At 43.0% G+C, this 57,213-nt stretch carries 66 protein-coding genes and 3 pseudogenes (2 of these 69 running past the window's edge); 59 read left to right on the plus strand and 10 right to left on the minus strand.

From position 1 onward, the window contains the following. The 10 genes from B9N86_RS08470 to B9N86_RS08515 form a co-directional block, all read left to right on the plus strand. Window positions 1-667, plus strand: partial view of a GNAT family N-acetyltransferase gene (locus tag B9N86_RS08470; RefSeq protein WP_208918623.1) — the 3' portion only. Its footprint begins 281 nt before the window's first position; only the last 667 of its 948 coding nucleotides appear in the window; its start codon lies off the left edge, out of view; the stop codon is at window positions 665-667. A 28-nt stretch (window positions 668-695) separates the two neighbouring features. Further along, window positions 696-1,280: a DJ-1/PfpI family protein gene (locus B9N86_RS08475; RefSeq protein WP_208918624.1), complete on the plus strand. Its 585-nt coding sequence runs from the start codon at window positions 696-698 to the stop codon at window positions 1,278-1,280. 245 nt (window positions 1,281-1,525) lie between these two features. Continuing rightward, window positions 1,526-2,506: an aldo/keto reductase gene (locus B9N86_RS08480; RefSeq protein WP_208918625.1), complete on the plus strand. Its 981-nt coding sequence runs from the start codon at window positions 1,526-1,528 to the stop codon at window positions 2,504-2,506. A gap of 70 nt (window positions 2,507-2,576) precedes the next feature. Beyond that, entirely contained in the window at window positions 2,577-3,923 is a 1,347-nt protein-coding gene (locus tag B9N86_RS08485; RefSeq protein ID WP_208918626.1) for an LLM class flavin-dependent oxidoreductase, read from the plus strand. A 4-nt stretch (window positions 3,924-3,927) separates the two neighbouring features. Continuing rightward, a complete protein-coding gene (locus B9N86_RS08490; RefSeq protein ID WP_208918627.1) occupies window positions 3,928-4,704 on the plus strand; it encodes an ABC transporter permease in 777 nt (258 codons plus the stop codon). Between the two features lie 41 nt (window positions 4,705-4,745). After that, entirely contained in the window at window positions 4,746-5,750 is a 1,005-nt protein-coding gene (locus B9N86_RS08495; protein ID WP_208918628.1) for an ABC transporter substrate-binding protein, read from the plus strand. A 21-nt stretch (window positions 5,751-5,771) separates the two neighbouring features. After that, window positions 5,772-6,545: an ABC transporter ATP-binding protein gene (locus tag B9N86_RS08500; protein WP_208918629.1), complete on the plus strand. Its 774-nt coding sequence runs from the start codon at window positions 5,772-5,774 to the stop codon at window positions 6,543-6,545. Window positions 6,546-6,570: 25 nt separating this feature from the next. Continuing rightward, window positions 6,571-7,416, plus strand: coding sequence for a sulfurtransferase (locus tag B9N86_RS08505; RefSeq protein ID WP_208918630.1), 846 nt, complete (start codon window positions 6,571-6,573; stop codon window positions 7,414-7,416). Between the two features lie 223 nt (window positions 7,417-7,639). Beyond that, on the plus strand, window positions 7,640-8,233 hold the full coding sequence (locus tag B9N86_RS08510) for a TetR/AcrR family transcriptional regulator (protein WP_208918631.1): 594 nt from the start codon (window positions 7,640-7,642) through the stop codon (window positions 8,231-8,233). Continuing rightward, window positions 8,230-9,327, plus strand: a complete 1,098-nt coding sequence (locus B9N86_RS08515) for an alpha/beta fold hydrolase (protein ID WP_208918632.1) — start codon at window positions 8,230-8,232, stop codon at window positions 9,325-9,327. The genes B9N86_RS08510 and B9N86_RS08515 overlap by 4 nt, the downstream gene beginning before the upstream one ends. A 165-nt stretch (window positions 9,328-9,492) precedes the next feature. On the opposite strand, the gene B9N86_RS08520 is transcribed toward B9N86_RS08515, so the two are convergent. Beyond that, a complete protein-coding gene (locus B9N86_RS08520) occupies window positions 9,493-10,008 on the minus strand; it encodes a zinc-binding dehydrogenase (protein ID WP_208918633.1) in 516 nt (171 codons plus the stop codon). A gap of 74 nt (window positions 10,009-10,082) precedes the next feature. Beyond that, window positions 10,083-11,510: a MocR-like pyridoxine biosynthesis transcription factor PdxR gene (pdxR, locus tag B9N86_RS08525; protein WP_208918634.1), complete on the minus strand. Its 1,428-nt coding sequence runs from the start codon at window positions 11,508-11,510 to the stop codon at window positions 10,083-10,085. 212 nt (window positions 11,511-11,722) lie between these two features. On the opposite strand from pdxR (B9N86_RS08525), the gene B9N86_RS08530 reads away from it, so the two are divergent. The 5 genes from B9N86_RS08530 to B9N86_RS08550 all read left to right on the plus strand — a co-directional run bounded on the left by B9N86_RS08530 (window position 11,723) and on the right by B9N86_RS08550 (window position 16,081). Continuing rightward, window positions 11,723-11,917 carry a hypothetical protein gene (locus tag B9N86_RS08530; protein ID WP_208921017.1) on the plus strand — a complete coding sequence of 65 codons (195 nt, stop codon included), beginning with the start codon at window positions 11,723-11,725 and terminating at the stop codon, window positions 11,915-11,917. Further along, complete coding sequence (locus B9N86_RS08535) at window positions 11,905-12,648, plus strand: YggS family pyridoxal phosphate-dependent enzyme (protein ID WP_208918635.1); 744 nt, start codon at window positions 11,905-11,907, stop codon at window positions 12,646-12,648. The genes B9N86_RS08530 and B9N86_RS08535 overlap by 13 nt, the downstream gene beginning before the upstream one ends. Window positions 12,649-12,669: 21 nt before the next feature. Further along, window positions 12,670-13,896: a benzoate/H(+) symporter BenE family transporter gene (locus B9N86_RS08540; protein WP_208918636.1), complete on the plus strand. Its 1,227-nt coding sequence runs from the start codon at window positions 12,670-12,672 to the stop codon at window positions 13,894-13,896. Between the two features lie 14 nt (window positions 13,897-13,910). Next, window positions 13,911-14,792: a pyridoxal 5'-phosphate synthase lyase subunit PdxS gene (gene pdxS / locus B9N86_RS08545; protein WP_208918637.1), complete on the plus strand. Its 882-nt coding sequence runs from the start codon at window positions 13,911-13,913 to the stop codon at window positions 14,790-14,792. A 74-nt stretch (window positions 14,793-14,866) separates the two neighbouring features. Next, window positions 14,867-16,081, plus strand: a complete 1,215-nt coding sequence (locus B9N86_RS08550) for an acetylornithine transaminase (RefSeq protein WP_208920171.1) — start codon at window positions 14,867-14,869, stop codon at window positions 16,079-16,081. Between the two features lie 48 nt (window positions 16,082-16,129). On the opposite strand, the gene pdxR (B9N86_RS08555) is transcribed toward B9N86_RS08550, so the two are convergent. Further along, the gene (gene pdxR, locus B9N86_RS08555) at window positions 16,130-17,560 is read right to left on the minus strand and encodes a MocR-like pyridoxine biosynthesis transcription factor PdxR (RefSeq protein ID WP_208920172.1); all 1,431 of its coding nucleotides are present in this window, start codon (window positions 17,558-17,560) and stop codon (window positions 16,130-16,132) included. A gap of 209 nt (window positions 17,561-17,769) precedes the next feature. Here pdxR (B9N86_RS08555) and B9N86_RS08560 point away from each other — a divergent pair, with 209 nt between their 5' ends. Then, window positions 17,770-19,011 (plus strand): serine hydroxymethyltransferase, encoded by a 1,242-nt coding sequence (locus B9N86_RS08560; protein ID WP_208918638.1) that lies wholly within the window; start codon window positions 17,770-17,772, stop codon window positions 19,009-19,011. Window positions 19,012-19,034: 23 nt separating this feature from the next. Here the strand turns inward: B9N86_RS08560 and B9N86_RS08565 are convergent, their stop codons facing one another. Beyond that, window positions 19,035-19,325: a DUF4850 domain-containing protein gene (locus B9N86_RS08565; RefSeq protein ID WP_208918639.1), complete on the minus strand. Its 291-nt coding sequence runs from the start codon at window positions 19,323-19,325 to the stop codon at window positions 19,035-19,037. Between the two features lie 430 nt (window positions 19,326-19,755). On the opposite strand from B9N86_RS08565, the gene B9N86_RS08570 reads away from it, so the two are divergent. The 9 genes and pseudogenes from B9N86_RS08570 (at window position 19,756) to B9N86_RS08605 (ending at window position 25,681) form a co-directional block, all read left to right on the plus strand. Further along, complete coding sequence (locus B9N86_RS08570; RefSeq protein WP_208918640.1) at window positions 19,756-20,337, plus strand: hypothetical protein; 582 nt, start codon at window positions 19,756-19,758, stop codon at window positions 20,335-20,337. A gap of 224 nt (window positions 20,338-20,561) precedes the next feature. Further along, the gene (locus B9N86_RS08575) at window positions 20,562-21,053 is read left to right on the plus strand and encodes an RNA polymerase sigma factor SigV (protein WP_208918641.1); all 492 of its coding nucleotides are present in this window, start codon (window positions 20,562-20,564) and stop codon (window positions 21,051-21,053) included. Between the two features lie 13 nt (window positions 21,054-21,066). Continuing rightward, complete coding sequence (gene rsiV, locus B9N86_RS08580) at window positions 21,067-21,927, plus strand: anti-sigma-V factor RsiV (RefSeq protein ID WP_208918642.1); 861 nt, start codon at window positions 21,067-21,069, stop codon at window positions 21,925-21,927. A 93-nt stretch (window positions 21,928-22,020) separates the two neighbouring features. Next, window positions 22,021-22,339 (plus strand): annotated as a pseudogene (locus B9N86_RS30195) (acyltransferase family protein); the annotation flags it as partial. Next, a complete protein-coding gene (locus B9N86_RS30200; protein ID WP_244563012.1) occupies window positions 22,330-22,578 on the plus strand; it encodes an SGNH/GDSL hydrolase family protein in 249 nt (82 codons plus the stop codon). The pseudogene B9N86_RS30195 and the gene B9N86_RS30200, both read left to right, overlap by 10 nt. Window positions 22,579-22,866: 288 nt before the next feature. Next, window positions 22,867-24,294, plus strand: a complete 1,428-nt coding sequence (locus tag B9N86_RS08590; RefSeq protein WP_208918644.1) for a polysaccharide deacetylase family protein — start codon at window positions 22,867-22,869, stop codon at window positions 24,292-24,294. Window positions 24,295-24,770: 476 nt separating this feature from the next. Then, the gene (locus B9N86_RS08595) at window positions 24,771-25,187 is read left to right on the plus strand and encodes a DUF2178 domain-containing protein (protein WP_208918645.1); all 417 of its coding nucleotides are present in this window, start codon (window positions 24,771-24,773) and stop codon (window positions 25,185-25,187) included. A 19-nt stretch (window positions 25,188-25,206) separates the two neighbouring features. Beyond that, entirely contained in the window at window positions 25,207-25,407 is a 201-nt protein-coding gene (locus B9N86_RS08600) for a helix-turn-helix transcriptional regulator (RefSeq protein WP_208918646.1), read from the plus strand. Between the two features lie 61 nt (window positions 25,408-25,468). Then, window positions 25,469-25,681 (plus strand): hypothetical protein, encoded by a 213-nt coding sequence (locus B9N86_RS08605; RefSeq protein ID WP_208918647.1) that lies wholly within the window; start codon window positions 25,469-25,471, stop codon window positions 25,679-25,681. 197 nt (window positions 25,682-25,878) lie between these two features. On the opposite strand, the gene B9N86_RS08610 is transcribed toward B9N86_RS08605, so the two are convergent. Both B9N86_RS08610 and B9N86_RS08615 read right to left on the minus strand, forming a co-directional pair. After that, window positions 25,879-26,148, minus strand: coding sequence for a beta-galactosidase small subunit-related protein (locus tag B9N86_RS08610; protein ID WP_208918648.1), 270 nt, complete (start codon window positions 26,146-26,148; stop codon window positions 25,879-25,881). A gap of 46 nt (window positions 26,149-26,194) precedes the next feature. Next, a pseudogene (locus tag B9N86_RS08615) lies at window positions 26,195-26,377 on the minus strand (glycoside hydrolase family 2 TIM barrel-domain containing protein); the annotation flags it as partial. A gap of 161 nt (window positions 26,378-26,538) precedes the next feature. On the opposite strand from B9N86_RS08615, the gene B9N86_RS08620 reads away from it, so the two are divergent. From B9N86_RS08620 to B9N86_RS08645, 6 genes are all read left to right on the plus strand, one after another. After that, a complete protein-coding gene (locus tag B9N86_RS08620; protein WP_208918649.1) occupies window positions 26,539-28,842 on the plus strand; it encodes a helix-turn-helix domain-containing protein in 2,304 nt (767 codons plus the stop codon). A gap of 386 nt (window positions 28,843-29,228) precedes the next feature. Next, complete coding sequence (locus tag B9N86_RS08625; RefSeq protein WP_208918650.1) at window positions 29,229-30,149, plus strand: ABC transporter permease; 921 nt, start codon at window positions 29,229-29,231, stop codon at window positions 30,147-30,149. 13 nt (window positions 30,150-30,162) lie between these two features. Continuing rightward, window positions 30,163-31,023, plus strand: coding sequence for a carbohydrate ABC transporter permease (locus tag B9N86_RS08630; RefSeq protein ID WP_208918651.1), 861 nt, complete (start codon window positions 30,163-30,165; stop codon window positions 31,021-31,023). A gap of 150 nt (window positions 31,024-31,173) precedes the next feature. Then, window positions 31,174-32,721: an extracellular solute-binding protein gene (locus B9N86_RS08635; RefSeq protein ID WP_208918652.1), complete on the plus strand. Its 1,548-nt coding sequence runs from the start codon at window positions 31,174-31,176 to the stop codon at window positions 32,719-32,721. Between the two features lie 29 nt (window positions 32,722-32,750). Next, the gene (locus B9N86_RS08640; protein ID WP_208918653.1) at window positions 32,751-33,806 is read left to right on the plus strand and encodes an amidohydrolase family protein; all 1,056 of its coding nucleotides are present in this window, start codon (window positions 32,751-32,753) and stop codon (window positions 33,804-33,806) included. Between the two features lie 31 nt (window positions 33,807-33,837). Further along, window positions 33,838-34,194: a Rieske (2Fe-2S) protein gene (locus B9N86_RS08645; RefSeq protein WP_208918654.1), complete on the plus strand. Its 357-nt coding sequence runs from the start codon at window positions 33,838-33,840 to the stop codon at window positions 34,192-34,194. Between the two features lie 383 nt (window positions 34,195-34,577). Here the strand turns inward: B9N86_RS08645 and B9N86_RS08650 are convergent, their stop codons facing one another. Both B9N86_RS08650 and B9N86_RS08655 read right to left on the minus strand, forming a co-directional pair. Next, window positions 34,578-35,498 carry an IS3 family transposase gene (locus tag B9N86_RS08650; RefSeq protein WP_208920173.1) on the minus strand — a complete coding sequence of 307 codons (921 nt, stop codon included), beginning with the start codon at window positions 35,496-35,498 and terminating at the stop codon, window positions 34,578-34,580. After that, on the minus strand, window positions 35,495-35,818 hold the full coding sequence (locus B9N86_RS08655) for a transposase (RefSeq protein ID WP_208917236.1): 324 nt from the start codon (window positions 35,816-35,818) through the stop codon (window positions 35,495-35,497). Before B9N86_RS08655 ends, B9N86_RS08650 begins: the two co-directional genes overlap by 4 nt. Window positions 35,819-36,191: 373 nt before the next feature. Between B9N86_RS08655 and B9N86_RS08660 the strand changes: the two genes are divergently transcribed. From B9N86_RS08660 to B9N86_RS08670, 3 genes are read left to right on the plus strand one after another with little or no spacing between them, the layout of a single operon-like run. Further along, window positions 36,192-37,961, plus strand: a complete 1,770-nt coding sequence (locus B9N86_RS08660) for an ABC transporter ATP-binding protein (RefSeq protein ID WP_208918655.1) — start codon at window positions 36,192-36,194, stop codon at window positions 37,959-37,961. 31 nt (window positions 37,962-37,992) lie between these two features. Further along, complete coding sequence (locus B9N86_RS08665; RefSeq protein ID WP_208918656.1) at window positions 37,993-38,667, plus strand: response regulator transcription factor; 675 nt, start codon at window positions 37,993-37,995, stop codon at window positions 38,665-38,667. A gap of 5 nt (window positions 38,668-38,672) precedes the next feature. Further along, window positions 38,673-39,770: a HAMP domain-containing sensor histidine kinase gene (locus B9N86_RS08670; RefSeq protein WP_244563014.1), complete on the plus strand. Its 1,098-nt coding sequence runs from the start codon at window positions 38,673-38,675 to the stop codon at window positions 39,768-39,770. 38 nt (window positions 39,771-39,808) lie between these two features. Here the strand turns inward: B9N86_RS08670 and B9N86_RS08675 are convergent. Continuing rightward, window positions 39,809-39,970: pseudogene (locus B9N86_RS08675) on the minus strand (DUF1572 family protein); the annotation flags it as partial. A gap of 457 nt (window positions 39,971-40,427) precedes the next feature. Between B9N86_RS08675 and B9N86_RS08680 the strand changes: the two are divergent. The 17 genes from B9N86_RS08680 to B9N86_RS08760 all read left to right on the plus strand — a co-directional run bounded on the left by B9N86_RS08680 (window position 40,428) and on the right by B9N86_RS08760 (window position 51,878). After that, window positions 40,428-41,345, plus strand: coding sequence for a hypothetical protein (locus tag B9N86_RS08680; RefSeq protein WP_208918658.1), 918 nt, complete (start codon window positions 40,428-40,430; stop codon window positions 41,343-41,345). 443 nt (window positions 41,346-41,788) lie between these two features. After that, a complete protein-coding gene (gene yqeK / locus B9N86_RS08685; RefSeq protein ID WP_208918659.1) occupies window positions 41,789-42,418 on the plus strand; it encodes a bis(5'-nucleosyl)-tetraphosphatase (symmetrical) YqeK in 630 nt (209 codons plus the stop codon). Between the two features lie 48 nt (window positions 42,419-42,466). Continuing rightward, window positions 42,467-42,937 carry a hypothetical protein gene (locus B9N86_RS08690; protein WP_208918660.1) on the plus strand — a complete coding sequence of 157 codons (471 nt, stop codon included), beginning with the start codon at window positions 42,467-42,469 and terminating at the stop codon, window positions 42,935-42,937. A 196-nt stretch (window positions 42,938-43,133) separates the two neighbouring features. Beyond that, window positions 43,134-43,604 carry a GNAT family N-acetyltransferase gene (locus B9N86_RS08695; RefSeq protein ID WP_244563128.1) on the plus strand — a complete coding sequence of 157 codons (471 nt, stop codon included), beginning with the start codon at window positions 43,134-43,136 and terminating at the stop codon, window positions 43,602-43,604. A 27-nt stretch (window positions 43,605-43,631) separates the two neighbouring features. Further along, on the plus strand, window positions 43,632-44,120 hold the full coding sequence (locus B9N86_RS08700) for an NUDIX hydrolase (protein ID WP_208918661.1): 489 nt from the start codon (window positions 43,632-43,634) through the stop codon (window positions 44,118-44,120). Window positions 44,121-44,199: 79 nt separating this feature from the next. Further along, window positions 44,200-44,745 (plus strand): nucleotidyltransferase family protein, encoded by a 546-nt coding sequence (locus B9N86_RS08705; RefSeq protein ID WP_208918662.1) that lies wholly within the window; start codon window positions 44,200-44,202, stop codon window positions 44,743-44,745. Window positions 44,746-44,805: 60 nt separating this feature from the next. Next, complete coding sequence (locus B9N86_RS08710) at window positions 44,806-45,051, plus strand: hypothetical protein (RefSeq protein ID WP_208918663.1); 246 nt, start codon at window positions 44,806-44,808, stop codon at window positions 45,049-45,051. 3 nt (window positions 45,052-45,054) lie between these two features. After that, on the plus strand, window positions 45,055-45,462 hold the full coding sequence (locus B9N86_RS08715) for a hypothetical protein (RefSeq protein ID WP_208918664.1): 408 nt from the start codon (window positions 45,055-45,057) through the stop codon (window positions 45,460-45,462). Next, window positions 45,455-45,997: a GrpB family protein gene (locus B9N86_RS08720; protein ID WP_208918665.1), complete on the plus strand. Its 543-nt coding sequence runs from the start codon at window positions 45,455-45,457 to the stop codon at window positions 45,995-45,997. The genes B9N86_RS08715 and B9N86_RS08720 overlap by 8 nt, the downstream gene beginning before the upstream one ends. Before the next feature lie 166 nt (window positions 45,998-46,163). Then, window positions 46,164-46,736 (plus strand): TetR/AcrR family transcriptional regulator, encoded by a 573-nt coding sequence (locus B9N86_RS08725; protein WP_208918666.1) that lies wholly within the window; start codon window positions 46,164-46,166, stop codon window positions 46,734-46,736. Between the two features lie 155 nt (window positions 46,737-46,891). Continuing rightward, window positions 46,892-47,410, plus strand: a complete 519-nt coding sequence (locus tag B9N86_RS08730; protein ID WP_208918667.1) for a DinB family protein — start codon at window positions 46,892-46,894, stop codon at window positions 47,408-47,410. Window positions 47,411-47,692: 282 nt separating this feature from the next. Next, window positions 47,693-48,178, plus strand: a complete 486-nt coding sequence (locus B9N86_RS08735; RefSeq protein WP_208918668.1) for a GyrI-like domain-containing protein — start codon at window positions 47,693-47,695, stop codon at window positions 48,176-48,178. Window positions 48,179-48,198: 20 nt separating this feature from the next. Further along, entirely contained in the window at window positions 48,199-48,654 is a 456-nt protein-coding gene (locus B9N86_RS08740; RefSeq protein WP_208918669.1) for a VOC family protein, read from the plus strand. A gap of 101 nt (window positions 48,655-48,755) precedes the next feature. After that, complete coding sequence (locus tag B9N86_RS08745; RefSeq protein WP_208918670.1) at window positions 48,756-49,658, plus strand: phosphotransferase; 903 nt, start codon at window positions 48,756-48,758, stop codon at window positions 49,656-49,658. Continuing rightward, window positions 49,633-50,445 (plus strand): class I SAM-dependent methyltransferase, encoded by an 813-nt coding sequence (locus B9N86_RS08750; RefSeq protein WP_208918671.1) that lies wholly within the window; start codon window positions 49,633-49,635, stop codon window positions 50,443-50,445. The genes B9N86_RS08745 and B9N86_RS08750 overlap by 26 nt, the downstream gene beginning before the upstream one ends. A gap of 242 nt (window positions 50,446-50,687) precedes the next feature. After that, window positions 50,688-51,377, plus strand: coding sequence for a hypothetical protein (locus B9N86_RS08755; protein WP_208918672.1), 690 nt, complete (start codon window positions 50,688-50,690; stop codon window positions 51,375-51,377). A gap of 39 nt (window positions 51,378-51,416) precedes the next feature. After that, entirely contained in the window at window positions 51,417-51,878 is a 462-nt protein-coding gene (locus B9N86_RS08760) for a double zinc ribbon domain-containing protein (RefSeq protein WP_208918673.1), read from the plus strand. A 37-nt stretch (window positions 51,879-51,915) separates the two neighbouring features. Here the strand turns inward: B9N86_RS08760 and clpP are convergent, their stop codons facing one another. Continuing rightward, the gene (gene clpP, locus B9N86_RS08765; RefSeq protein WP_208918674.1) at window positions 51,916-52,500 is read right to left on the minus strand and encodes an ATP-dependent Clp endopeptidase proteolytic subunit ClpP; all 585 of its coding nucleotides are present in this window, start codon (window positions 52,498-52,500) and stop codon (window positions 51,916-51,918) included. 172 nt (window positions 52,501-52,672) lie between these two features. On the opposite strand from clpP, the gene B9N86_RS08770 reads away from it, so the two are divergent. From B9N86_RS08770 to B9N86_RS08805, 8 genes are all read left to right on the plus strand, one after another. Further along, window positions 52,673-53,404, plus strand: a complete 732-nt coding sequence (locus B9N86_RS08770) for an RNA polymerase sigma factor (protein WP_208918675.1) — start codon at window positions 52,673-52,675, stop codon at window positions 53,402-53,404. Window positions 53,405-53,684: 280 nt separating this feature from the next. After that, entirely contained in the window at window positions 53,685-54,572 is an 888-nt protein-coding gene (locus B9N86_RS08775) for a TIGR01777 family oxidoreductase (protein WP_208918676.1), read from the plus strand. A gap of 75 nt (window positions 54,573-54,647) precedes the next feature. Beyond that, window positions 54,648-55,061, plus strand: coding sequence for an NUDIX hydrolase (locus tag B9N86_RS08780; RefSeq protein ID WP_208918677.1), 414 nt, complete (start codon window positions 54,648-54,650; stop codon window positions 55,059-55,061). 24 nt (window positions 55,062-55,085) lie between these two features. Beyond that, window positions 55,086-55,679 carry a CDP-diacylglycerol--glycerol-3-phosphate 3-phosphatidyltransferase gene (pgsA, locus tag B9N86_RS08785; protein ID WP_208918678.1) on the plus strand — a complete coding sequence of 198 codons (594 nt, stop codon included), beginning with the start codon at window positions 55,086-55,088 and terminating at the stop codon, window positions 55,677-55,679. 38 nt (window positions 55,680-55,717) lie between these two features. Next, window positions 55,718-56,248, plus strand: a complete 531-nt coding sequence (locus B9N86_RS08790; RefSeq protein ID WP_208918679.1) for an STM3941 family protein — start codon at window positions 55,718-55,720, stop codon at window positions 56,246-56,248. 33 nt (window positions 56,249-56,281) lie between these two features. Continuing rightward, window positions 56,282-56,437 (plus strand): hypothetical protein, encoded by a 156-nt coding sequence (locus tag B9N86_RS08795; RefSeq protein WP_208918680.1) that lies wholly within the window; start codon window positions 56,282-56,284, stop codon window positions 56,435-56,437. A gap of 69 nt (window positions 56,438-56,506) precedes the next feature. After that, on the plus strand, window positions 56,507-56,989 hold the full coding sequence (locus B9N86_RS08800) for a hypothetical protein (protein WP_208918681.1): 483 nt from the start codon (window positions 56,507-56,509) through the stop codon (window positions 56,987-56,989). 29 nt (window positions 56,990-57,018) lie between these two features. Further along, window positions 57,019-57,213, plus strand: the 5' portion of a protein-coding gene (locus B9N86_RS08805; protein WP_208918682.1) for a hypothetical protein. Its footprint extends 39 nt past the window's final position; only the first 195 of its 234 coding nucleotides appear in the window; it begins with the start codon at window positions 57,019-57,021; its stop codon lies off the right edge, out of view.

Genomic DNA, 57,213 nt, shown 5'->3' on the forward strand with positions numbered 1-57,213 from the left:
TGTTACTTTACTGAAAAAAGCATTGCTTAGATGGTCAGATCCTTCGAAACCTATTATAGTTTATGAAATTTTGCAGGATCATGTGGATTTCTTTGCACGGGCAGGGTTTTGGCCTGATGAATACAGGTGTAAGTGGATGCAGCGCCCAACAGAAATGTATGCTTTGAATTGGGATGAAGATCTGATTGCTCTAGAGCCACAGCTTGTAGCTGAGAATGGTGATGCAAAAAAACTAGTAAACACTCAGGACATAGAACATTTTTTCTACCAATGTAATATGGGCAGCATTGATGCTATTAGACGAAAGCAGGAGTCAGCGGATTGTTATAAGGACATGATTAGCTCCTACGCTTATCAAACCAATGAATTAACTTTAGCAGCTTCTACGTTAGTTTATGATCGGCAAAGTAATCGTCTTGTAGGAGCCTGCTTAGTTTCGTGGGAAGGTTATTTTCCAGCTATATATAATATAGGTGTTCTTCAAGAATATCGAGGTAGGGGATTAGCTACGAATATGTTGAAAAAAGCGCTAACCATGTTAAAACCCCATTATCCAATACTGAGATTATATGTGATGCAAGGGAACTCTGCCGAGTCTGTGTATTATAATTTAGGCTTTAAACCAGGGCTATTAGAAGTTCAAAGGTTTCACCTGACAACCAAATAAAAAGCAGCCTTTTAAAGGAGGAATTACGGTGAAGATCGGGTTTATTCTTTTTAACGATATTACGTTTTTAGACTTTATTGGTTTTTATGATGTCATTTACCGGTTAAATCTTTTTGAACAAACCAAGGGAACGACGTGGGATATTTGTGGGCTAACGGAAGAAGTTACGGATGAATTAGGGCTGACCATAAAAGTGAATAAAATTAAGCCGGATTTGTCTCAGTATGATATGGTGTTCATTCCTGGGGGAATCGGGACGAGAAAGTTACGGTATGATCCGGAGTTTATCGATTGGTTGAGATCAGCCGAGCCGTGCAAATATAAGGTGTCCGTATGTACAGGTTCGCTGTTATGGGGTGCCGCCGGATTTTTGAAAGACAAAGCTGCAACAACACATCCAAGGGCCTATGATCTGCTTGAACCATATTGCAAGGAAGTTATTCAATCCAGAATTGTCAAAGACGGCAATATCATTACAGCAGGCGGAGTAGCTACCTCCATCGACTTGGGGTTATACCTGATCAAGTTATTTGTAGGGGAAGATGGAGTGGTACAGGTCAAGAAGCAGATCGATTATCCTTATGAAGCAGAGGGCATTGTGGAGGTTAATTGAAAGCTTAAACTCTCATTTTTATATCAGGTGGGGGCAAGCCTCAGCTTTCCTTCTTTAAAAAATGGTTGACGACAAAAAGTGTCAATGCTATACTCCACTTAACTTATCGGAATTATAAGTTAAAGAAACAATTTTAGTTTTATTATGTTTACTCTAAATAAACTCATTCTACCGGACAGCCGGAGATGCATCTTCTCGATTGAGATGTATTTCTGGCTGTCTTTTTTTAAGGAGGCTTCAACAAGATGCAATACAGAACACTTGGAAGAACAGGAGTTAAGGTCTCCGAAGTAAGTCTTGGGACGATGGCATTTGGCCGTTGGATTGATGAACAGGCTTCGGCCAGGGTGCTTGATCAGGCACTGGGCATGGGTATCAATCTGGTGGATACGGCAGATGTTTATGGCAAGGGCATGGATAATGGCAGCCTATCTCAGCTCGGGGAGTCGGAGACGATACTAGGCAACGTATTAAAAAACAGACGTCATGACATTTTGCTGGCAACCAAACTGCATAATGTGATGGGTCCGGGAGTGAACGATCAGGGACAGAGCCGGTATCATATTTACCGTGCGCTGGAAAGCAGTCTTGAGCGTCTTCAGACGGATTATATCGATCTGTATCAGGTACACCGTTTCGACCCCCATACGCCACTTGAAGAAACACTTCAGGCGCTGGATGATCTCGTCAAAGAGGGGAAGATCCGTTATATCGGTTGTTCTAACTATGCCGCGTGGCAGCTTGCCAAGGCGCATGGAATAAGCGCACTCTATCATTTGCGCCGCTTTGAGAGTGTGCAGCCAGAGTACAGTCTGATTACCAGGGGAATAGAACAGGAACTGATTCCTTTTGCACAATCTGAGCAGGTGGGGGTTATTGTGTACAGTCCGCTTGGAAGAGGGATTTTGTCAGGAAAATATCGATTCGGTGAAGCCCCGCCTTCGGAATCGCGTTTGGCTGCAGGAGAGCAGCGATTACAAGCACTGTTAAATCAAAAACATGCGTTAAAGATTGTTGATATCATTCGTCCCTTGGCGGAGAAGCGTGGTTGGAGCCTTCCTCAGTATGCTGTGAATTGGGTGTTGAGTCGTCCTGGTATTACATCTGCCATCGTGGGTGCTTCGAAACCTGAGCAACTACAGGAGACGCTTCGATACTCAGATGAGCGGCTGGACTCGGAAGAATTAGCCGAGATTGACCGCCTTTCCATTGAGAGGCTTGAATAGCACGGCAGAGTAACTTCTGTTCATCCTAACATTTTTTCATACAACTATTACATACAGGAAGGTGACTAGAATGAGTTCACAACAGCAACAACGTCAATTGCATCTGGGGTTATTTTTGTTCGGAACGGGCTATCATCCCGCCGGGTGGAGACTTCCAGAAGGGCGCACGGACGGTGCATACGATCCACATTTCTTAAAGGAAATTGCGCAAAAACTGGAGCAGGCCAAATTTGACTTCTTCTTCCTTGGAGACCGTCTGGCAACGAGTGCAGACATGCAGTATTTATTCCCGTCCCAAATGAACCGTCTGGAGCCGTTTACGTTGCTGTCCTATTTGGCGGCTGTGACAGAGAAAATCGGCTTGATCGGCACGGTGAACACGACTTATGCCGAGCCCTATAATATCGCCCGCATGACGGCTTCTTTAGATCATTTGAGTGGAGGAAGAGCTTCATGGAACGTAGTGACAGGATCGGATCCTAGAGCGGCCCAAAACTTTAGTCGCGAGAAGCACTGGGACAATGCCAAAAGGTATGACTATGCCGAGGAGTTCATTGAAGTGATAAGCGGGTTGTGGGATACGTGGGAGGATGATGCCTTACCACGGGACAAAGAATCAGGTGTTTTTGCGGATGGCAGCAAGGTGCACGAGTTGAATCACAGTGGCGAGCATTTCTCTGTAGCAGGTCCGCTCAATGTAGCTCGTCCGATTCAAGGACAGCTCCCGTTAATTACAGCAGGTACATCTCGACGCAGCCAATTATTGGCGGCCAAATACTCTGATATGGTGTTCACCGGTACGAATGATAAGGAGGTAGCACAGGCTTTTTATAAAGAAGTGAAGAGCAAACTGCGTGAGTTTGGCAGAACGGATTCGGATCTGAAAGTGCTGCCTGGTCTCGTGCCGATTGTTGGCAGAACGGATGAAGAAGCCAGAGCCAAATACAATGAATTGAACAGTCTGGTCGTCACGGACTATGATCTTAAGCCTTTATCCGATAAATTGGGGATCGATCTGACGGGCATTGATCTGAACGCTCCCCTGCCGGATTTATCTTCATCAGAAGCAGCACTCCATTGGGCTGAGCTGGCAAGAAGGGCAAATGGGCGGGAGGATATTACGTTACGGGATTTATTCTACTTCTTTACCGTGACCGTGAGAGGACATCTGCTTGTCGTAGGAAGTGCGGAGCGGATAGCCGACCTGATCGAAGAATGGTTCGTTGATGAGGCGGCAGATGGTTTCAATGTATGCCCTCCGTACATGCCTGGCGGATTGGATCTGTTTCTGGAACTCGTCGTGCCAGAGCTTCAACGTAGAGGTATATTCCGGACAGAATATGAAGGGAGCACATTCCGGGATCATCTTGGTTTGGGGCGACCGGAAAATCGCTTTGAGCTTCAACTCAAGGGGTGAACATATGGGTACACAGACATCAGGGAAGTACCGAGGAATTCTTGCTGGTCAGCTTGTACTCTTATTAATCCTTATTGCCCTCTGTGAATTGCTGGTTCGAACGGAAGTGGTTAGCAGCCTCTATCTGCCGGCACCAACTCAGGTAATTAAAGAAATGTTAGAGCTGTTTCTTGATAGTGAAATCTATAAACATATCTACGTTACACTGGGTGAATTTGTGGTCGGTTACGGTGTCTCCGTCATTACGGGAATAGCTGTTGGCATGTTTTTGGTGCTTGTGCCTTGGGCTGAAAAATTCTTTCGTCCGTATTTATCCGCGCTGATGGCGATTCCTAAGGTAACGATTGTTCCTCTGCTGGCGCTCTGGCTTGGCATTGGTGTGATCCATAAAATCTCGATTGTCTTTTTATTCTGTTTCTTTACGATTGCGATAAATACGATCACGGGGATTAAACAAACAGCAGATCAGCATATGAAAGTTGCCCGGGTATTTGAAGCCAGCCGCTATCAGACTATTATGAAGGTGATTTTGCCTTCGGCCGCGCCGACGATATTCGCTGGCCTTCGAATTTCGGCTGCAACCGGTCTTGTCGGGGCGCTGTTCGGTGAAATGCTGGCTTCGAAAGACGGTCTTGGTAATATTTTGGTGAAGGCTACGTCTCTATATAATACGGCACAGGCCTTTGGCATTGTTGTATTGGTAACACTCGTATCTGTGCTGCTCATCGCACTGATAGATCTGCTTGAACGTAAAGTTTTTATGAAATGGAAGTCCTCTTAAATAGAAGAACGGAGAATCAAATTTGGCAGGGGGAATGTCGCATGAATAGAAAGAGAAATCGTCTTTTCATTACAATTACTATATCAGTCATGCTTCTCTCACTGCTCGCAGGATGCGCAGGCAATGCCGATTCGAATACGGCTAATCCGTCTTCCAATGGGTCAGTGGAGCAGAAGCTAGAGAAGATCCGTTATGCGCCGCTTAGCGGTGTAAGTGGGCTGGCTGTGTCGTTCGGTGCAGAAAAAGGGTTTTTTAAAGAAGAAGGGCTGGACGTTGAATTCATTAGCACCAAAGATCCGATTGCAGGCTTGACGAGTAAAGATATCGATGTGGTGGATGTAGCCACGACCACAGCAATCGTAGCCGCAGGAAAGGGGGCACCGATCAAGATTGTGTCTTCTATGTTCCGTACAAAAGGCCCGTTCTATCTAATTACATCGCCTGGAATTGATCGGGTTGAGGACCTGAAAGGGAAGAAAGTCGGGGTTGCCGTCTTTGGAAGCGGTCTTGAAGTGTATACAAGAGTAATTCTGGAGAAGCACGGAATAAATGCCGATGATGTTACGCTGGTTGCTAACAGTACACACCAAGCGGCTTATGCAAGTTTGGAAACAGGACAGGTAGATGCCACCATTATCCACGAACCGTTCGCTTCGTTGGTAGAGAAGGAAGGCAAGGGCAAAATTATTGCCACGGGTTGGGATTACTTGCCGACGTTTCATACAGGTGTTCTTGCCGCCCGGCAAGGGATTTTACAAGACCAACCGGAATTGGTGGAGAAACTGATTCGTGCTTACTTCAAATCGCAGGAATATGCGAAGAGCCATCCGGAGGAATTTAAGGAATATTATCTGAAAAATATAGATATCGATCCGGATGTACTTGATCAGTCTTTAAAGCGTGAAGACGTTCTGTGGGAGAATAATCCCGATGTAAATGTTGATGCGTTGAAAGATACACAAAAGATCCAGAAGGAATTAGGATTCCAGGATGAAATATATGACGTGGAGAGTATTTTGGACTTGCGATTTATACCACAAAAATAATACCGCTTGGGAGGGATCCACATGGCTGGTTTCACCGTGCATAACGTGTCCAAAGTCTATGACGGAGCCGTACCAACAGTAACGCTGAAGGACATCAATCTGACCGTGGAAGATGGTGAGTTCCTCTGCATTCTGGGTCCGAGCGGCTGCGGGAAAAGTACACTGCTAGAGCTGCTTGCGGGACTTCAAAGACCATCTGAGGGAAGTATATTGCTAGACGAAGAGTGGTTGAAGGGACCTGACCGTAAATTAGGCGTCGTCTTTCAAGACCCTTCTCTCTACCCGTGGCGTACAGTTGATCAAAATGTAGGTCTTGGGCTTGAGTTTGCGGGTGTTGGTAAAGCTGAGCGTAAGGAACGTGTTGATAAATATTTAGAGATGGTTGGCTTGCTAGGCTTTGGTGCCAAGTATCCTCACCAACTGTCCGGTGGAATGAAACAGCGTGCAGGCATTGCCAGAGCCCTTGTCGGTAACCCTGAAGTGCTGTTAATGGATGAACCGTTTGGTGCTGTAGATCATCTTACGAGGCTGCAGCTTCAGAGTGATCTGCTGAGGATCTGGGAGGAGGAACAGAAGACGGTGGTGTTCGTCACGCATGATGTCTCAGAAGCGGTCTTTCTTGCAGATCGGATTGTGCTGCTGTCACCGCGACCTGGACGTATTCACCGCATTTTCAATATTACTCTTGCCCGTCCGCGCAAGCTTGATGATGCTGGTCTCCTAAAGATCCAGAATGACATATACTCTGCTATTTATGATGTGAAAACCGAGGAAGATTTGGAGTTTACCATTTAGGAAAAGGTGACAGGAGGTGAGGCCGATGTCCAATCTGGTCAGTCAGGAGTGGGTGCTTGAACGGATTCAGTCAGGAAATGGTCAGCTCGTTATAGCGGACGTCAGGTTTCAACCGGGAGATGCGGAGTACGGTATAAGTTCATATACAATGCAGCATCTGCCGGGAGCTGTGTTTGTCGATTTGAAAAAGGATCTGACAGACCATCCAGGTAAGCATGGCGGCCGAAGTCCGCTTCCTGATCCGCAGCGGCTTGCAACAACATTCGGAAGTCTCGGCATCGACCGGAGCACTCCCGTAGTCATTTATGATGATGACTTAAGGCCAGAGGCTGCCCGATTGTGGTGGATATTAAGGTATCTTGGACATGAGCAGGCTTACATTTTGGATGGAGGATTCAAGGGCTGGGCTGCTGTCGGACTTCCTTTGACCGCGGAGGACACTGAAGTAACACCCCGGAACTTTGAAGTGGAACTGTACCCCGAACTGCTGGCAGATGTGAACGATGTAAGAGCAGCTCTGGACAGTAGAGGGGAGGTTACTCTTATTGATTCAAGGAATAAGAAGCAATATACAGGCGAATCCGCGCCATTGGATCCGGTAGCCGGTCACATACCGGGAGCCATTCATGCCTTTTGGAAGGATGGTATTCAGGAGCATGGACGCTTGAAATCGCCAGAAGCGCAGCATGAGCGGTTTACTGGTGTCGATCCAGACCGTGAAGTCATCGTGTACTGTGGTTCCGGTTTGTCCGCTTGCCCTAATGTCTTGGCATTGCAGGAAGCGGGATATAGCAATGTAAAGTTATATGCTGGAAGCTGGAGTGATTGGATTAGTTATCCGGAGAATCCGGTGGCAACTGAAAATGAGTAAAGCTGAAGAGCCCGCGTTGGACGCGGGTTCTTTTTTTGGGGGATATGGCGGTGTACCCTCCGTACATTGTACTCTTGAGTATTCCGAGTCAACAGGGAGTCAACATACCCTCCCACAATTCCTAAATCGTAATCTAAAAACATCTTGTAAGAAGCAGAAAAAGAGGTTAATATATTTTTATTGACTGTATAATGAATTTATAGTCAATAAAAGGAGGGGGATTATGCCTAAGATTGTCACCGAACATGAAAAAGAAATGGTGAGAGAAGCGATGCATACAAAAGGCATTGAACTGATTCGCAAAAAAGGCATAAAGCGGGTTACTGTGGAGGATATCACCATTGCGACAAATATCGGTAAAGGTTCCTTTTACTCGTACTACAATTCCAAAGAAGAACTTCTCTATACGATTATCAAAAAGAGCGAGAAAAGAATGTTTGAGAGAGTCGAGTCCGTTTTGTCCGAAAAAATAAAATTGAAAGAAAGGCTTGTAAAGGCATTGAAGGAAATCTATCTGGCAGCGGACAGCATTGTACTTTACGTTTCTCCATCGGATATAGAGTATCTGCTTCGTAAGCTTCCAGATGAGGCGGCAGACTGGGAAGCATCAAAATCAAACGACTATTTTAGTAGGACGCTGTCGCTTTGCGGCATTGACGAATCGGGATGCGAGATGGATGTGCTTGCCTATTTAATGAATGCGCTCCATTTTATTGGTTCGACAGATATGCCTTTTGGTGAGCGGGGAAGAGAGAAGGCCTTGGATATACTTGTCCATTCCATTGCCGACTACATGGCGGAAGGAGCCAAACAATGATCGTTTTATTGATAGTTTTAGGCGGATTGCTTATATTAATGGTTTGCTTGGTTCTGTTTGTCCAGTACAAGAAAAAGAAGAAGGCAAATCAAATTCGGATTACTCCCATGAGTAATGGCATTGATTGTAGAGAATTCGTAACCATCGGCGGCATTTCGCAATATTTGCATCATCGGGGAGAGGACATTGACAATCCTGTGATGCTGTTTTTACACGGCGGCCCGGGAGAGCCTATACTGCCGTTTGCCCAAGAGTTTCAAATACCGTGGGAGAAGCGTGTCACGGTCGTACATTGGGATCAAAGAAACAGCGGCAAAACCTATTTCAATAATGATCCGAAACAAGTTACGCCAACAACGACGGTTGACCGTATCGTTCAGGATACTTATGAAATTGTGGAATATTTGAAAAAAAAGTATAACAAAGAGAAGATTATTATTTTGGGACATTCATGGGGCTCGGTGCTAGGTAGCTTGTTCAGTAAAAAATATCCGGAGCTTGTGCAGGCTTATATCGGCGTTGGGCAGGTTGTCAATATGATTGACAATGAGCGCGTCGGCTATGAAAAAGTACTGGAATCGGCGAAAGAAGCGGGAAACGACAACGATTATCGGGCTCTTCTTCATTTGAAACCTTACCCTCCGCTCGCATTCGATGACGAAATGATCAGGAAACTTACGAAGGTTCGAAAATTTCAAAGAAAATATAAGTTATCGGCTGGTCCAACAACAGAGCTTATCATCAATGCTTTATGTTCACCATTTTATACTCTCAAGGATATGAGATATTTTTTCATCTCCGGTGCATTTGGCGACGGACAGCGTCATATTTGGAAATATTTAATGGAATCATTCGATCTGTCGTCTATGGGCGCTACATTTGAAATACCTGTCTTTTATATACATGGCGAGCAGGACTGGCAAACACCTTATCCGTTGGCACAGGAATTCTTTTCAACAATAAATGCGCCGCTCAAGCTGTTTTACTCCATTCCGGATGCGGGTCATATTGCCATGCTTGACCGTAAGGAGAAATTCAACGAAGCGTTATTTGATATTTTGGAGCGAACGAATGTTATGGCGACGGCCAAGTGAGTCTCTGCACGGTGCTCCGTTAATACAGGCGGATGCGCTTATTGTCGCGGTCAATATCCATGCAATTTCACGAAATGGCGAAAGTGTATTGAAGTGGGCTTATTATCATATTGGCAGGTCAAAAAGCCAAAGAGCTCCGCCTTGTGCAGGCAGGCGCTCTTTGGCTTAAAATATACTGGCTTTCGCTTTTGAGCTGACCAATATTTTTATTTCGTTCTTATTGTTAAGTAATGCTTCAAAGCCCTTTTCAATGATATCATCCACTTTAATCTTGCTTGTAATGAGCTTTTCGGACTGGAGCGTGCCACTGGCAATCATATCGATAACCGCTGGAAAAACATTGCGATAGCATATGGTTCCTTTTATATTAACCTCTTTAAAGACGACTGAATTCAGAGCGACAGCAGGATTCTTCTCCCATAAGCTTACGATAATAACCTGACCGTCGACTTTGACGCTATCGACCGCACTGGCGAGCGTTGGTTCCACTCCAGCCACTTCAAAGCATATGTCCGCTCCGCTTCCAGTTAATTCACGAACGAATGCCGCCGTATTCTGCTCTAGCGGATTAACGGTATGGGTCGCACCCAAACTCATAGCTTTCTCTCTACGTTCTGCCGAAATATCCACCGCGATTATCCGAGTCGCTCCGGCCGCTTTGAGACATTGAATTTTTCGCAAACGTTGTACAGCCCTCTACGACAAGACGCGCATTCACCACATGCGAAATTCATCACGTCGAAGCCATGATGAATTTATAAAACCGTTTCAGCAAGTCGATATATCCCTTCTCCAATGAGTGCCTCATCCACCTTTGCGAATCCTAATACCCACCCTTTTCGTTTACTCTCTAAACAGTAGGAATGGAGTTGATGGACACGAACGCCGCCTTGAAGTGCTCGAAGGGTCATTGTATTCTCGTCAAAAGATTCGTCAGCCTCCAGTAACACATGCAGACCGGTTTCAATGCCTCTCAATGTAAACTTGTCCCCTAGGCCACTTGTCACAATAGCCTTTTGTATAATCTCGTGCCTGCGCCGGTAGATATTTCTTGCTCTTCTCATATGGCGCATAAAATAGCCGTGCTCGATGAAATGCGCCAATGTCACTTGTTCCATGACGGGAAGATGACGATAGGTGAACGCTTGAACGCGCGCCAGTTGAGCAATGGCTTCCTCAGGTCCAATAACAGCGGATATTCGGATGCCTGGCGCAGTCAATTTAGAGAAGCTCATTAAATATAGACAATTTTGTGGGATTTGGCTAAATAAACTAGGCACGGGATCGCCGCGGTATCGAAATTCGCTGTCATAGTCATCTTCGACAATCCATGCTCGTTGCTGCGCGGCTTTATGCAAAAGCTGCTGCCTCCGTGGTTCTGATAAGATCACACCAACCGCGCATTGATGAGAGGGGGTAACAAAGATAAGTTTAGCTTCAGAAGGTACTTTCTCCACGACAAGCCCATGTTCATCAATAGGGATAGGGGCAATCTTCATTTGTCGGTATTTCATAGTCATCCAAGCAATGGGAAAACCAGGATCTTCGACCGAAACGGTATCTCCTTTGGTCAATAGCGCTTGCGCGATGAGATCAATACTATGTTGGGCCCCCGATGTCAGCAAAATTTGATTCGTTTCTACGTGAATTCCCCGTTCAAGCGACAAGTGACGCTGAATTTGTTTGCGCAAAGGCTCGAAGCCATAAGCATCGCTGTATGACCAAGTGGATAAGTCTAATTCCGAAGAGGCATTCAGATACGATTTGCGCCAAGCTTTTTGAAACTGTATGTCCAAATAAGGTTGGTATGGGCTAAAATCAATGACTGTTTCAGGGTTATCTTTGCTTCTGAACCAATGTTGCGATAGATCGACTGATGGAGACAGCACAGGGAGCGGTGGCTGAACAGGGGGGACAGCACCTTCTTTTTGTTGACCCGTGAACTGATTCCAATCATTTATACGTGTTCCCCCACGGCGTGACGTCACTGTATAGCCACGGCTATGCAGTTCCTCATAAACAATTTGCACGGTTGAACGGGAGACTCCTAACTGCTGAGCGAGTTCCCGGGAAGGGGTCAGGAAATCACCGGGCTTCCAAATTCCTCTCGTAATATGATCGATAGCTTGATCAAGCAATTGTTGCCACATTGGCCTTTTGTCAGTGCGGTTTACTTTCATCAATTGATCCACTCCCCCTTTACATGTTGGAATGAAACTGTTCATCTATTTTGGATTGCTAAAAGAGGGCGTTTATGGATGTTCATGAGCAATCCATCCGTTGTTATACTAGCATAGTGTTCTCGATACATGCAATGTTGATAAAACTTGGTATCCTCTACCGTACAAGATCACAACTTGAATATCGTACAAGTTAGACATAGAGGAGGAAGAAGATGTTTAAAATTTTGGTGTCAGATCCCATTAGTGATTTTGGATTACAGCAGCTGACAAACGCAGAGGATGTGGAGGTCACAAAATTATCGGGGCTGTGTTCGAGAGGTCGCTTTTGGCTAAGAATTGATCTAAAAATAAGCGTGCTAACAAACGCGGATAAAGAGCAGAAAGAGGGGAGAACATGGGCCATCTAGTCGAAGAAAATCTCGAAACCGTAAAGCAGCAGATGAAATTAGCCTGCCAAGCTTCAGGGCGCAAGATAGAAGATGTGAAATTGTTGTTGGCGACAAAAACCGTACCGCTTGAGAAATTACAAATTGCCATTCAAGCGGGCGAGGTATTATTTGGTGAAAACAAAGCGCAAGAACTTCGGGACAAATTTCCACTTATGCAGCAGTACAACCAAGTGGAATGGCATTTTATCGGCCATCTGCAAACGAATAAAGTAAAGGACGTTGTCAGATATGTTACGCTCATTCATTCGGTAGACCGTTTGAAATTGGGGCAGGCGTTGCATCATCAGCTCGTCAAAGAGAACAGGACCATGGATATTTTGGTGCAAATCAATACGTCCTACGAAGAAAGCAAATTCGGTGTTTCTCCAGAATCGGCATTGGCGTTGGTAGAACAATTGTCTCAGTTTGAAACGTTGAACGTTAAAGGTTTGATGACGATTGGGAAACTGAATGCAACGAAAGAAGAGACCCGGCATTGCTTCCGATTATTAAAACAAATTCAATCACAAATTATGGAAGAGAAATTTCCGCGTGTAGAAATGGATATTCTTTCGATGGGCATGTCCGGGGATTTTAAGGTGGCCATCGAGGAAGGAGCTACCATCATAAGAGTTGGGACAAGCGTATTTGGTCAACGTTATTTACCGGACGGGTATTACTGGAACGAACACGCCCACCAGGATGATTAGGGGAGAGGCAGGAGAGTATTTATGAACACAACGTCATCATCACTTCGTGGCCGCGATTTGATATCGCCCACCATCGCAGCTTTAATATCTGTCATTGTCAACTATGGGGGTACCTTTATTCTCGTGTTTCAGGCAGCAAAAGTAGCTGGTTTGAGTCCCGAAATGACCGCTTCATGGATATGGTCGATATCCATTGGTGTGGGCGTAACCGGTATATGGCTAAGCTACCGATACCGTGAACCGATCATTACCGCTTGGTCGACGCCAGGCGTGGCGTTTCTCGTTTCCGCGCTAGCGGTAACTCCCTATCCGGAAGCGATTGGCGCCTATATCATCTCTGCTTTAGGATTTATTATTTTGGGGTTATCAGGAATGTTCGAACGTTTCGTTCGGCTTATTCCTCCAGGCATTGCTTCTGGGCTTCTGGCAGGCATTTTATTGCAGTTTGGCATCTCGGCCTTTGGTGGCGCGAAAGTTGACCCATTGCTTGTAGTGGTCCTGTTTGCTGCCTATATCATTTTAAGAAGGTTTACCTCCCGGTATGCGATCGTCGGCATTTTGTTAATCGGACTTATTTATTTGATTAGCATGGGGAAAACAGATTTCAGCAATATTGAATTGGCGTTCGCTTCACCGGTATTTGTCTATCCGGAGTTTTCGTTTCATGCTTTATTGGGCGTTGCATTGCCGTTGTTTATCATTACATTGACGGGACAATATATGCCTGGAATGCTTGTGTTGCGAAATGACGGATTTAAGACAAGCGCGAATCCGATTTTGACCGTAACGGGTTTAGGCTCGCTCCTTACAGCACCCTTCGGCTCATCTCCCTTTAATGTAGCAGCCATTACTGCGGCGATTTGTACAGGAAAAGACGCACACGAGGATTCGAAAAAACGTTATATTGCAGGCATTGCCTGTGGCATCTTTTACATTACTGTTGGCATATTTGGTGTGACATTGGCTGCGCTTTTCCTGATCCTCCCTGCTACCTTCATCGCCACGTTAGCGGGACTGGCGTTACTCGGCACAATTGGCGGAAGCCTCGCCAATGCATTAACAGATCCGAAGGGCCGCGAAACAGCACTGATTACGTTTTTGGCAACAGCAGCAAATGTAACCTTACTTGGAGTCGGGGGCGCACTCTGGGGGCTTGTCGCAGGCTTGGCGGCACATATATTGATGCATGGTAAATTTGGTAAAAAGCAAGACAGTGCGAGTGTCGTTCAACTAACTGGGGAGAAATAAAAGGAGGCATGAAAATGAATACAGGTACAGAGCGGGTCAAAAGAGGCATGGCGGAAATGCAAAAAGGTGGTGTCATCATGGACGTGATGAACGCTGAGCAAGCCAAGGTAGCGGAAGCAGCCGGAGCAACGGCCGTTATGGCACTGGAGCGTGTGCCATCTGATATTCGGGCAGCTGGCGGTGTAGCCCGTATGGCTGATCCAACCATTGTGGAAGAGGTCATGAAGGTTGTATCGATTCCGGTGATGGCGAAAGCCCGCATCGGCCACTATGTGGAAGCAAAAGTACTCGAATCGCTAGGCATAGATTATATCGATGAAAGTGAAGTGTTGACGCCTGCAGATGAGGTTTTCCATATCAGCAAAAACGAATTCACGATTCCTTTCGTCTGCGGAGCAAAGGATCTTGGCGAGGCGCTTCGCCGTATTCAAGAGGGCGCTGCGATGTTGCGTACGAAGGGCGAACCGGGTACAGGCAACATTGTTGAGGCAGTACGCCACCTTCGACTGATCAACGGTCAAATCCGCAAGGTACAAGGCCTGTCGAAGGATGAGCTGTACAACGAAGCCAAGCAGCTTGGTGTACCATATGATCTGCTGCTGCAGGTTCATGAATCCGGTAAGCTGCCGGTAGTCAACTTTGCTGCAGGCGGGGTAGCTACACCATCTGACGCAGCTTTAATGATGCACCTTGGCGCTGATGGCGTCTTTGTAGGATCGGGCATTTTCAAATCGGATAGTCCCGAAAAATTTGCGCATGCGATTGTTGAAGCCACAACACACTATGAGGATTATGCATTAATTGCAGCAGTATCCAAAAATTTAGGAACACCTATGAAAGGTATTGAAATATCGAGCCTGCGGGAGCATGAACGGATGCAGGAGCGCGGTCAGTAATAGGACTGAAGAAATACAATAAAAGATGAATCGGTTTTCAATTGCAATGGGAAATGAAGCCGAATAACGTGTGTATGCAACAATGGCGGAAGGTGGTGGTTTCGTTGAAAAAAAGTTATTTATTTCCGACCTACAATAAATATCCAGTCACCATAGTTAAGGGGAAAAAAACGACACTGTGGGACGATGAAGGAAAGACCTATTTGGATTTTATGAGCGGCCTTGCTGTTTGTAATTTGGGCCACGTTCCTGAAAAGGTAAAAATGCGAATTCAGGAGCAACTAGAGCAATTATGGCATGTGTCCAATTTGTTCCATACCAAAGCGCAGGAAGACTTCGCCGAAAAACTTGTAGAAATCAGCTGTGCGGATCTCGTCTTTTTCTGTAATAGCGGTGCAGAAGCAAATGAAGCGGCAATTAAATGCGCGCGTAGGTATCACCAACGCGTGCTGGAGAATGGGAGATATGAGATCATTACGTTCGAACAATCGTTCCATGGCCGCACACTGGCAACTTTGACAGCAACGGGGCAAAAGAAAGTAAAGGATGGTTATCTTCCACTTCCGGAAGGTTTTGTTCATGCTCGATTTAATGATATTCAGAGTGTTAGAAATAGGATTACGCAGAAAACAGCTGCCATTATGCTGGAGCTGGTGCAAGGAGAAAGTGGTGTTCATCTTGCAGAGCCATCATTCGTCCTTGCTCTATCTGATTTATGCAGAGAAAAAGGAATTCTTCTTATCGTCGATGAAATACAGACCGGAATAGGAAGAACGGGGAACATGTTTGCTTACGAGCATTATGGAATCGAACCGGATATCATCACACTAGCAAAGGGACTGGCTAGCGGTTTGCCGATCGGGGCCATGCTTGGAATGGAAAAACTCAAGGATGCCTTTTCAGCCGGGAGCCATGCATCTACGTTTGGTGGTTCTCCTCTTCCCATGGCAGCTGGGCTGGCGACAATTGAAACACTGATCGAGGACGGGCTGTTTGAACGAGCTAAAAAAACAGGGGCGTATGCCTTAGACAGGCTGAGAAATGATCTGCAAGACTATCCTGTCATTCGAGCTGTTCGAGGGTTAGGACTACTCATTGGCATTGAGTTTGATGAGCCTGTTGCGCCATTCATTCAGGAATTACATCAGAGCGGGCTACTTGTGCTGCAGGGTGGAACCCACGTTATACGGTTCATGCCAAGCTTGTACGTAACCCATGATGAAATGGATAAAGCAATCGAAATTCTATGTCATGTGCTGAGCAAATGGAAAGCAGCACAAGTTTATTAATTCAAAAGGGAGACCGACAATAAAGATAAATAAGCAGGGATGCTTGTATTATAAAAGCATCTCCGCAAGACGATAAATGCCTTCTTTAATTGCTGCCTCATCTACTTTAGCAAAGCCCAGTACCCATCCTTTTCGATCGCTTTCCAAACAATAAGTGCTGAGTGGATAAACACGGATTCCTCTTTCGAGCGCTTGGTTCGTCACGGCTTCTTCGTCAAAGTTGTCTTCAGCTTCAAGAAGCATATGCAATCCTGTTTCTACGCCGCTTAGTTTGAAGCGTTCACCTAGACCGGTCGCAAGGATGGCCTTCGTCATGGCTTCGTGTCTGCGCCGATATACATTTCTGACTCTTCTCATATGGCGCATGAAATGACCGTGTTCGATAAAATGAGCAAGCGTTAATTGCTCCATAATCGGAAGATGGCGATAAGTTAACTCGTGGACTTGAGCAAGCTGACGAATGGCCTCTTTTGGGCCAATGATCGCCGATATACGAATACCAGGAGCAATCATTTTGGAAAAACTCATCATATACAACGTATTCTGAGGTTGCTGGCTGAACAAAGTTGGGAGCGGGTCGCCGCGATATCGAAACTCGCTATCATAGTCGTCCTCAACAATCCAGAATTGATGTTGAGCGGCCATGTGCATTAATTGCTGCCTACGCGGTTCCGACATGATCACTCCTACTGCGCACTGGTGCGAAGGCGTAACATAGGCTAGTTTGGATTGTGGATGAATATGCTCTACTTGTAGTCCGTATTCGTCGACAGGGACGGGAACAACATTCATCCGCCGATACTTCATCGTCATCCAGGCAGCGGGGAAGCCGGGATCCTCAACAGAAACCGTTTCTCCTTCACTTAAAAGTGCTTGGGCGATCAAATCTATGCTATGCTGTGCGCCCGAAGTTAATATGATTTGATCGATATGCACGTGAATGCCTCGCTCAAGTGACAAATAACGCTGAATCTGTTCTCGCAGCGGTACGAAACCGTAGGCGTTGCCGTAAGCCCAACTGGCTAGGTCTGTTTCTGTGGAAGCTTGTAGAAACGATTGCCTCCAATTTTTTTGAAAATGTTCATCCAAATAAGGTTCGTGCGGGCTAAAATCGATTTCCACACTTCGGTAATCTTTGCCTCTAAACCAGCTCTGCAAATGGCCGACTGCAGCGTTTAATAAAGGTAACTCGGGAGTGACAGGGCCTTGAGGTTTAACATCCTTCGTAAAACTAGTCATGTAGGTCCAATCACTTACCCTTGTTCCGCCGCGCCGAGATGTAACGGTGTAACCGCGACTGAATAATTCTTCGTAAACAATCTGTATGGTTGAGCGAGAGACACCAACCAATAGAGCGAGTTCGCGAGATGGCAGTAGCAATTCGCCCGGAGGCCATTTTCCGGTTGTGATATTATGAATAGCTTGGTCCAGCAATTGTTGCCATATTGGGCGTTCGTCGTCACGGTTAACCTTTAGCATTCGTTTCACCTCCAAGTGTACTTTTAAATATGGATTGTTTAAATCATTGATTTATGGATATTTAGGGGCATTCCATTAATTGATATACTAACATGATGAAAGTAGCCTTTGCAACAAGATAGCAATGATACAAAAGTGAAATTAACGTACCCATTTTATCGTATAGCGAGTATTGGACAACTAATAAGGAGACAGAAAGGAAGATTCTCATGATTAATTTAGAACAGCAAGACAAAGTAGTGGCCAACGCTATTAGGCAAGAGCTTGGACGACAGCGGGATAAAATAGAACTGATTGCATCGGAGAATTTTGTCAGTCAGGCCGTAATGGAAGCAACGGGTACTATATTGACAAACAAGTACGCTGAAGGATATCCAGGAAGAAGATACTATGGGGGCTGTGCCTATGTAGATGTCGTTGAGGAACTTGCCATTCAACGTATCAAGGAGCTTTTTGGTGCCGAGCATGCAAACGTGCAGCCGCACTCCGGTGCGCAGGCTAATATGGCGGTCTATTTTGCCTCAGTCGAGACCGGTGATACGATATTGGGCATGAATTTATCCCATGGAGGCCACCTTACGCACGGCAGTCCGGTTAATTTTTCGGGTAAACTCTATAACTTTGTACCTTATGGCGTAGATGAACAAACGGGCCGCATTGACTTCGACAATGTACGCAAACTTGCTCATAAGCATCGTCCACGCATGATTGTTGCTGGTGCCAGTGCCTATCCACGGACGATTGAATTTGAGTTGTTTGCACAAATTGCGGCTGAAGTCGGAGCCCTTTTCTTTGTGGATATGGCTCATATTGCGGGAATTGTTGCAGCGGGATTGCATCCCAATCCGTTACCACACGCGCACTTTGTTACTACGACAACGCATAAAACATTGCGAGGACCAAGAGGTGGTGCCATCATGTGCCGCAAATCATGGGCGCAAGCGATTGATAAAGCGATATTCCCCGGATCACAAGGCGGCCCGCTTATGCATGTCATTGCAGCAAAAGCAGTTGCACTAGGTGAGGCGTTGCAACCGGATTTTAAAACATATATTGAAAAAGTTCTTGAGAACGCCAAAGTATTGGCGGAAACCTTAATAAATGAAGGGTTAACCGTTGTTTCTGGAGGAACAGACAACCATATTGTACTGCTTGATTTGCGAAATATTGGACTTACCGGTAAAGAAGCTGAAAAAATACTGGATGAAGTGGGGATTACAGCTAATAAAAACTCCATTCCTCATGATACGGCAAGCCCGCTTGTAACGAGCGGCATTCGCTTCGGTTCACCCGCTATGACGGCGAGAGGATTAGGGCCTAAAGAGATGAAAGAAATTGCCCATCTTATTGTACTTGCATTAAAAAATCCCAATAGCCCAACTATTAAAGAACAGATATTGGGAAGTGTACGTGAGATTACGTCTCAGTTTCCTTTATATGAAGGACTTTAATAGTTTGATAGTAATTCGGTTCATTACAGGAGTGGGGATCGATGACTTACATATTTACGGAACAAATGCCCTTCGGTGTCTTCATGGTAATAGATAACTCCTTTGTTATTATAACCTTTCTTGGTAACAGTCGTGAGGGTTGCTGTTTTGACGTCTTGTCCTGCTGTTCCCGGCTGATTCCATTCTGTAAATGACAGCGGCTCAAACACAGTAAAACCTTGCTTGTTAGCCCACTCCGCCCGGTCAGGAAAATAGGTGCCTATGCTGCTAATGGCACAGCCTTGACAAGATCCTGCAGTGTCGGAATATTTCATACAGGCACCTATAAAGCGCCTTTTTGCAAAAGAGCTGTCATGATATGGACATTTTGAAGTGGCTGGCAGACTCGGAGTGCGTCTAAGTCTCTTACTTCGGCATTTCCGCAAAGAAAATGCGCAGGAAGGCGCTCCTCTGCGTTGTATGGACGGTTGCCCATCAAAGATGGTATCCGAACCAAAAACGTATATCGAGAGAGAGGGGGGAAGATGTCTCTAATAAGGTACTCTGGATAGTTAAGATGCTGTATGGGTGACTTCTGGATTCTTCAGGAGTCATCTTTTTAATGTTCATTTGATAGCAGCGTTGTGTTTTTAACAAACTTGAGATTTTTTCTGCCCTCGTGAATTGTAAAAATAAACTTTTTGGGGTACCTCGTACGTCTTACCTATATAAGGCAAGCAAAAAATACAACTGGAGGTTTTTAAAATGAAGAAACAATATGTAAAGAAAATTACTCTTTTGGCGGCAGGTTTCATTTGTGCAGCGGCAATCTATACGCCTCAAGTATCGCTAGCAAAACAAGCAACCACGGTCCCAAAAGGGGCAACACAACAAACGAATAAAGCACTTCCAAAATTGAAATTGGGTCAAAAAATTATAGTACCCGAACTTAAATTAAAGGAAAATACGTATGTACTTGATTACAAAATTTCAGATGTTAATGGCGATTCTGTTGCTGACAAAATCATATTGGTTGGTACAAAAGAAATGATTGATGGAAAAATGGATGCGTATGCCAGCGATTTATCGATCATAGTGCAAGATGGAAAAAAACATAAGTATTCAAAATATGATTGGGTAAACAAAGACACGGAGGGTACTTTGTACGGGGAACTCGGGAGGGAGCCTAACTTGATAATTGGCGACTATACGGGTGACAAAGTTGACGATATCATTGTTACGGCCCCTCAAGGAGGAAACGGCGGATACGTAGACCATCTTGTCTTATCTTGGCAAGAAAATAAACTTAAGGTCGTTTTTGCGGACAACGAGGCTACTGTAAAATAATAAATTTTAACATCACAAAACTCGATTTCCCTATTGGGCATCGAGTTTTTCTTATTTAGTGCCGATAACCAATAGGCTGGACAAGGCGTGTGAAGTAAAAACATCTGCAATTCAGTTGGTGACAAAAGTTCCCTTTAACGAAAATAGACTTTTTAGGTAACTCACACGTCTTACATATGAAATGGCATGAGAATGATGCGCGCGTATCAAAGGAGAGTTTTTCTATGAATAACAAGTTAGACAAAAAACTTATTCATTTTATTGCGGGAAACAAGGAGGATATGTATCGTTTTGCTTTCAGTTATGTAAAGAATGCTGAAAACGCATTGGATATTGTCCAGGATTCCATCCATAAGGCTTTGTTATCTTCAGAAACCTTAAAATCCGAAGGGGCGATGAAAAGCTGGTTTTACAGGATCGTGATGAATACATCACTCGATTTCCTAAGAAAACAAAAGAGGATTCAACTTGTAGACGATAAGACGTTGGAATTACACCTCCCCTCAAATGAAGATGTCTATCAAGACATTGATCTGGAAAAAGCTCTGGAGGAATTACCCTATGCTTTTCGGACTGTGATTATACTTAGATATTTTGAAGATATGAAAATTGAAGAAATTGCGGAAGTGCTTAACGAAAACGTGAGTACCGTAAAATCAAGATTGTATAAGGCGCTTCGCATACTTCGAATTCAAATGAGCAACGAAACTTTATAGGAGGCCAAGAAACATGAGCGAGCAGTTGGAACAAATGAAACGAAAGTATAAGGATATACCCATCCCTGATGAATTGGATTTTGTGGTGAAGAAAGCACTCAAACATAAAAAGAAAAAACATGTGAGTATCATGAAGAGTCTCGGTGTCGTGGGGGTAGCAGCTATTCTGTTTATAACAGGGATAAATACCAGTCCCGCTTTTGCACAAGCTTTATCAGATGTGCCCGTGGTTGGTTCGCTTGTTAAGGTTCTGACTTTTACTGAATTTAAAGTAGATGATGGAAATGCCCAAGCCGATATAAAAGTTCCTGCCATTACGAACATGGACAATAAAACTCTAGAAGCCTCCCTAAATGACAAATACCTTGAGGAAAATAAAGAGCTGTATAACAGTTTTAAAGAAGAAATGGAGGAATTAAAGAAAAATGGCGGGGGGCACACAGGCGTTAAAAGCGATTATGTCATCAAAACCGATAATGATCAGATCCTTGTTGTGGGCAGATATGTTGTCAATACGGTAGGTTCCTCCTCGACAACATTTAAATACGACACGGTTGACAAGAAAAATCAACTTTTAATTACGTTGCCAAGTATATTTAAAGATGATAGCTATATCACCATGATCAGTGAAAATATTAAGGAACAGATGAGACAGCAGATGAAACAAGACTCCGATAAGACTTATTGGATAGACGATGAGGGAGGCTTTAAAACCATTGCTAAAGATCAGACCTTCTACATTAACAATGAAGGCAAGCTTGTCATCTCTTTTGATAAATACGAAGTCGCTCCGGGGTATATGGGTGTTGTGGAATTTGTTATACCGACCGATGTGATTGCCGATGCATTAGTCAGTAATGAATATATAAAATAAAATTCGGAAAGGAGCATAGGGAGTACGATAATCGGGCCTACGGTATCGTATGATTACTATCGGAGACGGCTTCTCGGGTTGACTCTCTCACTCGCGCTTTTGTCGGCGCTCGCGATGGCGCTGATTTACGAGCCGGGCAGCGATCCGAGCCGGGTTTATTACGGCACGGATACGAGAGCGTTTGCCTTGCTCATTGGCGCAGCGCTCGCCATGGTTTGGCCAAGTCGCCAGCTCACAGTAAAGGCTGCGCCGCGAGCACGCCTGATCCTTGATTGCATCGGAGGAGCGGGTTTTCGTGCTTTTATCCGTCGCCACAGCTGTAGTCGTAGCGGTTCTCGCCCATCCCGTAAGCCGATTGGGCACAGTATTGGGTTGGAAACCACTGCGGAGAAGACACTCTTTATGCTGCTGGATTCGCTAGAAAACGTTCAGCAAATTCTGTCCGTAAACATTCGCGTGCCGCGTCCGTGGGAACACGACGTTAACTCGACCTTGGCGGAGACAGCGAAACAGTTCTCCAACGTGACGCTTGTTGACTGGTACATGGCTAGTTCCGACAAAGATTCATATTTCTCAAGGGACGGCGTACATCTTGGCGAAGAAGGTGCGAAGGTATATGCTGCACTGGTGGCAGAGGCAATTAAGCCTTAACAAAGAACGAATGACAAAAGCTAATACGACGAGAGCTTCTGCGGCGGATCGCTTTTACTGGCCGCCACTTTTTGTCTTGCTCTTACTAATTAGCAGTGCCATTGTATATGCTTGTCCAATAGTCAGAAAAAAGTCATAGGGTATTCAGTCCTCCATTGCCGTCAATGTGGGATCATGGTCATCGGATCGTTCTTGATATAATAATATTTATTTTGTGTTAAATGAAACTCGTTTGGTTTGATAGAAATTTCGCTTACCAAGGAAATAAGACAGCAGGAGTGTGGAATCTTGAAATCAGCAAAAGCAAAAATAACATTTAGTATCTTGTTGATCCTGGGACTTTTTGTAGTGGGGTATTTTGTAAATATTATGTTACGGAGTAATGACGATTATGCCAGTGAAGCTGACAAAGATGAAAAAAGAATAGAAGTTTCCAAATATCCGGGAGTAGATTTAGTTACAGAAATAACAGAGAAAAAGAACTACAACATGGCGATTCACTATCCGAAATTTAAAAGCGACAAGCTCAATACAGAAATGGAAGGATATGCATCATCGGTCAAAGAGGATTTTCTGGCGATTGTCGAGGAGAGTAAGGAATATATAAAAGATCGCGCGGCCGTGTTATCTTTAGCGATGGAAATCCATCCTGTAGTGGAGAATGTGTATTCCATTGTATTCTCTGAGGAGAGTTATGTCGTAGGTGCAAACGCACAGCAAAAAGCAAAGGTTTATATAGTGGATGCCAAAAAAAGTGACTTCATTCAAAAAACTAAAATCCTCAAGGATACGAAACGCAACCGGGAACAGTTATATGCGCTCATAAATAAAAAATTCAAGGAATCGAAAGAATACAGTCCTTTACTGTTGGAAGATGGGTTAAAGATCTGGGCAGCTGATCCGAACAATAAATTGAATGGCATGTATTTTACGGATAAGGCAGCTGTTTTTCAATTTGATAAATATGAGGTAACTGCTGGAGCAGCCGGTATGCCTAAAATTTCGATTCCACTGGATGAGATGCAAAATCTTCTAACCGATGAGTGGAAAGAGAAGTTGCAGATTGAGAATGATAAAAAAGACGAAAAAGACGATTCAAAAAACAATACAAAGGATAAGGACAAGCCCCAAGAAGATAAACCGGTTAAAGATGATGCTTCTCCAAAGGGCGGTAAACGAGTAGCTCTTACTTTTGACGATGGACCGCATCCTAAAAACACGTTGAAGATTCTTGATTTGCTGGAAAAGTATGATGCGAAAGCGACATTCTTTATGCTGGGTAACCGGGTGGATTTCTATCCGGAGATTGTGAAGGAAGTTGCTGATCAAGGACATGAACTAGGTAACCACACCTGGAACCATAAGGATCTAACGACCCTAAGCAAAGCAGAAGGGATCAAGGAAGTGGAACGAACAAACCAGGCAATCAAGAGCGCCGCAGGAAGAGAATCAACGGCGTTCCGCCCACCTTATGGTGCCGTTAATAAGCAGGTTCAGAGTGCGATCAGCAGTCCCACTGTATTTTGGACCATTGATACCTTGGACTGGAAATCGCATAATCCGGCTGCCATATTAAATATCGTTCAAGAGAATGTGAGAGACGGTTCAATCATTCTAATGCACGATATTCATGCAACGACCTCAGAAGCCGTAGAATCTATTTTGAAATATTTGAAAAAAGAAGGCTATGAATTTGTGAGCGTCTCTGAATTATAAGGTTCAAAGACGACAAAACCGAGCAGCTTCGGAATTGTTTCCGAAGCTGCTCGGTTTTTGGTATTAATCCAAGTTTAAGTAAGGAGAGATAACATAGCTTTTGCCAAATCAGCATCAAGTTTATCAAATGCAGGTTCGCCTAATCAAGGGTATACACCTCAAAAGTATTTGTTCAATATACATAATATTTTTTAACACTAATGATTATTTATTGTGGTTTTAGATCTATTACTCGACTCATTGGACTCGAGTATCATCTCTAAAACATTTATAAGATATAAGGTAAAACTGCCTGAAATCCTAATTGTAAAGAGCATTGAATCAAGAGTACGCCTGCATTAGGTTTGCAAGTAGATTTTGTATTTTTAAGTCCCAGTCAAAATTAATTATTGACATCTCCTTCAGGATATCATATTGTGAAGTTAAGTTCACATGAAATAAACTTCATATCGGTACTATGTTAGGGGCGATTTGTTTTGAAAAACAGATTTACTGAGCTTTATGTATGCTCATTAGCAATTCTTTTAATGGGTTTACTTAAAATAATTTTTAATTACACTAAAGCTAACACTGCAGAAGAATTTTATTCTGGTACTATAATGTTATTCGTAGGGGCAGTTTTTTTAGTTTTCGTTATAATTTCTCACATTAAATATAAGAATAATAGAAAGCAGTTAGAGAGAGAAATGTCAAAAGATTATGATGAAAGGGATGATTTAATAGAAGGAAAAGCTGCACTCTTTACTATGAGATTTTTAATGATTGTGATTTTTCTTATGATGTTTCTTTCAAAATGGATTGCAATTCCAGCGAATACTGCTTTATTTATGCTCATCATATTGTGCATGATTACTAATATGGTAGCTAAAAAATATTATAATTACTCTCTTTAACTGTAATTAGGAGAACGCTATGAAAAATAAAATAAAAGAATTGCGTTCAGAACTTGGAATAACACAACAAGAACTAGCTGATAAAGTATTTGTATCTTCAAGAACAATTATCTCTTTAGAAAAACAACAATATAATCCCTCTGTCCTGCTGGCATATAGAATATCTTCAGTTTTTAACTTACCAATTGAAGAAGTATTTTTATTTGAGCAAGATGATTAAGTAAGAGTGAAAAATTGGTTTATTGAGAAAATAAACATACAACATAGATGGAGGAAAAAATATGGGATTAAAATTAGTGCTTATAATTTTGGGAGTAGTCTTAGTCTTATGGGGTATATATAGAATGAAAACAGATGATGCATTTGTAGGTAAAACCCAAAAAAGAAAAAATTTTTTCAACCTCTTGCTGCTTGGGGAGGCATCCGGAATAGGACAATTTTTTGGAGGGATCCTGTGTTTAGTTTTAGCTGTCGTATCCTTTATAATTAAATAATCTGCAATAAAAGGAACTAAGCTTTAGAGTTTGGGACGGAGTAACTCCGTCCCTGTTTAAGAGTAACAATTCTATCAATTTTCCGATATTAATATTTCCATGGTGCTATGGTTTTATGAACGCTTTGGTTGATTAATAAAGTGGTGGATGTAAATTCAATTACAGTGCTTCCAGAACCGACTCCAGTCATTACATAGTCAATGTTCAATACGGTACAGCCACTTTTTTTGCAACTCGAAATGGTGTTTTCTTGCGGTCAGCACTTCTCGTGTATACTCTGAGGCGCAGAAGCTGAAGGGCTTTGTGCTATGTACCTGAAGTGAAGTATTCTCATTCGAGAGCGTACATTTTTCTGTTACATAGTGCGAACCGTTCTCCTGCGGACCATAGCCGAAATAGGTACAATTCTGAAAATCTCCGGTCAGAAAATAGCGCATGCCAAAACGCAGTAGATAAGCTAAGTCCATCTACACAAAAGTTCCCATCGTGCAGCACTTCTCCAAAGTCTCCACCATAAAGATACTTCGCGTTACCATTAGCATCGTGTTGTAAAACAGCATGATCACACCATTCCCATACAAAGCCGCCGGGGCCATTGCCCATTGCATGAGCAAACTCACACAAAATCAATGGCTTTTTGCTTTCCTTAGCCAGTCTTTCAGCGAATTCGATATCCGGGTACATATAGCTTTTCACATCCAAAATATCTAAGCTGAATCCCCCCTGATCTTCAGGCGAATAATGTACCTTGTTTCAAAATATAGTTAAGATGACTACTAACAAAACTGCAACTTCTGAGGGTACAGTTTTATTAACTGTGCCCCTTTTAAATATGGCAGTGAAAAGGGGAATCTCTATTGAAGCGAACCGCACCATCTCGACTTCCTAAGCTAGGAGCAACTCATTCTCAGCCTCTCAGAAGGCATACCCTCTTTTGGCGGCTATTCGCTAACTATTTTCTTCTGATCCTCATTCCGGTTATTGCGGCTAGTGTACTCGCACATGTGCTCGTCGTTCGTATCATTGAAGAGGATGCCGAGCGGTTCAACAACGTGATGATGAGCCGATTCTCCGAGCAGACCGACGCAGAGCTTCAATCTTTAAAGACGAATATGATTCATAACCTCAGTACATCGAGATTGCGTAGCGTTCTCCTTACTCCTATGGCATCATCTGCGGACAGTGAGCGGCTTCCGGAGTTGCTTCATTCGCTCCGGGAGCAACTTCAGCAACTGGAATCGGTTGATTTGGTCCAGAAAGCATATTATTACTTTGTACACGAGGACCTTATCGTTGATGCTGAAACATATACGAATAAATCGTATTATTTTACCTCCCGTAATACCATGGATCTTAGCTGGCGCAATAAGCTTGAAGCTGAACTGACCGGTAAGAAAATGATGGACTTTATTGATTCTCCAGCAACAATAACCGCTTTGATGAGTTACCCATTTAATACCACCACCCCTGACGTTTATCTTTTGGTTGATGTGAAGCCTGACAAGCTCAAAGAGCAAATTTATATGCCTGAAAGCTGGGTCACAGCCACTGCGATAGTTGACGATAAGGGGGGATTGATATCACAAACCGGTTTAACTGAACAGGATCAGCTAACGTTGCAGCAGCGTATACGTACAGATGGAATAGCTTCACAATTTACAATATCAGACAAGACAGGGCTGTCATTTATGCAATCGGGCTTTGACGACTCCTGGCATTATATCAGCATGATTGATCTAGGTACTTTAATGAAGCCGGTATACCTTACCCGCATTATTAGTTGGCTGTTCGTTATCTTCTTCCTATTGGTCGGCGGCCTTGTTTCGTATTATTTAAGTCGTCGCTTATATCGGCCAATTCGAGAAATAAAGGATGGACTGAAGTCTCATCATCTCTCGGTTGAGGCGCTTCGGAACGAAGGGGATGAGTTTGATGTCATTAAACGCTACTCTCAGTTAATCATGACGGAGAATAAAGAGCTGTTCCAAATGGTGAACGGGATGCTGCCGATTGTACAGGAGCAATTCTTTTCAAAAATACTTCTAGGTCAATATCGTGACGCCTTGTCCATCGAGTATTACGCCAGGGAGATTGAGTTTGCCTACAGCAATAAGGCTGCAAGAACAGTACTGTGCATCTCCTTTCACTATGATCCTCACGTTTACGATTCAGCATCGGAATCGACGAAAACGTTTCTCCTAACTGAGTTGAAGGACAAGATACATAAGCTGGCACCTGGTCTGATTTGGCTATGTCAGACAAAGCCGGATCTACTGGCTTGTGTCGTTCAGCATGATCAGAATGAGGACAATCCGGAGCATATGGCTGACATGATTAGACTTGTATTATTGGAGTACAGTACTTACTACAAAGCAACAATCGGAATCGGCAAGACTGTTCACGCCATGGAAGAGCTACATCTGTCCTATGAGCATGCTGCTGCAGTGCTTAAGTATCGAGGGCTACATTCGACAGTTGAAATTTGCAGAAGTCAGCCTTCCCGGGAACTGCAGCAATGGGACTCTTTCTTATCGGTTCAGGAAGTTAACCGGATTCTCAATCAGTACAAAACAAGAGAATACGACAAGCTGCTCCAATCTGTGCTAGATCTGCTGGAGGAAGGAAAGCGTAGAGATGCGGCAGCTTCCCAAATGAAATACTTGTTCGCTGATGTGCTGAACACGTGGATCCGTGCTGTGGAATCGGAGCATAACGAGTTGAACGTCCCTTATTATTCCGGCCTTTTTGAACGGATGAATCGCTGTATGACATGGGACGAGTTGAAACACTGCTTCGAGGACATTCACGGTTTTCTATTCCGAAAGGCAGAGACCAGCAGTCGAAGGCAGCAATTTTTAGAAATCGTAAATTACATTCATGAACATTATGACCAAGAGCTATCTATCGAGTATTTTGCGGGGATGACGAATATGTCCATTGGGCATTTCAGCCGTACCTTCAAAGAGGAGGTTGGTGAGAAGTATGTGGAATATATTGCGAAATGCCGGTTGACGAAGGCCAAGCACTTTTTGCTCGAAACCGATATGAAAATTGATGAGATTGCCGAGAAGGTAGGGTATTGGGGCAGGAACTCGTTAATTCGGGCTTTCCGCAGATACGAAGGCATTACACCTGCAAAGTACCGGAGCATCCACCAATAAGGGAAGAAGAGACTGTTTTTTTCTAAAGTCTCTTTTTTTGCGATAACAGGTGAAAAACCTTATGCAATCAGGCCATGTAAAACAAGTGACTTGAGGAAAAGATGCGCGCTTTACGCCCTGAAGTGCTGCTCGTATAGTGAGGACAACAACGAACAATGAAGGTGCTAAATAGATTGAACTAAAGAAATAGAAGTACTTCAACGGAGAAGGCGGAATTATTCTGGAGAAACGTAAGTGGTCGCCTTTGTCCCCGGATTTCAACGATTGTATAACTACAAAAAAGAAATCTGGGGGCAACAGCGATCGGAAGAATAATCCGTATTCGTAGTGATGCTCAGGCTAAGAATCTTTAGTTCATCTTATATAGCAATTGGAGGTGAGGATGATTGGCGCAGCTATCACGAATCGGGTATGTTCTGAAAAAGCATAAAGCGTTGTACTTACTGATGCTGCCTGGCATTTTGTACTACTTAATATTCAAGTACGCGCCGATGTATGGCATTATCATCGCCTTCCAGGACTATTCGATTGGCCGAGGTATTTTCGGAAGTAAGTTTGTTGGATTGAAGCATTTCATTGAATTTTTCTATGTCACGCCAGATGCATGGAAGCTGATTCGCAATACAATCATGCTGAATGTGTATGATCTTTTGTTTCATTTTCCGGCACCGATTATTTTGGCAATCCTGTTCCATGAACTGAAGGGCAAGTGGTTCAAACGATTTGTGCAAAATATTAGCTATTTGCCGCACTTCCTATCTACGGTAGTTATCGCGGGCATTCTCGTTACCTTCCTTTCCCCGACAACAGGAGTTGTGAATCATTTTCTCGTCAAGGTGTTCGGCATCGAGCCCATTATGTTTTTGGGTATACCGGAGTGGTTCCGAACGGTTTATGTTGGCTCTGAGATATGGCAGAAGGTGGGCTGGGGTACCATTCTATATTTGGCAGCTATCGCGGGGATTGATCCGACGCTTTATGAAGCGGCCAAGATGGATGGAGCGAATAGGTGGCAGCAGATGCGCCACATCACATTCATAGGTATGGTACCGGTCATGATTATTTTGTTCGTGCTGACATTAGGAAACTTTATGGAAGCAAGTTTTGAAAAAATATTGCTGATCTACAACACGATGAATTATGAAACCTCGGATGTGATTAACACGTTCGTCTACCGACGAGGTATCCTCGATGCTGATTTCAGTTTTGCAACAGCGGTAGGCTTGTTCCAATCGGCAATTGGCTTCATTCTGGTCGTTGCGGCGAATCGAATAGTTCGTAAACATTCGGAGACTAGCCTTTGGTAAAGGGAGGTGTGCCATGAAGAAGCAGGAAAGCTTGGCTTCCAAGCTGTTTGATGTGCTAAATATATTGTTCATGATCTTGCTTGTCATCGTGATGGTCTATCCGATGGTGTACGTATTCTCGGCATCGATCAGCAATAATGCGCTGGTAGCGAGCGGCGCTGTATTGTTCTGGCCGAAGGATATAACGTTTATCGCCTACGAGCAGCTAATTTATAACCCTGATCTTTGGGTGAGCTATTGGAATACGATTCGATATGCTTTTGTTCAAACGGTGCTGACTCTTATTGTGACGTCTGCAATGGCTTATCCGCTCGCGAAACGGTGGTTGCCTGGCCGGAGAGTGATTCTGCTCATGGCCGCTTTCACACTTCTCTTCAGCGGGGGGATGATTCCAACCTTCCTGATCGTGCAGCAGCTTGGGCTCTTGAATTCGATATGGGCGATCGTCCTCCCATCGCTTATTAGTACATGGTATTTGTTTATTATGCGGACGTTTTTCGAGGCGCTGCCTGAGGAGCTTGAAGACGCAGCTGCTATCGACGGCTGTGGATCTATGCAAATACTGGTGCGCATCGTACTGCCGTTATCATTGCCGGTCATGGTCACGATTGGCCTTTTTACCGCTGTGAATCAATGGAATGCTTTTTTTAACGCGTTAATCTATTTGAATGACCGGGATATGTATCCGCTACAAATTATGATGCGTAACATTCTGATCGCCGGCACGAATGTGCAGGGCGAGGGAGATCTGACCCATTTGGAAACATTGAAATATGCCATGATTATCATTGGGACACTGCCGATTCTCTGCGTCTACCCGTTCATCCAGAAGTATTTTGTGCAGGGTACGATGATTGGAGGTATTAAGGGGTAGATATGGAAATGCGAGCTACATAAGAAAAACGTCTTTCGATGTACTTCAAAGAAGACAGACCGCGATAAGTGGTAGTTTTTCTTGCGATATCAGGTTGTGAAGCTCACGTCGTTTTTACTATCTGATATCTAAAAAAAAGGAGGTTATGGAATGAAGCGAACGAGATTCAAAATGGTGCTTACGATTCTATTGCTCGGGGCCATGCTCGTAACTGGCTGCACCAGCGGAAAGAGTAAAGATAGTGGTACATTAAGCCCAGATAATCCAGTTAAATTCTCATGGCTCGTCTATGATCGGGTGGAAGGAAAGGTTCGTGATGACTGGGAAATATTCAAAGAAATTGAGGCTAAGACAGGCGTCAAGCTTGAGTTTCAAATCGTAAGCCAGGAAGGGCTTGAGGAAAAAAGACAAATTATGATCGCAACGAACACAGCAACCGATTTTATCCAAGTACCGACTCAAGACGGAAGGGAGCATGGACCGGAGAAGGTATTTTTAAACTTAAAGGATTATCTGGATAAAGCTCCAAACTTGAAAGCGTTTTACGAGAAATATCCTGAAGCTAAGGCACTGGCAACGGGCACGGATGGAGGACTATATACCGTACCTGTACTAGAGGGTGATGCAGAGGGGAAAGGCTTTAACTTTATCTGGTATGCACGCAAAGATATTATGGATAAAGATGGAATAAAGCCTCCGACATCGGTCGATGAATTTTATCAATATTTAAAAACACTTAAACAAAACTATCCGGATTCTTACCCGCTTATTTCAAACACCATCGTTGGTGACACAGGGCTGTATACAACTTTCGGAAGAGTATTCACGGGCATCAGTGGTTTCTACAATATTGATCCGACGACGGAACAATATGCATTCGCTCCATATCATTCGAATTATAAGGATATGCTTGTATTTTTGAATAAGCTTTATTCGGAGAAACTGCTTGATCCTGAATACTCGCTGCTGACTCAAGCGCAGTGGGAGGAGAGGATTTTAACCGGAAAATCATTAGTTACTTATTTCTGGAAGGCAGATCTGGAATCCTTGGTCGCAAAGGCGCGAGGTGCCGGTACAGCTGATTATGAACTGGATGCGATCCCTTCTTTTGCAGTCGAGGGTATTAAAAACTACCAGTTTTCTCGTCCAGTAGTTGGCACGGTTGGCAGAGCCATCTCAGCAAAAGTGAAGGATAAGGAGCGGGCTGTTCAATTTCTCGATTATTTAGTCGGCGATGAGGGAGGTAATTATCTCTCTTTAGGGATTGAAGGCAAGACGTATACCATGGAGGACGGTAAGCCGGTGTACAACAAGGAATTCGGAGCATCCCCTTTTAATACGCTGCGTAAGGATTGGGGTGTCTGGTATGACCTTATTACGTTGAACAATGCGAAATCCCGTGAAGTGTGGGAGCGAGGTTTAAGTGAGAAGAGTAAGGATATCAATGCTCGGTATGAGCAATATATTATTCCTGCTCCGAAGCAGATCGTCAAAACAGAAGAAGAGCTTGAACTTGAAAAGTCAAAGTTAAACAATCTAAACAAATATCTTGAACAGAAGGTCACAGAGTTTGTAACAGGCAAAACACCAATCAACGAAACGACTTATCAGCAATTTATTGACCAGGCCAAAAAATTCGGTTCTGATGAACTCCTTAACATGTACAACACCGCATACACACGCACGTACAGTAAGTAATTTTGTGATGGAGACGGAGGAATCAGGTGATGGACGGATACAAAATTATCGATGTCGATGTTCATAATGAACAAGAGGATACCGCCCTGCTTCCTTATCTGAAGGAGCCCTGGCGTTCGCGGGTCGCTGCATCAGGTATCGGCTATGCCGGCTCAGGCTACTATTCGCCGATCGGCGTCATGAAGAAGGATTCGATACCCCCAGGTGGAGGGAGAGCGGGCTCTGATCCTGATTTCATGATCAAGCAGCTGATCGAAGGATATAATCTGGATTATGCAGTACTCACTGGGGTCGTTTACAATATCTCATCAACGCATGACCCTGATTACGCAGCAGCCATATGTTCAGCCTATAACGATTTCTTAATTGCTGAATGGCTCGGCAAGCATAAAGCGTTTAAGGGAGCGATGGCTGTAGCGACCCAAGACCCGCTTCTTGCAGCGCGGGAGATCGATAGAGTTGGCGGGCATCCGGACATCGTGGAGGTTATGATCTCCAGTGCGGCGCGCTCGCCGCTGGGGCAGCGCCACTATCATCCGATTTACGAAGCAGCGGAACGTAACGGTCTGCCTGTCGCGATTCATCCGGGAGCAGAGGGTGGGGGGAGCTCAACGGCTCCAACCGCTGCTGGTTATCCGACTCGTTACATTGAGTGGCACACTTGTTTGTCTCAGATGTTTATGGCACATCTGGTGAGTATGGTATGCGAAGGGGTTTTTGTGAAGTACCCGAGGCTGAAGGTGGTGTTGGTAGAAGGAGGAGTCGCTTGGTTGCCGGGATTGATGTGGCGATTGGATAAAAATTATAAAGCGCTCCGTTCGACCGTTCCATGGCTGACGAAAATGCCAAGCCAGTACATTCGAGAGCACTGTTACTTATCTACGCAGCCGATAGAGGAGCCTGACAACCCGCAGCATCTCATCGATCTTTTTAATATGATCGATGCTGAAAACATGCTGCTCTACTCAAGCGATTATCCGCATTGGGACTTCGACTCGCCTGGTCATATTCTACGCAAACTTAAACCGGAGGCAAAGCGGAAGATTTTTTATGAGAATGCAAAGGAGTTATATCAATTGACTTGATTAACTTGAGTGGGGGCTTGGGAGGGTCGCTATGGTGGTGCATTATGTGCTGAATGCAGATGAAATTCCGGAAGGCGGTCACGTAGTCGTGCATATTGAGGGACGTGAAATCGGCGTCTATCGAGTGAATGGAGAGTATCATGCCATAAATAATTATTGCCCGCATCAAGGAGCACCGATCTGTGCGGGTCTCGTCTCCGGAACTACACTTCCTTCGGATGTATATGACTACGAATATGGAAGAGCAGGCGAGATTATCCGCTGCCCTTGGCATGGTTGGGAGTTTGATTTACAAACGGGCAAGTCTTTATTTAGCGACAGAATCAGGGTGAAGAAGTACAAGGTAGAGATTCAGGATGGGAGAATCGGAATTGTGCTGGGGAAGTAACATATCTGCGAAAACCTTCTTAGCCTTAACAAGGCTTGAGAAGGTTTTTTTAAATATAAGAGGCTCCAATCTAATTAGCTAATCGTCGTTAATCGATAGTGATTCGTACGAGACAAAGCCTTGAGCTGAGCGCATCGCGGATATTTCTTATTAAAATGGCCTCTCTTGCAGAGCAAGTGCTTCCACTGTGATAAGCCTGATTAATCTGGCGGACTCACATTCCGTTATTTGTGACAATCGACGAGATATTGCACTCATTTGGTCTGAGAATCCGTTATTTCCTCAAAACAAACCCGATTCCGCTTAAAAAGGCGCAAATAACTGCCTCTCCGGTTTAACCCCCTAATCTTGGACACTAGCCACCTCATTCTCGGGATATCGCATCATAACGCAATTTTTGCAGGAGTAATCGTTCCTTCGTTCACCAAACGCAAATACTCCTTAGGCGGCCAGTCATGAAGGCTTCCATGAATGCGCTCGTTGTTGTAATAGCGAATGAACCGATCTACTTCCGAAAAGGCTTCCTCATAATCCTCAAAACAGTGTCGTTGGTAGCACTCGCGTTCCACAATACTGTGGTAGGACTCAATGAAGGCATTCTTGTTCGGTGTCCGGTTCGGAGTACGTTCATGTTCAAGCCCTGCATGTTCACAGAAAGCATGGAACGCCTTGCTGACGAACTGGGGGCCATTGTCAGTACGAATAACCAACTTCTGCTCATCTCCGTACACTTTACGCGTAAGGAGCGCTTTCTGGAGTGTACGTAAGATATCTTGGGTGTGGCAGGTTTTCCCGCGATGGTACGCTACAATTCGGCGGTCAAACACGTCAATAATGCTGGCCAGGTAGAAATGCCGACGTTTTCCCGCCACGTAGCCATACTTAATATCCATCTGCCACAACTGGTTGGCGCCATTTACCACCCGGTTATTCGCTACTCTTTTGGGAACAGGGTTCGTTCTTTCTCGTTGTGGAAGGAGAATCCCCAAGGACTTGCAGAGACGGTATACCTTCTTTTTGTTAATCACTAGCTTATACTTTCGGCGCAGCAAAATCGTCAGTTTCCGGTAACCAGATGCTCCATGAGGGCCTTGGATCAGACGACGAAGAAACCCTTGAATACGGGTATCAGAGACGGCCTTTCCGTTCTGGTCACAGGAATAGCCCGGGATCGGTCGTCCGTTGCTGATCGGCTGCTGACGTTCAGGATGCTTCAAACGGTAATAGTACGTGGATCGCGGCACGTCACAGATCCGTAGGACGGTACGGATCGGATAGCCTTGCTCAATCCAATAGGAGGCTATTTGTAGTCGGGATACTTTTTTTTTACGAGATCTTTGAGGATGTGGTTTTCAAGTTCCTTCTCCCCCAACAGTTTCATCGCCTCGTCATATTTTTGCTGCAGCTCTTGGAACTTGGCCGCATCCTGCTCTATTTTTTGGGCTTCTTTCTGCTTTTTGACCATAAGATCTCCCACCTCATCCTCATATTGACGAACCCAGCCGCTTAACGTTTTGGGAGACATGCCGTATTTTCTCGCAACCATCTCTGTCCGGTAACCAGACAACACCTCTACGACATACTCTTTTTTCGCCTCAACCGGGCATCGAAATCGTCTTTTCATGGACGGACTCCTCATTTCTTTTTAGTGTATCTGAGGTACCTTGGAGTGTCCAATTGGATTAGGGGGCTATAAAGTCTCAGTCCGTTAGCTCACTCTAATAGACGAAAATACTCTAAATAACGGAACGTGAGTCCGCCCAAAGTATCGCCTGTTCACTTTAAACCGCTCACGACTAAATTCACGAGTTTGCGTAAACGACTAATCCATCTCGATGTTAACCATCAAAAACTAATTATTATATTTTTTGCACAAACGCCGTCGCCCTTTGAAAAGGACTACGAAGCCGTTCTACTTGGCCGTTTAAATTCCGTTTAAATTCGTGGATTATAATGTATGCAATAGCTGATGCTGAGCTAAAGAAGGAGTGAAAGTCATGGAATTAGAAATGGAATCAACAAAAGGTTCAATCAGCAACTGGCGCCAATTCATGAACGTAATTAACGAGACAAAGCCATCGAAATTAATGTTAATGGTCGCTTTGCTTATGAGTATAGGCTCAACTGCTGTGGCGTTGGTTATCCCGATGTTTACGAAGGGCATGGTGGACAATTTCTCCATAGCTAAGTTGGATACGATGCAGATCGTCGCGCTGGCGGTTGCGTTTATTATCCAGGCGATTGCCGCAGGTTTGTCTATATATATGTTGAATCTGATTGGGCAAAAGGTGGTTGCGAGCTTAAGGGATAGGCTATGGAAAAAGATGCTAGTCCTTCCGGTATCCTACTACGATCAGAATAAGACCGGAGAGACCGTTAGCCGGATTACGAATGATACGGGCATTATTAAAGGATTTATTACCGAACACCTTGCAAGTTTCTTTACAGGTATCGTGTCTGTTATTGGTTCGTTTATCGTGCTGCTGTATTTAGACTGGCAGATGACGCTCATTATGCTGGTGGTTATTCCGCTTTCGGCACTCGTTTTATTCCCCCTCGGAAAGCAAATGTTTAAAATATCAAAAGGCCTCCAAGATGAAACGGCATCCTTCACGGCTGTATTAAGCCAAGTGCTCTCTGAGATCCGACTTGTGAAAGCATCCAACGCGGAGTCGCGGGAGTACGAGAACGGTAGCAAAGGCATCAAAAGTTTATTTCGGTTCGGGGTTAAGGAAGGTGTAGTACAAGCGCTGATATCCCCGATCATGTCCTTTGTACTTATGGTCCTATTGGTCGTCATTATTGGATATGGCGGGATGCGAGTCTCTTCTGGTGCGTTGTCTACGGGCGAGTTGGTTGCTTTTATTCTGTATCTGATTCAAATTGTGATGCCAATGAGCCAATTGTCCATGTTCTTTACACAACTTCAAAAAGCTATTGGTGCAACTGAGCACATGATCTCTATTCTTGATACAGAGGAAGAGGAGCACGTGAAAGGTAAAGAGGTCGCTAAGGCCAATCAACCGATCGCAGTCGAACATTTGCATTTTGCTTACGTTGAAGGAGAGCCCATTCTTGAAGATATCAGCTTTACGATCAAGCCTGGAAAAGTAACGGCTATCGTTGGACCGAGTGGCGGCGGAAAGACGACTTTATTCTCGCTCTTCGAACGTTTCTACTTGCCTACTTCAGGTATAATCAAGTTAGGACAGGACGGGATTAACGAATTTTCGCTGCAATCATGGCGCTCCCAGATTGGATATGTATCGCAAGAGAGTCCATTAATTGACGGTACGATTCGGGAAAATATTTGCTATGGGATGAATCGGGAAGTTACGCAGGAGGAGTTGGAGCGAGCAGCTGAAATGGCATACGCGGACGGCTTCATCCGCGAGTTAACGGAAGGTTACGAGACAGAAGTCGGTGAACGCGGCGTTAAGTTGTCAGGCGGACAACGCCAACGAGTTGCTATAGCGAGAGCATTGCTTCGTAATCCGCATATCTTAATGCTGGATGAAGCCACTTCCAGCTTGGACAGCAAGTCCGAGATAGTTGTGCAAAAAGCATTAAACAACCTGATGAAGGGACGTACTACCTTGGTTATTGCCCACCGTTTGTCCACAGTAGTTGATGCGGACCAGATCTTGTTTATCGAGAAAGGCAAAATAACAGGCAACGGCACTCACGAGAAATTGTTGGAAAGCCATGCGATGTATCGGGAATTCGCGACGCAGCAGCTGCGTATACAAGAACAATACGGCTCTTAACGGGTGATAGGGAAAGGCGGTAGAGTACAGCATGATAACGATCTTAATCGTAGATGACGACCCTCATATTCGAGAATTAGTGACCTTATTCCTACAGAAGGAAGGCTTCAGGACTAGTGAAGCCTCCGACGGGGTAGAGGCGCTGAATAAGATGGAGACGGATAGAGCCGATCTGGTCGTACTCGATATCATGATGCCGAATATGGATGGCTGGGAATTGTGTCGTGAGCTTAGATCTATGTACGATATTCCGCTGCTTATGCTGACCGCTAAAGGGGAGACCTCGCAGAAAGTGAAGGGATTCAATCTAGGAACGGATGATTACTTGGTCAAGCCATTTGATCCAATTGAATTGGTCGTTCGGGTAAAGGCACTACTAAAACGGTATCAGATCGCTATATCGCAAACCGTTCAGTTCGGTCAAGTGAGCATGAATAGACAGACGTTTGAAGTGACATCATGCAATCAAAAATTTCCTCTTCCGATGAAGGAGTTCGAATTGTTATTTAAGCTTGGAGGTTATCCTGGCAAGACATTTTCCCGAGAACAATTGATTGAAGATATATGGGGATATGACTTTGAGGGGAACGAGAGAACATTGGATGTTCATATTAACCGTTTGCGCGAAAGGTTCCCTGAGAACGACTATGCTTTTAAGATTAAGACGATAAGAGGACTTGGTTATCGGTTAGAGGTTATGGGATGAGTCTGATGCAAAAAATAAAGGCGTTCATGAAGACGAAGGCATGGCGAAGGATCAAATTTATTTTCAGCATAGCTACTATATTGTTCATGATGTTCGGGGCTTGGTCTATTTCTTACTATATCACCCCCTTATTAATGAAATGGTTTGGATGGGAGTTTTCAGATTATTGGGCTTTTGTTGTGGTAGGTGTTGTCGCTTTGCTTCTATTAAGCGCTGTTATGAGCATATTTGTACCATTTGCGCGAAACAAGCATCTGGTTTTTTATCAGTCTATAGTTGATGCTGTGAAAAGGATATCGAAAGGTGATTTTGATGTTACGATTAAGCCTAATGAAGATTTTGAAGACGAATACGGAACGTTGGTCGAGAGCATAAACCAGATGGCTGGTGAACTGGGGCTGATGGAGAAGATGCGTCAAGAATTTATTTCGAATGTTTCACACGAAATTCAATCTCCGTTAACCTCGATTCGAGGGTTTGCGCGTGCTCTGCAAAATGATGAATTAAGTGAACTCGAACGCCAACATTATCTACAAATTATCGAGCTGGAAACGATGAGGCTGTCCAAATTAAGCGATAATCTGCTTAAATTGACATCGTTGGAATCGGATCATCATCCAGTCGAACCGCAATTTTTTCGCTTAGACAGTCAGCTTCGAAATCTCGTTCTTGTAAGTGAGCCGCAATGGTCTGCTAAGGGATTGGAGATGGATTTGAACCTAGATAAAGTTGGTATTCATGCAGATGAGGATATGCTCAGCCAAGTATGGGTGAATTTAATTCATAATGCGATTAAGTTCACGCCGGATAAAGGCTCGATCTGGATAATCATGAGGGCGTCAGAACATCATGTTGAGGTGCGAGTGGAGGATAGCGGTATAGGTATTGAAGAAGTGTATATTCCACATGTATTTGAACGATTCTTCAAGGCAGATGTTTCTCGTAATCGAGCGCAAGGTGGCAATGGTTTAGGTTTGTCTATTGTGCAAAAGATCGTACAGCTTCATAATGGTACGATTGAGGTTACAAGCACAAGAGGTGTTGGGACAACTTTTATTGTCAAGCTGCCGCTTCATGCAACAAGGCTAGGTGAAGCGGGTTAAGCGCCCATTCTCGGATAGATGAGGAATGGGCGCTTTGTTTATTTCTTCCTAGGTATGGTCAAGGACTTCCAGTCATCCGATTTCCGGAGTTTTGCGACATATACGATCTGCCCGACATGATAAGAGTAATGAGACGTCTGACGCTCGATGGCTTCCATGACCGAGTGTGGTTGCTCGCGAATGAATACAGTGCTTAATAGACTTCCTTAAATTTCAAATTTCTTGTTTTAGTGTGTTCCTTTGGTTTGTTAATTATATGGATTTTAAGTCAAGGGGGAAAGCTAATGAGTGTACAAGAATCGAAGTCAAGGAGATTTAAACAGATCAGAGTAATACTTTTAATTATGTTGTCGTTGATTATTATTGAACAGATCCCTTTAATACAACGTATTACGGCGATATCTACATCTCAGGTATATGTTTATGTAAAGTATGGGAACGATTTATCGTTTAAAGAAATTGAGTATGTACCTCAGTTCGGAGATTACTTTGTCTCTTATGAAAACAAAGGAGGGGAAAAACTTTCATTCATTGTCTCGCCCCATTTCAATACATATAAATCATCTTTTCTAAATTCGAGAGATTTGCTGAGAAAATAGTCCTGTGATTTTAATAGGCATATTGTATGATAACTGATATGTCGGTGTTTTTTGTTTTTTGTTAGAAGAAACTGAAAAAACGGTTTTTTTGTTCGTTATTGGTTTAATATCACTTAATAGGTTGATGGTGGAACTTCTTGATGTTACTATAGAACTATATGAAAAAGTCTTAAGGGGGACTAATTGTAAAGTGGAGACTAATAAAAAACCAAAAACTTTCAAAAAAATTATGCTTATCATTGTAGGGGTAATAGTAGCATTAAGTATAATTGGAGCACTTTCCAATAATACTTCATCAACAACAGATGATAAGACAAATTCCGCTAAGGAAACAAAATCAAGCAAGTCTGAAAACCACGAGGAATTATTCGCAGAGGCTCAAAAGCTTTTTAAAGATGGCAGCTACACGGATGCCATTGCAACAGTTGAGAAAGCAATTAAAGCTGAAAATAAAGACGAATATACAAAACTTAAAGCCGATATTGAGGCTAAGATTAAGGAACGCAAAGGAAAACTTGAGGCTAAATTTGATATTAAAGAAGATAAGGTCGAAAACATTACCTTTATCTCACCTGCATCAGGAGTTACCAAAGGATTAGTTTTCTATCCTTACATCGGTGTTAAAGATTCGAAAAAATACATGTTGTTGCGGGCAGGATATCAGGAAGATGCTTCTAAGGCTTTATTTGTTTTCACCAGTATTAAAGTGCGAGCTGGGGAGGATCTTGAAGAACTTAAATTCAATCCTATGGATAAACTGAATAATGTTGACTTTATGGGTTCCGGTATGACGGAAGTTGTTGATATAGGAGTTAAAGACAAAACGGAAAATCTACTGACTAAGGTAATTCCGAGTAATGATGAAGTCATTGTTCGATTTGAGGATATATCCAATAAAACTACGGATTATACTTTAAGCAAGGAGCAGAAGCAAGTTATAGCCGACATTTTGGAATACTACAGCTATTTGGATTAAGGTTAAGCTATCATGCGGCATTGTTGCTTCATAATTTGAAATGTAAAGAAGGGTCCTGTTCTGCTATGAACAGGGCTCTTTTTTGGACTTTCAGTAGAATAGTTATGCAGATTCAATGTATTAATAAGTTAGCATTTCACTACTTAAACACCGTAACGGAGAACTGCTGTTTTAAAAGTGTAAGAATATGTGATTCTGCTTCCTAAGATGATCTTCTTCAAAAAACAGAGTGTGGTTGGTGTAATACCATCGATGCTCTGTTTTTTATATGAGAAATAATTATGGCAACAGGGTAAGTTGAATTATCTGTATGATTGATGGGATATCCTGTATGATAATTTTAAGGTATGGAGTTATCATTGTACTGTTCTTAGAATACGTATTACCAACTTTAAAAAAGGAATGCGATTTATGAAATAGATGAATATACGGGAGGAATTGCAATGCAAGCCATACTGAAAGAACTAACTAGAAATATGAACTTCACACACGACCTGAAGCAAGACATACAATTGTTCCTAATTTCCAATCATTGTCCGAAGACTGCTGAGCATTGTATGGAGGTCGGGACAGAGGCTAGGAGAGTTGCCACATTATTTAATGCAGATCCAGATGAAGCGGAAATCGGAGGATGGCTGCATGATATTAGTGCGGTAATTCCAAATAACGAACGGATTGCGGCCGCAAAGGAGTTGCAAATCGATATTTTAGCTGAGGAAGAAGCTTTTCCTATGATTATTCATCAGAAGATATCAAAAGTAATGGCTAAAGAAATATTCAAAATCACGAATGCCGAGATATTGGATGCTGTTGGATGTCATACGACACTGAGGAGAAATTCAAGTAAGCTGGATCAGGTTTTATTTGTTGCAGACAAAATAGCGTGGGACCAGTCAGGAATTCCTCCATACATACAAGAACTTCATCGGAATTTGGAAGTTTCTTTAACCTATGGAGCTTTTTCTTATATTAATTACTTATGGGAACGCAAGGAATCGCTCAAAGTGATACATCCCTGGCTCAGAGACGCATACGAAGAGTTAAATGATTTATTAAAGCCACAGCGTACATAGCAGAACTTAGATAGGTGGAATTGTAGAAGAGAAAGGATGGCATGAACAATGAGCGGATTCATCTTTATTGCATCGGACACATTGTTAAATGAAGTAAATCCAACAAGATTTTTGACCCTTACAGCAAAAGACATTAAACAATTAAAACATAAACCCGTTGGGCCTATGCCATGGGAAGATGCTCCAGATGAAGCTAAGGTTATCTGGCAAATTAACGAACAAACAGAAAGTTTACAAGTTGAATATTGTGAGTCTCCGCCATATGTATTAGATAGCTATACGAAGAAGCCGTTTATTTATCAGCTGGGTGGAAATTTGTATCAGCAAAATACGATTGAAGAGCTATATACGTATATCGTCGAAAAAGTTAATGAAGGAATTCCCATTGAACTATGGTCCGTATGGATTGGTAACGAGAATCCGAATATGGTAAGAAAAACAGTAAGTATCGATCAGTTTGCAACAGAAGATATTCAGATGATACATACGCCTGATAGTTGTTGTACGATCATTAGATAAGATTGCCTAAGCTCGGTTGTGATGGTAAACAACTACGAGATACAATATGATCCAATCTAACTTTTTGGAGGATACAACTATGAACCCCGAAGTTTCAACAAACAACGATTTCACGATCGATTGTAACGATATTATTCTTAGAGAATATAAACTAGAAGATTTGGACGCCTTGTATAACCTGACCTAGCAGCCTGAAATCAAGGAGTTTTTGCCGGATTGGGACGTACCCAAGGAACAAAGACTGGATTGGTTGTTTAATTATGAAATTCCGGAGAATCAAAGATTTATCCAGGCTGTGATGGAGGGAGGGGACATCGGAGATATCCGTTTACGCTTAGGAATTATTTTAAAAGAGACGGGTGAGTTTATCGGTTGGTGCTGTACAGGGATTAAAGATGAATTACTCGAACCTAAAAGAGAGGTTATGTATGCCATATCGAAGGATCATCGAAGCCAAGGATATACGACTCAGGCTGCACAAGGGCTTATCAAGTATTTATTTGAGAATACCCATGTCGAGGAAGTTTGCGCACTGGCATTAGTACATAACGTGCCTTCGAACAAAGTCATACAGAAGTGCGGCTTCGTTTGGAGTAACATCTTGGAGATGGATGGCATGCCATATAATAGCTATACAATACATAAAAATACGTGGATAGATCGTTAAAAGGGATGCTAAGGGCGGTGAGTTGATATGTTTTTTGTAAATGCAAGAGCCTTTATTGAACGAGATAACGATGGAGTTACCGAACTCATCATTCAAACCCGTGTTAAGCCAGGGGAGCCTGAAGTTTTAGAACTGCCTGGAGGAAGATTAGAGCTGTTTGAGCCTATACTCGCTGGTTTGTATAGGGAAGTATTCGAGGAAACGGGATTGAAAGTCGTCAGGGTGGAAGATCAAGACACAAGAAGTGACACCATAGGCATAAACGCTGAGTTCGAGGTAGAATGCGTGAAGCCTTTTTGTGTTTATCAAACGGTGAATGGGCCTATTGATTCAATGGGCATGTATTTCATTTGCACCGTAACAGGTGATCTAACCGAGAACGGCGATAACACGGAAAAGGTACACTGGAGGCCAGTTGATGACATTCGTGAATTAATGAATCAAGATCCGATGCAATTTTCCAACGTGGACCGGGCTGGTATTATGTATTATTTGAAATATCGAACTTCCAGATGAACTGAAACCGATAATAGAGCTGGTTGTGACCGAGTATTACCTAGGAAATATTCTATGTTGTTAGAAGGAGGAGCTAAATTTGAATTTAGAAGAAAAACTAATCAATATTTTGAAGACTAACGAAAATTTAATGAGAGATCTGGAATGGGTGCGGCAATTGGGTTTGCCACATTGGTGTATAGCGGCTGGGTATGTGCGAAATTTTGTTTGGGATTACCTCCATGGCTATGCAGATCAAACCCCACTAAACGATGTAGATGTTCTATATTTCAATCCAACAGATCTTCGAGAAGAGTCGGAAAAAGATTATGATATCCAGCTAATAAATCAATACGATAAATATAACTGGTCTGTGAAGAATCAAGCCCGCATGCATACAAAAAACCAAGATGATCCATTTGTATCTGTGGCAGATGCAATGAAGAGATGGCCAGAGACGGTAACGGCTGTTGGAATCCGTCTTGACGACGATATGAATATTGAAGTGATAGCGCCTCATGGACTGGAAGATTTGTTTCAGTTGATTATTCGTAAAAGTCCGTATTTTAAGGACGAAGCATATTTTAATTCCAGAGTAAATAATAAGAGATGGTTAGATATATGGCCTCAATTAAGAATGGCTTAATCCAATTTACTTTTTACAGATTGAACTAACGGTGAAGAGAATAAGGAGGGGAGAGCACTTTTGAAAAATATACGTAGTATAGTTTGGCCCGTGGTTATCATGGTCTTACTGTTAGGTCTACTTGGCTGCAGCAAAGAAACCACGCCAGAAAATAAGGTAGCATATATTTCTGCCAATGAAAATTTGGAATACGAAAAAGTATACAAGGAATTGGGCTTAGGGGTTTTGTACGACTTTGATTTCAAGCTACCCTATGCGGATCAGAGCTGGGTTAATATTTGGGTGGAGTGTTATCAGAACGGTTAAAAAATGGATCCATTTCACTTAATCGAACTAAGCTATGGTCAAAGCCCCAAACAGGTTGAAGAAGGCCATATGGGTTTTGGATTAATTAATCCTATTAGTGAGGCAGGTTCGATATTTATGTATTCACATAATGTGAAAGCACCACCTATTCGAATAGACAACCAAATCCTTAATAGTTCTACGATGTTTAGCGTTTGGGACTATGCCATTGGAAGTGAAAAGGTTGGCCTGGAATCTGGAGAGACCAAATTGTTAGCGGTGTACCGGCAAGGAAAGAATAATACGATAGAAAGCTATGATTATCAAGACAGCCAAGCAATGGATAAAATGATCAAGAAAGATGCAGTTGTGCTTTTATTAAAGGTGAAAGTTGTAAAAAAAGATGAATCAGAAGGAGACAACGATGTCTGATCCCATAATCGTAATGCCTTATGACAAGGCATGGAAAAATGAATTCCAGGTGATTGGTGGACAAATAAGGCAGGCACTAGGTGAAGTCGCTGTGCGAATTGACCATATCGGTTCGACATCTATCACAGGATTAGATGCAAAGCCAATTATTGATATTCAAGTATCCGTTGGTTCGTTGGAACCGATGGATTGCAGATTGGGTTTAGAAGCACTCGGTTACACCTATAGAGTCAATAACCCAGACCGAACGAAACGTTATTTTAGAGAGAGCGGCAGTATGAGAAGAACCCACATTCATGTTCGTGAGGTGGGTAGTTGGTCAGAGCAGTTTGCGTTGCTCTTTAGAGATTATTTGCGCGAACACCCGGATGCCCGCAGAAGGTATGCAGAAGTGAAGTATCAATTGATGGATCAGTACCACAATGAGCGCGAACGGTATGTGGAAGAGAAGGGGCCTGTCATTTGGGAGATTATGAGGAAGGCGAGTGAATGGAGTCAGCAAATAGGATGGAGACCGGGAAAGTCAGATATATAACAGATTTATCGAGAGTTCATTTTACATATCCCCAAAAATATATGAACTGAAGTTAATTTTGGTTGACAAAAACTAATGTTATTAGTTAAATTGTTATTAGTGTTAATATTTTGAATTAACCCTATTCATCTATATGTGAATGATATATAAGGAGATGAAAGTACGGATGTCAAGAGTAAAGCTGGATTTGCAGATCATATTACAAGCAGCCTCAGAAATTGCGGATACTGAAGGCTTGGATGAGGTAACATTGGCCTCCCTCTCCAAGAAGCTGGGAATTCGTTCGCCTTCATTGTACAATCACGTGGATGGACTGCCTGGACTTCGTCATCAGCTCGCGATGCATGGAATGAAACGGTTGAATGATGTGATGACACATGCAGCGGTAGGACGTGCGCAAGATGATGCCGTACATGCCATTGCTAAAGCTTACATAACGTTTGCTCGGGAGCATCCAGGATTGTATGACGCTCTTGTTCGTACACCGAATTGGCAGCATGAAGAAACCCAAAAAATTGCAGTTCAGCCTGTAGAACTTCTCGTTCGTGTACTTGGCGCATACGGATTAGAGGGAGATGCAGCCATCCATACTGTTCGCGGATTGCATAGTCTCCTACACGGTTTTGCATCGCTGGAGCAGACAGGAAACTTCAATATCCCGATTGATCCAGATTATAGTTTACAGCTATTGATTGACTTTTTCCTTAAGGGTATTCGTTCATATGGTGAGTCGAAATAAGACAGGTGCTTTGTTTGTATGATAATATACAGGGAGATGGATTAATGGGAGGCGTTTGATATGAAAACAAATTGTAATCAGGGGCAAACTTATGAGGGGTTTAGCGCATAATCGCCCATAAACTGCGTGGTCCCCATCGAGAGGGGAAACTTTTTTTGAAACAATATGTTTTGCAGCAGTTTGATTATCATGTTTGGGCTAACAAGAAAGTGTGTGCCTATTTGCAGGAATTATCCGAGGAAATATACCGCCAGAAAATGATGAGCGTATTCCCTACGATCTATGATGTCATGGTGCACATTTATGTGGTTGACAGCAACTGGTTAACCTTTTTTACTGCTGGTGACGTTATGGAGATGTCAGAAGAATATATTGAGCAAGTAAAGGCTGAGACGGATCGATTGGTTGCTGAAACGGAAGGGAAGCGTATTGAACAATTAGGAGTCATGATGGAAACACTGGGTGAACGTTTCAGGGCATTTATTGAGCAGCACGAGGACATAGAGTCTATGTATTCATCAGGTGGGTTCAAGGCCCGGTATGTTGATTTTATTCAGCATATTGTGAACCATGGGTCGTATCACAGAGGAAATATTACTGCGATGCTGAGACAGCTTGGTCATCCGGGGACACCAACGGATTATGGCTTCTATTTATATACGCTAGATCAATGATAATACTATAGCAATCAGCAAAAAGGACAGTCTGGAACTTTGAGTTCCAGGCTGTTTTTTTAGAACAAATCTATTAGACTTGCATAAACCGAAGGATAGATTAACTTAATATGGAATTTTGATCCTGCTATAACGTATAATGAAGACACTAAAAAAGAAGCGGGAAAGATCCCTATTGATGTAGAGTTCATATGATCATTCAGATAGATTTCATTCACTTAACAACAAGTTAATAAGATCATCACTGGGGTGCACTTGCCGACTACAGGAAGGGTTGTCTTTATGAGTGTTGAAATCGTAAACCGTGGTAGGACCCGTATTGTTGGACTCACCGGTGACGTTCTTTTGAAAGATACCAAGGAACAACTAATTATACCAAAATTACAGCAATCGTTTAATGAAAGATTGAATGAGATCGAAGGTGCGGTGGGCCTTCCAGTAACCTATGGTGTATTCATTGATCCCCCTAACTACAATCCGCATACCGATTTATTCACTTGGATAGCAGGAGTGGAAGTTGAAGAAGGATTTGAGCCTCAGGAGGACATGATCAGTTATGAAATTCCTGGTGGCACATACGCTGTCTTGCCATACTCCGGAAATATTGATAACGCGGGCTTGGCATATGATCAATTATATACTTGGATCAGCGCGTCAGAATATGAACAGGCTGGGACCTATGGTTTTGAGATGTATATGAAAATTCACTCCGCTCATGAACGTAATGACACCGAAATGAGACTGCATTTTCCAATTATTAAGAAATAATTTTTCTGGGAGAGTGTTCTATGAAAAAAGATTTTTTATTCACTAGAGTTGGTTATGTGTATGTTCCTACATCCAATATTGATGCTTCCATTGAATGGTATACAAAACATCTTGAATTTCAGCTAATCGATAAATTTCAGGATCGGGGCTCATTTCTTGCGGTACTGCATCATCCCGGCCAATATTCGATTGCTTTATTGTTGATTGAAACCGAGGATCAGGAGAGATTGCAAATATCCAGAAACGGTCAACCTTTTCCGATTATGGCTATGAATTGCCTAGATATTGAACAAACACATGAATTCTTGAAGAGTAATGGGGTTGATGTGCAGCCATTGCAATCCTTGGGCGCCGGAGAAGCCAAGTATTTTTATTTTAGAGACAATGAAGGGAATCTGCTGGAAGCAGCGTGGTCTATTTATGATCTAAAAGAAGAGATGAAAGAAAATTTTGTGAAGGATTCAGCGGAAAATTAACTAAGGATGTGTGTACGCTCTCTGATAAAGCACTTGCACAATATTTAAGAACGCAGTACAGCATTCAAAATTTATTGAATACGAGTTACTACCTACGAGGAATGAATGACACCTACTTGGTAACCACCACATCCGATGAAAAATTCATCTTTAGAGTTTATCGTGGAGATTGGAGAAAAGAGTATTCGGAAATCGCTTTTGAATTGGAGCTATTACGTCATCTTAATCAGAATAGGATTTCAGTCTCTTTACCTATAGCGGACATTCATGGGGAGTTTATTCAAACCATTGACGCTCCGGAAGGTCGACGATTTAGTGTATTGTTCACCTTTGCAGAAGGAAGCGAAAGAGGAATAGATAATGAAGAAATCAGCAGTGCTTTTGGAAAAGCCGTTGCAAATATTCATTTAAAAGGTGACAGCTTTAAAAGTGATTATGCCAGACCGCATCTTAATTTGGATTATTTAATCAATCAATCACTTGATATTATTGAAGCTGGCATGGGGCATCGAAAAGATGATTTTGAATTCATCAAAGAGGTTGGTAAAGCACTGGAGCAAGCCTTGCTGGACATCCCATTAAATCAATTAGATTGGGGGATATGCCATGGAGATCTGCACGGAAATACCAACGTCAGCTTCACCGAAGATTTAGTCATGACTCACTATGATTTTGATCTGTGCGGATATGGTTGGCGTGCATATGATATTGCAGAATTCCGTCTAGCAAGAGAGGTTCGATTGAGTCATGATCCCGAACAATTAGAGCGGTTATGGAGTGCTTTTATTGAAGGTTACCATTCGATTAGAGCTTTATCGGAAAGTGACCTTCGGGCTGTGCCTATCTTTGTTGGTATCAGACAGCTATGGTTGATGGGACTATGTCTTAGTGATCCGCATATTACCGGAAGTATAGATTACGGTGATGAGTTCATTGATGAGAAGCTGGATTATTTTAAACAATTGAAGGAGCATTTATATGGATCATATTCTGAAATATTATAATCAATTCGATGAATGGGGCCGTCTGGATCGGGAGCCTATAGAATTTCTTGTAAATCTGCACTATATCACGAAGTATCTGCCGCCCCATGGTCATATATTGGATAACGGAGCCGGGCCGGGGAAATATGCTATGGAACTGGCGAAGCGAGGATATGATATGTCATTAACAGATCTGACACCCCGTTTGGTGGAGGTTGCTTATGAGAAAGCCAAGGATTTTGAATTGCTTAATCAATTCAAAGCTTTTAAAGCGGCCGATGCCAGAAATCTTGACCTGTTTGAAGATGAGCAATTCGATGCTTCTTTAATGTTAGGGCCGTTGTATCATCTGCAAGAGAAACAGGACCGGAATCAAGCAGTGAAGGAACTTTATCGGGTGACGAAGAGTGGCGGTGTTGTGTTTGCGGCGTTTATGACCAGAACGAGACACTTAACGACTTCACTCTTATATCCTCAACACTGGAAGCCCAATGATAATATCCATGATATTTCCACATTTATGGAAACGGGCATTTTTAATCATAGCGATGAAGGAAGATTTACGGGAGCCTACTATTTTAAAATTGATGAAATCCAGCCGTTTATGGAATCACATGGTTTTGAAAGTATTCAGTTGATTGCCTCTTCAAGCATTGCTGGCTCATTTCAGTCCGAGCAGTTCGATTATTGGCGTACTCGTGGGGACGATGAGTTCAGAGAGGTTATGGAGGTTATATATAAGGAAGCGGGGAATCCGTATATTTTAGGGATGTCTTCACATTTACTTTATATTGGACGGAGGAAGTAGCGGAAAGGAGTAAATTGTATGGAAGTACTAATAATGATACCTTTATGGCTAATTTTCCTTGCACTTACTGTTGTAGTGATCAGATACGCAATCGATTCATCTAAAAGCTCGCGTAAGCTGGACGTGTTAACTGATGAAATCCGCAAATTAAGAAAAGAAACTCGGGATAATAAACATATTATCGATAAAAAAGTATAAAAGCGAGTGGACAAGAGCAACGTTTGAATAAAAGGAGTGGCTCTATGTTGGATTGGTTAGAAGAGATCACGTCCGAGGATTACGAAACGGATATAACGGAAACAAACATTACATCGGAAGACAGAGATTTTAGAATTGTAAAAATAAACGAGAACATGGAATCCGACAGAATGACCGTTTTGGGTCAAGTTAGTGTGTCGGGACCCATTTTGCTGGATTCTGTAAACTCGGTTACTCAGATATATGGACGTGATGAAACAGCCAGAGCGTTAACATGGGAAGAAGTAGTTCCCCATTTTAACGAAGTTAAATTAGTTGTCATTAAAGATGAGATTGAGACCATTATGCTGAAAAAGGTGAAAGAATGTTCTTCGGCTATTTTTAAGTCGATGAAAGAGCGTAACGAGTTATCGCCGCTTATTTATGACTTTTACCGGAGTAAAGACAGAAATTTTTTAGGCCCACATAAAATGAGTAGAACGATTAAACATTTCTCAGTTCATATCCATAAACTTGAACCGATACATTTAGAAGAAACGGCTACCCTGCAGCAGGTGATTGAGCATAGTTATTTTTTTCGTAAGAAAGTATTAATGCTGTCCCCAACGGGGTGGGTTCTGGAAGACGAATTAAGATATTCGGTCACTTTACGGTTCCTAGCATCGTTCTGCTCGAAGCTAAAGTTATTGGTAGACGCCGATGATATGAAGGTCGTAGGGGTGGATGCGATATGAATGGGTTGCGGGAAGGGTGAATGAAAAGGAGGTTCCCTCATGGCTGTGAAGATCTGCCCCGGATGTGGAGAAGGTAATAAAGAAACCGCTCATGTGTGTGTTGTATGCAGCAGTTCGTTAAGAGACGTTGTCCCCCAGGGCACATTAAATTCAGATAAAAAATATAGTGGGTCTTTATCAAAATCATCGGTTTGCAGTCATTGTCATGAATCATTAGAGGAAGGTGCTTTGAAGTGCAAGTACTGTGGGACGTTGGTATCCCGAGCTCCATCCTCGAACACATATCAATACGATGAGGATTTGACACCAACTCCCGACAATGTTGCGATGACACTGATTGTAATCTCCACCATTGTGATTCCGATCGTTGGACTTATTGTAGGGGGCGTTGTTTCTTTCAGTGATGATCGTGACAAGCAGGATACCGGCAAAATGCTGTTGATTGTTGGATTAGTGATGATTGTAGTCCAATTATTTTTGTTCTGGTGGATATTCGCATGAAATAAAAAGCCACCTCCCGGTGGCTTTTTTCAATCCGTTAAATCGACGTTATGACCTTGTCAATAATCCCGTACTCTACGGCTTCATCGGCAGACATGAAGTAATCCCGGTCCATGTCCCGTTCTATTTTTTCAATGGATTGACCTGTCCGCTCAGCTGTGATTTGGACAATTTTTTCACGGATTTTAAGAATCCGTTTCGCACTGATAGCGATATCAGTTGCTTGACCTTGAGCGCCTCCATGCGGTTGATGTATCATAATTTCACTGTTAGGAAGAGCGAAGCGTTTACCTTTAGCACCGGCAAGCAGCAGCATAGATCCCCATGAAGCAGCTAAGCCTGTGCATATGGTCTGAACCTGCGGCTTAATGTGCTGCATCGTATCAAAAATACCGAAACCGGCGCTAACCGAGCCCCCAGGACTGTTGATATACATGTGTATGTCTTTTTCCGGATCTTCAGCAGCAAGCAACAGAAGCTGCGCAATTACGCTGTTAGCCACTGCATCATTTATTTCAGAGCCTACAAATATAATCCGGTCTTTAAGAAGTCTTGAATAGATGTCATATGATCTTTCGCCTCGGCTACTTTGCTCGACAACATAAGGGATATAACTGGACATGGTATTACCTCCCGTGATTAAGTTATTTAACAACATGTAAACGAATCGGTGATGTCAAAAGGTACGGAGTATGCGCCAGAAATAATTTCTAGGAATAGCGTAACGTAATGAATGCTTTGTTCGTTTACATATAAGATAATCTAAAGAACGGATAAGGAGCTGACTGTGAAAGATGACCAATCCATTAAATACATTGCATCAGCCGGAAGACAATAATCTGGAACAGTTGAACGCTCTTCTCAACAGGTACTGTCTCTCCCTTACTCAATCCGTGTGGGATTCCGAAGATCTCGTACAGGATACCTGGTTAAAATCCCTGGAAAAGATAAAGGATCAGCAGCATAACAACCCCCAGGCTTTGCTCATGCGAACAGCCAAGAATGCGTGGATTGATCAAATACGTCGAAGAAAAGTATTCGAACGGATACTGGATAAGGAAGTGGAGCAGGCTGAGAAAAATGGAGATGCTGTAATGGACAACAGTACCCTCAACATGGAAATGGCATTTCATTTTCTGATGAAACATTTATCTCCTCTTCAAAGAACGGTACTACTAATGCGAAGCGTATTGGGTTTTTCCGTGGCAGAGACAGCCGAAAAGCTTCAGACGACAGAAGGGGCCGTTAAGGCAGCATATCACCGCGCACGAAAAGAACTTCAAGCTATAGAGCATAATGTTGAAGATGGAATAGTCGTGCCTCAGGAAGAAGAAGCCAGGATTAGGCTAAGTGCAATCGCTACGGCATATGTAAATGGAGAAGTAGACGAGGTGTTAAGGCTTGTTCAGGGAGATCAAGAAGTTCTTAATGTAGTTGGTTCTTACTCGACTTCGGTTCAATCGCAGTTTGAATATCCATCCTTTAACTATTCGTTCAATCAGGTTGAAGTAAGAATGGTGGCATAGCACAAATTCAAAGTGAATACAGTGTAACAAGATACATTTAAGGCGTTTGCAGGATCATGTCCTGCAGCGCCTTTTTTGATGCTTGACTGTATATGCCAAAATCCGCTGGAATAAAAAAAAGAAACTCAAGCGTTTCCCTATATCTATGCGGATGAACCAGTTTCATTTTTTTGAAGGAACTGGCAACTGTTGAATCGAATATCTATGACATAGAGCACACCATTTTCTGTATAGTCGTTACAGTTTTACCTAGTTTACTAAAGAGAAGTGAGCTGATCATATGCGAAAAAAAATAGTTCTTGCAGGCGGAACAGGGTTTATCGGTAAGTTTCTCGAAGACAAGTACCGTGCACTTGGTTATGATGTCCATATCATTTCTAGGCAGGAACAGCATATTTCCTGGAATAATCATAAAGAGATTGTAGAAGCCATTGATCACTCCGATATGTTAATCAATCTTGCAGGTAAGTCAGTGGACTGTCGGTACAATGAAAAGAACAAGAAAGAAATACTGAGATCCAGAACGGAAACAACACGAATACTAGGAAAAGCGTTAAAAAAGTGTGGGAACCCTCCTAAACTTTGGATTAACTCAAGTACAGCTACGATATACAGGCATGCCGAGGATCGCCCCATGACCGAAGAGAGTGGGGAAATTGGAACGGGATTTTCGGTGGATGTGGCTAAGGAATGGGAGAAGGCACTTTTCTCTTTTCAGCTGCCACAGACAAGACAGGTTGCGCTGCGAATCGCTATCGTGCTTGGGCCAGGCGGCGGTGTGATGACCCCTTTCAAAAATCTCGTTCGATTTGGACTCGGTGGAGTGCAAGGCCCTGGAAACCAAATGTTCAGCTGGATCCATATTGAAGATATATTTGGCATAATACAGTTCCTGCAGGAACGGAAAGAACTGAACGGCGTGTTTAACTGCTCATCCCCACATCCGGTTACGAACCGTGAGCTGATGGCTCAGCTGAGGGAAACGATGAATGTGAAAATTGGATTGCCTTCTCCTAAATGGCTGCTTGAAATGGGGGCGATCATGATTAAAACGGAAACCGAGCTCATTATGAAAAGCCGCTGGGTTATTCCTGAGCGGTTAGAGAGAGCCGGATACACTTTTAAACACAAGGATATCGGTCAAGCTCTTGCTCATATTCTAAAATAGTGATTCAATATCGGCCTAAGATAAACAAGCACCTACTCTTAAGCCGGTATTTTTTCATGAGAGGAGATGAGAATCATGTATCGAACGCCCAAACATATCGTTTCTGCTGCGACAGTCGTATTGAACGATAACAATCAAATTTTGCTGCTGAAAGGCCCTCGAAGAGGTTGGGAATTGCCTGGGGGGCAGGTTGAGGAAGGGGAGTCCTTATCAGATGGGGCAATCAGGGAAGCAAAAGAAGAAACAGGAATCGATATCGAAATCGTTAGGTTTTGCGGCATATACCAGAACGTAAAGGAATCGATATGCAATACGTTGTTTGTAGGCAGGCCCATCGGCGGACAATTGACAACTTCGAGTGAAAGCCTGGAGGTCGGTTATTATGAAATCGATGAAGCGCTGCAAATGGTGACATGGAAAAATTTTAGGGAGCGGATCGAGTATTGTCTGAATCATAAAGATCCTTTTTATATTGAGTTTAATAAATAGTTCAAGGAAGGAGAGAAATAGGTCATGAACTTAGCCAACAAGATCACAATATCCAGAATTTTGCTCATACCGTTTTTCATGTTATTTTTTATTCAGTATCCAAGCTGGTTGACAGACCGTCTATCTTTCTTCCAGTTTGTCAATCAAAATGGCGTGTATTTCGCTGCTGTGTTGTTTGTTGTGGCCTCTGCTACAGATAAATTGGATGGGTATATAGCCAGAAAATACAATCAAATTACGAACCTTGGCAAGCTGCTCGATCCTTTAGCTGATAAACTTTTGATCTCTGTGGCACTTGTCATGATGGTCCAGCAAGAGTTGATTTCAACTTGGGTTGCTGTCGTTATTATCGGCCGGGAATTTGTTATCACAGGACTAAGGATGGTGGCGGCTGCCCAGAAAATCGCTCTTTCCGCTGACCAGTATGGTAAATTTAAAATGGTTCTTCAGGTCATCGGTATAACTGCCGTATTGTTGGATAACGTTCCATTTAGCTTCTTCACGACCATTCCAATCGATTATGTGATTATGATGCTGGCAGTCGTGATGACGATCTATTCAGGCTTCAACTATATTGTAAGAAACTATAAAGAGCTTAAATTGATAGGTGATCAATAAACGTTATTATATGAATAAAGCAAAGGAGAGCAAGGCATTTGGACAACAACGAAGATATCGTAATTTACCCTAAGCTGGGAAAATTGTTTATGCTTGCAGCAGTCTTTGTCATTCTAGGAGCGGCATTAATTTATTTTGGGATGACTGAGGAAAACAGTTCTATCGTAATGGTTATTATCGGTGTGATATGTGCGGTGTTTTTTGGATTGTGTTTGTTTTATTTCGCATCCAGAATCGTAAACAAAGAGCCTTCCTTGATCATTAACGATGAAGGAATAACGGATCAGTCCTCATACATTCAAGCAGGTGTAATCAAATGGGAAGACATCAAAAACATTGAACTTTACAGCATGATGAACCAGAGGATGATCGGAATCAAGTTGTATCATCCGGAAAAGTTTATGTTACAACAAACCGGCTTTAAGAAGCTGTTGATGCGTGCGAATCAAGGATTGGTAGATACTCCAATCAATATCGCCGAATCGGGTCTGCCAATGAGCATAGATAAATTGTATTTGATCGTTCTAAAGAAATGGAAATTGTCTCAAAAAGAAAGAGAAGCTCAATAAGCATTTTTACGCACAGAAAGTGAGGACGTGTTGATGGAGTTTTTTGTGTTTGTAATATTGCTGATCGGGCTATTCGGGATTATTGGTAATCAATATTCTGGGTTGAGAAGAATGGAGCAGCTTCAAAAAACATTGGATGAGATTAATGAAGGCATTAAAACGATGAATGACCAGAGAAACAGACCATAACGATACAGTAATTTAGACCATAACGATCCAAAACGATAACGAAAACCGATATGCCGAAGGAGTAACATCATGGGAACTTTAACGATCACGCGCTTTAATGGCGTTGAGAAATTCAGATTATCCGAGTCTAAAGCGTACTGTACATATAAACATGAAGAGGATGGCAGCAAGCGAATTATGATGTGGTTTGAGGCGGAAACGGATGAGGAGCCTATGATGACAGTACCGGATACGGAAGGGCTTCATATGAATCCAAACGCCGAAATAACGATCTATTTGGATGAACTGGATTTGAATCATTTTGGAGTGAGAAGATATGAGATCGAAGCTGGATATGACCATGAGCAAGATAACTGGGACGCCAGACTATATTATTTTGAGCATCAGGATGTAGACCGTAATGTTTTGATGTTGGAGTATAAAGGGCAGGGTGTTTTTGGCTTTCAATGGAAGGGATCGACTACTGATATTTGTTATTACGATGGAAGTAAGCCGGATGCCATATTAGAGGTCGAAGGTGAGTTCCTGTTGGAAGAATATGAGCAATGGTGATAGTTTGATGATATACAATGATAATCCCTATGGCCAGTCGAGATTTCGTCCTCGGCTGGCTTTTTGGTGTGGATATTTACGAGCGGAGAGAACGAATCGATTCTGGAAAGCGAAAAATGTACACACAAACACATATGTGGTCGACCGCCGACATGCAACGCCACACCGCGTGTTGCGAACTGGAGGACAGAGAATCCGTTATTTGCGAGAATCAGCTGATTATT

This window comes from Paenibacillus uliginis N3/975, from assembly GCF_900177425.1.
GTDB classification, from domain to species: domain Bacteria; phylum Bacillota; class Bacilli; order Paenibacillales; family Paenibacillaceae; genus Paenibacillus_AQ; species Paenibacillus_AQ uliginis.

Coding starts and splice junctions, on each gene's coding strand:
- B9N86_RS08480 (WP_208918625.1), top strand. CDS start 1,526: ATGCAATACAGAACACTTGGAAGAACAGGAGTTAAGGTCTCCGAAGTA.
- B9N86_RS08485 (WP_208918626.1), top strand. CDS start 2,577: ATGAGTTCACAACAGCAACAACGTCAATTGCATCTGGGGTTATTTTTG.
- B9N86_RS08490 (WP_208918627.1), top strand. CDS start 3,928: ATGGGTACACAGACATCAGGGAAGTACCGAGGAATTCTTGCTGGTCAG.
- B9N86_RS08495 (WP_208918628.1), top strand. CDS start 4,746: ATGAATAGAAAGAGAAATCGTCTTTTCATTACAATTACTATATCAGTC.
- B9N86_RS08500 (WP_208918629.1), top strand. CDS start 5,772: ATGGCTGGTTTCACCGTGCATAACGTGTCCAAAGTCTATGACGGAGCC.
- B9N86_RS08505 (WP_208918630.1), top strand. CDS start 6,571: ATGTCCAATCTGGTCAGTCAGGAGTGGGTGCTTGAACGGATTCAGTCA.
- B9N86_RS08510 (WP_208918631.1), top strand. CDS start 7,640: ATGCCTAAGATTGTCACCGAACATGAAAAAGAAATGGTGAGAGAAGCG.
- B9N86_RS08515 (WP_208918632.1), top strand. CDS start 8,230: ATGATCGTTTTATTGATAGTTTTAGGCGGATTGCTTATATTAATGGTT.
- B9N86_RS08530 (WP_208921017.1), top strand. CDS start 11,723: ATGTTTAAAATTTTGGTGTCAGATCCCATTAGTGATTTTGGATTACAG.
- B9N86_RS08535 (WP_208918635.1), top strand. CDS start 11,905: ATGGGCCATCTAGTCGAAGAAAATCTCGAAACCGTAAAGCAGCAGATG.
- B9N86_RS08540 (WP_208918636.1), top strand. CDS start 12,670: ATGAACACAACGTCATCATCACTTCGTGGCCGCGATTTGATATCGCCC.
- pdxS (WP_208918637.1), top strand. CDS start 13,911: ATGAATACAGGTACAGAGCGGGTCAAAAGAGGCATGGCGGAAATGCAA.
- B9N86_RS08550 (WP_208920171.1), top strand. CDS start 14,867: ATGCAACAATGGCGGAAGGTGGTGGTTTCGTTGAAAAAAAGTTATTTA.
- pdxR (WP_208920172.1), bottom strand. CDS start 17,560: ATGCTAAAGGTTAACCGTGACGACGAACGCCCAATATGGCAACAATTG.
- B9N86_RS08560 (WP_208918638.1), top strand. CDS start 17,770: ATGATTAATTTAGAACAGCAAGACAAAGTAGTGGCCAACGCTATTAGG.
- B9N86_RS08565 (WP_208918639.1), bottom strand. CDS start 19,325: ATGAAATATTCCGACACTGCAGGATCTTGTCAAGGCTGTGCCATTAGC.
- B9N86_RS08570 (WP_208918640.1), top strand. CDS start 19,756: ATGAAGAAACAATATGTAAAGAAAATTACTCTTTTGGCGGCAGGTTTC.
- B9N86_RS08575 (WP_208918641.1), top strand. CDS start 20,562: ATGAATAACAAGTTAGACAAAAAACTTATTCATTTTATTGCGGGAAAC.
- rsiV (WP_208918642.1), top strand. CDS start 21,067: ATGAGCGAGCAGTTGGAACAAATGAAACGAAAGTATAAGGATATACCC.
- B9N86_RS30200 (WP_244563012.1), top strand. CDS start 22,330: ATGCTGCTGGATTCGCTAGAAAACGTTCAGCAAATTCTGTCCGTAAAC.
- B9N86_RS08600 (WP_208918646.1), top strand. CDS start 25,207: ATGAAAAATAAAATAAAAGAATTGCGTTCAGAACTTGGAATAACACAA.
- B9N86_RS08605 (WP_208918647.1), top strand. CDS start 25,469: ATGGGATTAAAATTAGTGCTTATAATTTTGGGAGTAGTCTTAGTCTTA.
- B9N86_RS08610 (WP_208918648.1), bottom strand. CDS start 26,148: ATGGACTTAGCTTATCTACTGCGTTTTGGCATGCGCTATTTTCTGACC.
- B9N86_RS08630 (WP_208918651.1), top strand. CDS start 30,163: ATGAAGAAGCAGGAAAGCTTGGCTTCCAAGCTGTTTGATGTGCTAAAT.
- B9N86_RS08635 (WP_208918652.1), top strand. CDS start 31,174: ATGAAGCGAACGAGATTCAAAATGGTGCTTACGATTCTATTGCTCGGG.
- B9N86_RS08640 (WP_208918653.1), top strand. CDS start 32,751: ATGGACGGATACAAAATTATCGATGTCGATGTTCATAATGAACAAGAG.
- B9N86_RS08645 (WP_208918654.1), top strand. CDS start 33,838: ATGGTGGTGCATTATGTGCTGAATGCAGATGAAATTCCGGAAGGCGGT.
- B9N86_RS08655 (WP_208917236.1), bottom strand. CDS start 35,818: ATGAAAAGACGATTTCGATGCCCGGTTGAGGCGAAAAAAGAGTATGTC.
- B9N86_RS08660 (WP_208918655.1), top strand. CDS start 36,192: ATGGAATTAGAAATGGAATCAACAAAAGGTTCAATCAGCAACTGGCGC.
- B9N86_RS08665 (WP_208918656.1), top strand. CDS start 37,993: ATGATAACGATCTTAATCGTAGATGACGACCCTCATATTCGAGAATTA.
- B9N86_RS08670 (WP_244563014.1), top strand. CDS start 38,673: ATGCAAAAAATAAAGGCGTTCATGAAGACGAAGGCATGGCGAAGGATC.
- yqeK (WP_208918659.1), top strand. CDS start 41,789: ATGCAAGCCATACTGAAAGAACTAACTAGAAATATGAACTTCACACAC.
- B9N86_RS08690 (WP_208918660.1), top strand. CDS start 42,467: ATGAGCGGATTCATCTTTATTGCATCGGACACATTGTTAAATGAAGTA.
- B9N86_RS08700 (WP_208918661.1), top strand. CDS start 43,632: ATGTTTTTTGTAAATGCAAGAGCCTTTATTGAACGAGATAACGATGGA.
- B9N86_RS08715 (WP_208918664.1), top strand. CDS start 45,055: ATGGATCCATTTCACTTAATCGAACTAAGCTATGGTCAAAGCCCCAAA.
- B9N86_RS08720 (WP_208918665.1), top strand. CDS start 45,455: ATGTCTGATCCCATAATCGTAATGCCTTATGACAAGGCATGGAAAAAT.
- B9N86_RS08725 (WP_208918666.1), top strand. CDS start 46,164: ATGTCAAGAGTAAAGCTGGATTTGCAGATCATATTACAAGCAGCCTCA.
- B9N86_RS08735 (WP_208918668.1), top strand. CDS start 47,693: ATGAGTGTTGAAATCGTAAACCGTGGTAGGACCCGTATTGTTGGACTC.
- B9N86_RS08740 (WP_208918669.1), top strand. CDS start 48,199: ATGAAAAAAGATTTTTTATTCACTAGAGTTGGTTATGTGTATGTTCCT.
- B9N86_RS08745 (WP_208918670.1), top strand. CDS start 48,756: ATGAATGACACCTACTTGGTAACCACCACATCCGATGAAAAATTCATC.
- B9N86_RS08750 (WP_208918671.1), top strand. CDS start 49,633: ATGGATCATATTCTGAAATATTATAATCAATTCGATGAATGGGGCCGT.
- B9N86_RS08755 (WP_208918672.1), top strand. CDS start 50,688: ATGTTGGATTGGTTAGAAGAGATCACGTCCGAGGATTACGAAACGGAT.
- B9N86_RS08760 (WP_208918673.1), top strand. CDS start 51,417: ATGGCTGTGAAGATCTGCCCCGGATGTGGAGAAGGTAATAAAGAAACC.
- clpP (WP_208918674.1), bottom strand. CDS start 52,500: ATGTCCAGTTATATCCCTTATGTTGTCGAGCAAAGTAGCCGAGGCGAA.
- B9N86_RS08770 (WP_208918675.1), top strand. CDS start 52,673: ATGACCAATCCATTAAATACATTGCATCAGCCGGAAGACAATAATCTG.
- B9N86_RS08775 (WP_208918676.1), top strand. CDS start 53,685: ATGCGAAAAAAAATAGTTCTTGCAGGCGGAACAGGGTTTATCGGTAAG.
- B9N86_RS08780 (WP_208918677.1), top strand. CDS start 54,648: ATGTATCGAACGCCCAAACATATCGTTTCTGCTGCGACAGTCGTATTG.
- pgsA (WP_208918678.1), top strand. CDS start 55,086: ATGAACTTAGCCAACAAGATCACAATATCCAGAATTTTGCTCATACCG.
- B9N86_RS08795 (WP_208918680.1), top strand. CDS start 56,282: ATGGAGTTTTTTGTGTTTGTAATATTGCTGATCGGGCTATTCGGGATT.
- B9N86_RS08800 (WP_208918681.1), top strand. CDS start 56,507: ATGGGAACTTTAACGATCACGCGCTTTAATGGCGTTGAGAAATTCAGA.